General features: G+C 52.4%; 53 protein-coding genes and 1 tRNA gene. 8 read left to right on the top strand and 46 right to left on the bottom strand.

What is annotated here, in order from left to right; all coding sequences use genetic code 11:
• The 14 genes from F457_RS0110340 to F457_RS0110275 all read right to left on the bottom strand — a co-directional run.
• Positions 1–1,173 (bottom strand): hypothetical protein (locus F457_RS0110340; protein WP_026294350.1); only part of this gene is annotated, 1,173 nt, incomplete at its 3' end.
• Complete coding sequence (locus tag F457_RS12910) at positions 1,173–1,796, bottom strand: hypothetical protein (protein WP_018981068.1); 624 nt, start codon at positions 1,794–1,796, stop codon at positions 1,173–1,175. The genes F457_RS0110340 and F457_RS12910, both read right to left, overlap by 1 nt.
• Entirely contained in the window at positions 1,796–3,265 is a 1,470-nt protein-coding gene (locus tag F457_RS13405; protein ID WP_018981067.1) for a baseplate J/gp47 family protein, read from the bottom strand. Before F457_RS13405 ends, F457_RS12910 begins: the two co-directional genes overlap by 1 nt.
• A 66-nt stretch (positions 3,266–3,331) precedes the next feature.
• On the bottom strand, positions 3,332–3,706 hold the full coding sequence (locus F457_RS12900) for a hypothetical protein (protein WP_018981066.1): 375 nt from the start codon (positions 3,704–3,706) through the stop codon (positions 3,332–3,334).
• A 155-nt stretch (positions 3,707–3,861) separates the two neighbouring features.
• Positions 3,862–4,221, bottom strand: a complete 360-nt coding sequence (locus tag F457_RS0110320) for a type II toxin-antitoxin system HicB family antitoxin (protein ID WP_018981065.1) — start codon at positions 4,219–4,221, stop codon at positions 3,862–3,864.
• Complete coding sequence (locus F457_RS0110315) at positions 4,218–4,472, bottom strand: type II toxin-antitoxin system HicA family toxin (protein ID WP_018981064.1); 255 nt, start codon at positions 4,470–4,472, stop codon at positions 4,218–4,220. The genes F457_RS0110320 and F457_RS0110315 overlap by 4 nt, the downstream gene beginning before the upstream one ends.
• A gap of 58 nt (positions 4,473–4,530) precedes the next feature.
• On the bottom strand, positions 4,531–5,232 hold the full coding sequence (locus tag F457_RS0110310) for a hypothetical protein (protein ID WP_018981063.1): 702 nt from the start codon (positions 5,230–5,232) through the stop codon (positions 4,531–4,533).
• Entirely contained in the window at positions 5,229–7,505 is a 2,277-nt protein-coding gene (locus F457_RS13400) for a lytic transglycosylase domain-containing protein (RefSeq protein ID WP_018981062.1), read from the bottom strand. Before F457_RS13400 ends, F457_RS0110310 begins: the two co-directional genes overlap by 4 nt.
• A gap of 105 nt (positions 7,506–7,610) precedes the next feature.
• On the bottom strand, positions 7,611–8,180 hold the full coding sequence (locus F457_RS0110300; protein WP_018981061.1) for a hypothetical protein: 570 nt from the start codon (positions 8,178–8,180) through the stop codon (positions 7,611–7,613).
• The gene (locus F457_RS0110295; protein WP_018981060.1) at positions 8,180–8,626 is read right to left on the bottom strand and encodes a hypothetical protein; all 447 of its coding nucleotides are present in this window, start codon (positions 8,624–8,626) and stop codon (positions 8,180–8,182) included. Before F457_RS0110295 ends, F457_RS0110300 begins: the two co-directional genes overlap by 1 nt.
• A 2-nt stretch (positions 8,627–8,628) precedes the next feature.
• Entirely contained in the window at positions 8,629–9,876 is a 1,248-nt protein-coding gene (locus tag F457_RS0110290; protein WP_018981059.1) for a hypothetical protein, read from the bottom strand.
• A complete protein-coding gene (locus F457_RS0110285) occupies positions 9,877–10,845 on the bottom strand; it encodes a hypothetical protein (RefSeq protein ID WP_018981058.1) in 969 nt (322 codons plus the stop codon). It lies immediately after the preceding gene.
• A 79-nt stretch (positions 10,846–10,924) separates the two neighbouring features.
• Entirely contained in the window at positions 10,925–11,539 is a 615-nt protein-coding gene (locus F457_RS0110280) for a hypothetical protein (protein WP_018981057.1), read from the bottom strand.
• Between the two features lie 12 nt (positions 11,540–11,551).
• Positions 11,552–12,550, bottom strand: coding sequence for a hypothetical protein (locus F457_RS0110275; RefSeq protein ID WP_169584129.1), 999 nt, complete (start codon positions 12,548–12,550; stop codon positions 11,552–11,554).
• 169 nt (positions 12,551–12,719) lie between these two features.
• Here F457_RS0110275 and F457_RS0110270 point away from each other — a divergent pair, with 169 nt between their 5' ends.
• Positions 12,720–13,553 (top strand): hypothetical protein, encoded by an 834-nt coding sequence (locus F457_RS0110270; protein ID WP_018981055.1) that lies wholly within the window; start codon positions 12,720–12,722, stop codon positions 13,551–13,553.
• A 44-nt stretch (positions 13,554–13,597) separates the two neighbouring features.
• On the opposite strand, the gene F457_RS0110265 is transcribed toward F457_RS0110270, so the two are convergent.
• Together F457_RS0110265 and F457_RS0110260 are read right to left on the bottom strand one after the other, a co-directional pair.
• Positions 13,598–14,293 carry a Rha family transcriptional regulator gene (locus F457_RS0110265; RefSeq protein WP_018981054.1) on the bottom strand — a complete coding sequence of 232 codons (696 nt, stop codon included), beginning with the start codon at positions 14,291–14,293 and terminating at the stop codon, positions 13,598–13,600.
• Positions 14,290–14,535, bottom strand: coding sequence for a hypothetical protein (locus tag F457_RS0110260; RefSeq protein WP_018981053.1), 246 nt, complete (start codon positions 14,533–14,535; stop codon positions 14,290–14,292). Before F457_RS0110260 ends, F457_RS0110265 begins: the two co-directional genes overlap by 4 nt.
• A gap of 313 nt (positions 14,536–14,848) precedes the next feature.
• Here F457_RS0110260 and F457_RS0110255 point away from each other — a divergent pair, with 313 nt between their 5' ends.
• A complete protein-coding gene (locus F457_RS0110255; RefSeq protein ID WP_018981052.1) occupies positions 14,849–15,535 on the top strand; it encodes a hypothetical protein in 687 nt (228 codons plus the stop codon).
• 63 nt (positions 15,536–15,598) lie between these two features.
• On the opposite strand, the gene F457_RS0110250 is transcribed toward F457_RS0110255, so the two are convergent.
• Positions 15,599–15,880 (bottom strand): hypothetical protein, encoded by a 282-nt coding sequence (locus tag F457_RS0110250; protein WP_018981051.1) that lies wholly within the window; start codon positions 15,878–15,880, stop codon positions 15,599–15,601.
• 168 nt (positions 15,881–16,048) lie between these two features.
• Between F457_RS0110250 and F457_RS0110245 the strand changes: the two genes are divergently transcribed.
• Positions 16,049–16,507 carry a 5-fold beta-flower protein gene (locus F457_RS0110245; RefSeq protein WP_026294348.1) on the top strand — a complete coding sequence of 153 codons (459 nt, stop codon included), beginning with the start codon at positions 16,049–16,051 and terminating at the stop codon, positions 16,505–16,507.
• Positions 16,508–16,587: 80 nt separating this feature from the next.
• On the opposite strand, the gene F457_RS0110240 is transcribed toward F457_RS0110245, so the two are convergent.
• The 6 genes from F457_RS0110240 to F457_RS0110215 all read right to left on the bottom strand — a co-directional run bounded on the left by F457_RS0110240 (position 16,588) and on the right by F457_RS0110215 (position 22,985).
• Positions 16,588–17,100 carry a hypothetical protein gene (locus tag F457_RS0110240; protein WP_018981049.1) on the bottom strand — a complete coding sequence of 171 codons (513 nt, stop codon included), beginning with the start codon at positions 17,098–17,100 and terminating at the stop codon, positions 16,588–16,590.
• On the bottom strand, positions 17,097–17,552 hold the full coding sequence (locus F457_RS0110235; RefSeq protein WP_018981048.1) for a hypothetical protein: 456 nt from the start codon (positions 17,550–17,552) through the stop codon (positions 17,097–17,099). The genes F457_RS0110240 and F457_RS0110235 overlap by 4 nt, the downstream gene beginning before the upstream one ends.
• Before the next feature lie 2 nt (positions 17,553–17,554).
• Positions 17,555–18,034, bottom strand: a complete 480-nt coding sequence (locus tag F457_RS0110230; protein WP_018981047.1) for a hypothetical protein — start codon at positions 18,032–18,034, stop codon at positions 17,555–17,557.
• A 56-nt stretch (positions 18,035–18,090) separates the two neighbouring features.
• Positions 18,091–19,242: a major capsid family protein gene (locus F457_RS12890; protein WP_018981046.1), complete on the bottom strand. Its 1,152-nt coding sequence runs from the start codon at positions 19,240–19,242 to the stop codon at positions 18,091–18,093.
• Positions 19,243–19,293: 51 nt separating this feature from the next.
• A complete protein-coding gene (locus F457_RS0110220) occupies positions 19,294–19,926 on the bottom strand; it encodes a hypothetical protein (protein WP_018981045.1) in 633 nt (210 codons plus the stop codon).
• An 89-nt stretch (positions 19,927–20,015) separates the two neighbouring features.
• On the bottom strand, positions 20,016–22,985 hold the full coding sequence (locus F457_RS0110215) for an NUDIX domain-containing protein (RefSeq protein ID WP_018981044.1): 2,970 nt from the start codon (positions 22,983–22,985) through the stop codon (positions 20,016–20,018).
• A 283-nt stretch (positions 22,986–23,268) separates the two neighbouring features.
• Here F457_RS0110215 and F457_RS12885 point away from each other — a divergent pair, with 283 nt between their 5' ends.
• Complete coding sequence (locus F457_RS12885) at positions 23,269–23,544, top strand: hypothetical protein (RefSeq protein WP_018981043.1); 276 nt, start codon at positions 23,269–23,271, stop codon at positions 23,542–23,544.
• Here the strand turns inward: F457_RS12885 and F457_RS13835 are convergent.
• The 3 genes from F457_RS13835 to F457_RS0110195 are packed head-to-tail and all read right to left on the bottom strand — an operon-like array spanning position 23,519 to position 25,415.
• On the bottom strand, positions 23,519–23,692 hold the full coding sequence (locus tag F457_RS13835) for a hypothetical protein (protein ID WP_018981042.1): 174 nt from the start codon (positions 23,690–23,692) through the stop codon (positions 23,519–23,521). The two genes, F457_RS12885 and F457_RS13835, sit on opposite strands and share 26 nt — an antisense overlap.
• Before the next feature lie 12 nt (positions 23,693–23,704).
• Complete coding sequence (locus tag F457_RS12880) at positions 23,705–24,511, bottom strand: hypothetical protein (RefSeq protein ID WP_018981041.1); 807 nt, start codon at positions 24,509–24,511, stop codon at positions 23,705–23,707.
• Between the two features lie 49 nt (positions 24,512–24,560).
• Positions 24,561–25,415, bottom strand: coding sequence for a DUF3560 domain-containing protein (locus F457_RS0110195; RefSeq protein ID WP_018981040.1), 855 nt, complete (start codon positions 25,413–25,415; stop codon positions 24,561–24,563).
• 86 nt (positions 25,416–25,501) lie between these two features.
• Here F457_RS0110195 and F457_RS14410 point away from each other — a divergent pair, with 86 nt between their 5' ends.
• Entirely contained in the window at positions 25,502–25,705 is a 204-nt protein-coding gene (locus tag F457_RS14410; protein WP_156809433.1) for a ribbon-helix-helix protein, CopG family, read from the top strand.
• A 21-nt stretch (positions 25,706–25,726) separates the two neighbouring features.
• Here the strand turns inward: F457_RS14410 and F457_RS12875 are convergent, their stop codons facing one another.
• The 8 genes from F457_RS12875 to F457_RS0110150 form a co-directional block, all read right to left on the bottom strand.
• Complete coding sequence (locus F457_RS12875; RefSeq protein ID WP_018981039.1) at positions 25,727–27,166, bottom strand: anti-CBASS protein Acb1 family protein; 1,440 nt, start codon at positions 27,164–27,166, stop codon at positions 25,727–25,729.
• Positions 27,167–27,168: 2 nt separating this feature from the next.
• A complete protein-coding gene (locus tag F457_RS13395; RefSeq protein WP_264873519.1) occupies positions 27,169–28,308 on the bottom strand; it encodes a phage terminase large subunit in 1,140 nt (379 codons plus the stop codon).
• 467 nt (positions 28,309–28,775) lie between these two features.
• Complete coding sequence (locus tag F457_RS14130; RefSeq protein WP_018981037.1) at positions 28,776–28,931, bottom strand: transposase; 156 nt, start codon at positions 28,929–28,931, stop codon at positions 28,776–28,778.
• Positions 28,932–29,173: 242 nt separating this feature from the next.
• The gene (locus F457_RS0110170; RefSeq protein ID WP_018981036.1) at positions 29,174–30,322 is read right to left on the bottom strand and encodes an AGE family epimerase/isomerase; all 1,149 of its coding nucleotides are present in this window, start codon (positions 30,320–30,322) and stop codon (positions 29,174–29,176) included.
• 52 nt (positions 30,323–30,374) lie between these two features.
• Complete coding sequence (rfaE2, locus tag F457_RS0110165; RefSeq protein WP_018981035.1) at positions 30,375–31,802, bottom strand: D-glycero-beta-D-manno-heptose 1-phosphate adenylyltransferase; 1,428 nt, start codon at positions 31,800–31,802, stop codon at positions 30,375–30,377.
• Positions 31,803–31,896: 94 nt separating this feature from the next.
• Positions 31,897–33,192: a bifunctional sulfur transferase/dioxygenase Blh gene (gene blh / locus F457_RS0110160; protein WP_018981034.1), complete on the bottom strand. Its 1,296-nt coding sequence runs from the start codon at positions 33,190–33,192 to the stop codon at positions 31,897–31,899.
• Between the two features lie 141 nt (positions 33,193–33,333).
• Positions 33,334–34,623, bottom strand: coding sequence for an MFS transporter (locus F457_RS0110155; protein WP_018981033.1), 1,290 nt, complete (start codon positions 34,621–34,623; stop codon positions 33,334–33,336).
• Between the two features lie 271 nt (positions 34,624–34,894).
• Positions 34,895–35,986, bottom strand: a complete 1,092-nt coding sequence (locus F457_RS0110150; RefSeq protein WP_018981032.1) for a glycosyltransferase — start codon at positions 35,984–35,986, stop codon at positions 34,895–34,897.
• A 384-nt stretch (positions 35,987–36,370) separates the two neighbouring features.
• On the opposite strand from F457_RS0110150, the gene F457_RS13985 reads away from it, so the two are divergent.
• Positions 36,371–36,523, top strand: coding sequence for a hypothetical protein (locus tag F457_RS13985; RefSeq protein WP_169584127.1), 153 nt, complete (start codon positions 36,371–36,373; stop codon positions 36,521–36,523).
• A 76-nt stretch (positions 36,524–36,599) separates the two neighbouring features.
• On the opposite strand, the gene bfr is transcribed toward F457_RS13985, so the two are convergent.
• From bfr to F457_RS13390, 3 genes are all read right to left on the bottom strand, one after another.
• The gene (gene bfr / locus F457_RS0110140) at positions 36,600–37,088 is read right to left on the bottom strand and encodes a bacterioferritin (protein WP_018981030.1); all 489 of its coding nucleotides are present in this window, start codon (positions 37,086–37,088) and stop codon (positions 36,600–36,602) included.
• Positions 37,089–37,402: 314 nt separating this feature from the next.
• Positions 37,403–37,969: a cysteine hydrolase family protein gene (locus tag F457_RS0110135; RefSeq protein ID WP_018981029.1), complete on the bottom strand. Its 567-nt coding sequence runs from the start codon at positions 37,967–37,969 to the stop codon at positions 37,403–37,405.
• A gap of 124 nt (positions 37,970–38,093) precedes the next feature.
• Positions 38,094–38,486, bottom strand: coding sequence for a helix-turn-helix domain-containing protein (locus F457_RS13390; RefSeq protein ID WP_169584126.1), 393 nt, complete (start codon positions 38,484–38,486; stop codon positions 38,094–38,096).
• Here F457_RS13390 and F457_RS13980 point away from each other — a divergent pair.
• Positions 38,466–38,756 (top strand): hypothetical protein, encoded by a 291-nt coding sequence (locus F457_RS13980; RefSeq protein WP_169584125.1) that lies wholly within the window; start codon positions 38,466–38,468, stop codon positions 38,754–38,756. The genes F457_RS13390 and F457_RS13980 overlap by 21 nt on opposite strands.
• Positions 38,757–39,032: 276 nt before the next feature.
• Here F457_RS13980 and F457_RS0110125 read toward each other — a convergent pair whose 3' ends face one another.
• The 4 genes from F457_RS0110125 to F457_RS12855 form a co-directional block, all read right to left on the bottom strand.
• Positions 39,033–40,379, bottom strand: a complete 1,347-nt coding sequence (locus tag F457_RS0110125) for a purine-cytosine permease family protein (RefSeq protein WP_018981027.1) — start codon at positions 40,377–40,379, stop codon at positions 39,033–39,035.
• Between the two features lie 96 nt (positions 40,380–40,475).
• Complete coding sequence (locus F457_RS0110120) at positions 40,476–42,923, bottom strand: TonB-dependent receptor plug domain-containing protein (protein ID WP_026294344.1); 2,448 nt, start codon at positions 42,921–42,923, stop codon at positions 40,476–40,478.
• A gap of 317 nt (positions 42,924–43,240) precedes the next feature.
• Positions 43,241–44,176, bottom strand: coding sequence for a homocysteine S-methyltransferase family protein (locus F457_RS0110110; RefSeq protein WP_018981024.1), 936 nt, complete (start codon positions 44,174–44,176; stop codon positions 43,241–43,243).
• Between the two features lie 93 nt (positions 44,177–44,269).
• On the bottom strand, positions 44,270–45,199 hold the full coding sequence (locus tag F457_RS12855) for an N-formylglutamate amidohydrolase (RefSeq protein ID WP_018981023.1): 930 nt from the start codon (positions 45,197–45,199) through the stop codon (positions 44,270–44,272).
• Positions 45,200–45,238: 39 nt separating this feature from the next.
• Here F457_RS12855 and F457_RS0110100 point away from each other — a divergent pair.
• Positions 45,239–45,313, top strand: a tRNA-Val gene (locus F457_RS0110100).
• A gap of 232 nt (positions 45,314–45,545) precedes the next feature.
• Here the strand turns inward: F457_RS0110100 and F457_RS0110095 are convergent.
• The 5 genes from F457_RS0110095 to F457_RS13975 form a co-directional block, all read right to left on the bottom strand.
• Positions 45,546–45,746 (bottom strand): hypothetical protein, encoded by a 201-nt coding sequence (locus F457_RS0110095; protein ID WP_018981022.1) that lies wholly within the window; start codon positions 45,744–45,746, stop codon positions 45,546–45,548.
• Between the two features lie 16 nt (positions 45,747–45,762).
• Positions 45,763–45,996 (bottom strand): hypothetical protein, encoded by a 234-nt coding sequence (locus F457_RS0110090; protein WP_018981021.1) that lies wholly within the window; start codon positions 45,994–45,996, stop codon positions 45,763–45,765.
• A gap of 50 nt (positions 45,997–46,046) precedes the next feature.
• Complete coding sequence (locus F457_RS0110085) at positions 46,047–46,358, bottom strand: hypothetical protein (protein WP_018981020.1); 312 nt, start codon at positions 46,356–46,358, stop codon at positions 46,047–46,049.
• 92 nt (positions 46,359–46,450) lie between these two features.
• Positions 46,451–46,690 (bottom strand): hypothetical protein, encoded by a 240-nt coding sequence (locus F457_RS12850; RefSeq protein WP_018981019.1) that lies wholly within the window; start codon positions 46,688–46,690, stop codon positions 46,451–46,453.
• Between the two features lie 41 nt (positions 46,691–46,731).
• Entirely contained in the window at positions 46,732–47,160 is a 429-nt protein-coding gene (locus tag F457_RS13975; RefSeq protein WP_083912764.1) for a structural protein P5, read from the bottom strand.
• Positions 47,161–47,165: the final 5 nt, after the last annotated feature.

Raw genomic sequence — 47,165 nt, 5'->3', positions numbered from 1 at the left:
GACGGCCATGTTCCCATCTGTTCCTTCAATCATGGCCTTGGCTCGGTGCGTTCCCGCAATCAGGCCATAGGTGCCCGACACAGCTTGTGCCTCAGCCGCTTGAGCACGGTTTGTTTCGGCAGAAAGAGCGTCGGTGCTGGCAAGGAACCAGAGCTTGCCAGTGCTGTCTTTGATAACGGGAACCGTGCCGTTTTCTCCAATGCACAGCCCAACAACAGGCACATCGGAAGGCACATTGCCAGAGCCCAGCACATACGCCCCTTTAGGCTGCAACCCTGCTTCGGCGGCTTGCGCTCGTTGGGTTTCGGCATCCACATAGGCCCGCGTTGCGAGCGACCAGATGACCTCATTACTATCTTTAATGACAGGAATAGTGCCCTGAAATCCGATACAGACCCCCAGAGCAGGCACATCTTCAGAGGCATTTTTAGAGCCAACAAGATACGGCCCCTTAGGTTGCAAGCCTGCTTCGGCTGCTTCTGCCCGCTGCGTTTCAGCATTAAGGGAATTTTGGAGCTGGCTCTCAGCCGATTGAGCGCGGCTTATTTCAGCCGAAAGAGCGTCGGTGCTGGCAAGGAACCAGAGCTTGCCAGTGTTGTCTTTGGCAACGGGAACCGTGCCATTGATGCCAATGCAAAGCCCGGTAACACTAACATCGGAAGGCACGTTGCCAGAGCCAGAGACAAAGTTGGCCATATAAAGCGCTTGCCATGTCGGGTTGTCAGAGCCGGGCCGTGTTGTATTGCCGTCTTGGAGATTGACCCAATAGGTTGTTGCGATGCTGTCGTCATTAACGATAGCCCCGCGTTTGTAGCCCCCTTGTGTGGCGGCGACTTCAGGGCTGAACGTGCCGAGATGGCCTGCTTGGGCGAGGCGTCGGTAAGTTGTGGCGGTGGCATTGAGCGAGGCGACATCGCCGCTCATAAAGCTACGCGCCGTTGTGCCTTCTTGCCCGCGCTGGACGGTCAGCACATCGCCATTGCGGGCTATGCAATAGGTAATTTCGTAATTGTCGGGATTGTTAGCAGAGGCCAAGGTGAGCGGGAACAGCTCGTCGCTTCCTGAAGGAGCGGGGAAGAGTGCCCCGCCGCCCGACATGAGGGTGAGGGTGGTATCATTGACCCCCACATTGCGGGCAAGCTGCGTCTTGGCCCTGTTTGTAAAGAGGAACATTAGTCACCTTGCGTGATGGAGTATGTAAAAGCAGCGGGAACAGAAAGCAGCCCGTTACGGATCAAAGCACCAAGAAGCGTGATGAGATGCTCGTTCGCCGCCTTTTTGGCAATCGCGATGATGACGCTATGGTCGCGGAGTGTGATGCTCACGGAGGCTGTGCTGTTAAAGCGCCACGCATGGCCGTTATCCCCTGTCAGGAAGCGCATGATGCGGCGTTTAAGCCACGGGATGGAGAATTGCAGGCCATCTCCTTTATAGAGATGCCACGTCAAAAGTCGCTTGAAGAGGTCGTCGGTCACATCAAAGCGCGAGGATGTGCGGGGAAGTTGGTTCCCGTCCACGGGGAGCGTATTGAGCGGCGTTGTATCAATCGCGCCTACAATATTAACGATCTGCGATGAGCCGACCTGATGACGGGCGATGCCGTACAGGCACAAAGCGGCATAATCAAGCAGGCCACCTGTGAGGGTGGGGCGCATATACAAAGCGAGCGGGTGGGCGATCATCCATGACAAGGTGCTTTGGGCCATCTCGTTATAGGCCGCAAAGAGCGCCATGATGTCAGGGTCATCAGAGAATTGCTGATAGGCATAAGCGGGGGCTGTGAGGGTATTTTGCATTAGCCGTCTCGCTCAAGGGTGATCTGATCGGGGCTGGTGATGAAGTAACTTTGAGGGTCGCCTTCAATGATAACGCTGTTGGGCGGTGGGCTACTGAGCAGCCCATCCAAAAAGACGGTAAAGGAGAGGCTCGCAATCGTGGCACCGGGGAGGAGTTGCAACAAAGCGGCCTCTGTGATGGTGCCCATTTGCAGTGTGCTAAGCGGTGCCCCAACGGTGAGGCTGTTGATATAGTTGGAGAGTTGCGGCGCAATCGCCTGCGTCACGATGCTATCATCGACGACCCCGGCATTGTTGGTCTGCCAGCGGATAGAGAGCTTCACCTTTTGCTGAAGAGGGCGGATGAAGGCGACCTCGTAACGGTCTGGGCCGTCACTGACAAAGGCCGCCAAGTCGCGCGGGTTGGTCTGGAGCACGCCATTGCCGCTATAAAGAGGGGCGTTTGTCGTGTCGACCGGGATCGAGAAATGGGACGCGTCAATAACAGAGGCTGTGAAGCTGCCGTTAATGCTCGTCATGGCGGTTTCGCCCGCGATGGTGACGGTCTGCCCGTCTGTCAGGCCATGGGTGAGTTCGGAGGCAATGACGCAAGGGTTAGCGCGTGTGGCGTTTGCAATAGGGTTGATGCTTGGTTGGAGTGACGGCAGGTCAAAACAGCTTGTGTAAATCGCGCCGGCAATCTGGTTGGGATCACCTCCATCAACCATGATGCTATAGCCGCGATCTTGAAGAACATTAACACGGATGGAGCGGGGGAGCACATTGGGTACATTAAGCAGGCATGAGCGAATAAAGCCCGGTGTGCCTTGAGCGGTACGTTGCCCTGCTTGGAGGATGCGGGCGCGGTAGTCGCTGTCTTTTTCACTCCCGGTTCCAGCCGTGCCTTTAACGGGGTTGGTCACGCTGAGGTTAATGCCGGCGGCAAGGCCGGTCACGATGGTGGTAATGGAATTCTCTGGAATGATGGTCGTGCCTTCTGTCAGGGACAGAACATAGACTTGAGGGAGCACACCATTGGCGGGGATCGTATAGTTTTCCTGCGTTTCGTAAGTGTAAATACCGTCAGAGACTTGGAAGCCGGCGGCTAGATAAAGTCCCGGCGGCCCCGTGAAAGTCACATAGGCTGAGGGGTTCGCCCCAGCTCCTCGCTTAACGCCATAAACCTCCCCAAATTCATCAAGGAAAGCGGGGGTGGCATTAAGTGGGGAAACGGAGTTGATCAGATCGACCTTGGCTTGATCAATTTGAGCAAGAGCGCCAATCGCCGTTGAGGCCATGTCTTCGGTTAACGTGCCGGGAAGGTCGGTCGTCACACCGGGGCTGCGGGTGGTGGCCGTCGCGATGAGCCGGTCTCGCAAGGTTTGCGGGTCAGTTGGCTGCACGCCGCTATTGTTTAGTGTGGTCAAGAGGCCGGGATAGCGCTCTTCCAAAACGGAGAGCTGGGCGTCTGTGAGGTCGATAATGGCCATAAAAGCTCCGGGCAATAAAAAACCCTCCCGGTGAGGGGAGGGTGAAAAGCAGAGAGGGACGTGGGCTTAGGACGACCAAGGCCCCGTCTGGCTGTGCTCTTGGTTGAAGGCATTTTTCGCGTTGGAATAGACCGTGCCGTCATTGAGGAGCGCACGAATAACGTATGACGGATTAGGGTTAGAGTCGTTCTGCTGGCGTGTGATTTGCAGCATGGGGAACGTTTCACGGAAGCGCTCTTGGGTGAGGTTGAGGTAATAATCCGGCCAGATGCGCGTTACCAGCGTTTGAGACACAGGGATTCCCCAATCCGTGGAGAAGGGGGCCTCGCCAAGCTGAAGGAGCAGGGCATTTTGCAGCCATGCAATGTTGGCTTCGTCGCCGTCAACGGCCTGCCAGCGACGCGAGCCGTCGGGTTGTTTGATACGTGTCCAGACGCGCATAAGAGTGTCTCCGAGCACTAAAAAAGCCGCCCCGGTGAGGAGCGGCTTTGGGAGTGGAATGATGTCTTAATAAATCGGTATCGGAATGAGTTTCACCGGTGAAACTTGATGCCCCATTTTCTCGCCCCTAAAGGAACGTTTGATGAGATTGCTCGTTAGGCAGGGTGGGTGCTCGGGGATGATGCGCCTTCATTGGTGCGCAGGGACTCACTAATGAGTTGATTGAGGCTGAGCCCGCGCGAGGCTGCGAGCTCAACAGCGCGTGCATGCTCTTGAGGCGAAAGACGCACCTGAAACTTCCCAGAATAGGGGCGTTTAGGGCTGATCCCTTTCTCTTTGCACATCTCTAAGAAGACCTTTAGGGAGGCCTCGCCTTCCGTTTTTAGCCCTTCAACGCTATCGGCATAGAAGTCAGCACCGCCATTGAGGCCCAGAAACTCCCCACGGAAAAGCCCCGTCTCGGGGTCAAAAGCAACGACGGCTTTATAACCGCCAACGGTCAGAATGTTCTTCATGGCGTTACTCCGTTTTGTTCCAGCCATTTCCGCACAGAAGCAATCGCTCCCTTGTCTGTGTCCGGTTTGGGGTGAGAGCGGTGAAAGACCCTCACTTCCCCAAAGAGAAACACCCCCACGCGCGATCCTTCACGTTCGCTCACCTCACCGCCTAACGCGGTAAAGAGTGCCTCAACTGACGCCCAAGGCACATTGCCCGAGACAGGACGCTTAAAGATGAGTTCGAGCGTTTTGCGGTGCTTGGCTTCCATCCGTAAATAATATCATATTTTAGTATCATGGGAAGGAGAAAGAGGTTCTCCCAGCTCGTTAAATAATGTCTAGAGAAGAGAGCGGGATTTCAAGGAGGTTTCCGCTGCCCATATCGTCCCAGCTACCGAGGCCCTTGAGGCCGCCGGAAAGCTTTTTGAGCAGCCCATTCTTTTTCTTTTGGGCTTCTTTTACCTGCGTGAGAGGGCGCACGAAGTCGAACTGGAACTGGGCGGCAGGGAATTGCTGGGCATCGGGTGAGGTGTCGATAATGCGGGTGAGCAGCATGGAGGTGTAAATCTGCCCCGGTGTGATGACCACAAATGTGCCGCCCATTTGCGTGTGTTTGTTGAGGATGGCGCTCAGGGCTTGGAGTGTGGCCAGCTTTGTGACCATCGCACCGGGGCCATTGGGCGGGCAGCGTAATTGCATTGAGAGCTGAAGGGGCTTGCTGACCACCGCGTTAGCGGCCACGGTTTGGTTGGCGAACGGGTAGGTGCCCACCTCGTTTTCAAGCAAGCTACTGCCACTCTGTGGGTTCCATGTTGCCCACATATTATCGAGATTTGGCAGGTTTAGCTTGCCCGAGAGGCCGCCTGCGAGGAGCCCGTTGGCGGTGGCGACGGCCTGCGTATAAAGCAAGATCGGCACCGTGCCGCCAAGTTTTTCGGCCACGCCACCGGTGAGGATGATGGGCGAGCTCTGATAGGCCATTTGCGCGATTGTGCGTCCTGCCTTGTTGAGAATACCGCCAACGCTCATAAAATGGCTCCCTGTCGTGAGGAAACGGCGATGTTTTGGCCGCTATAATTTTCGATTTTAACAACGGTGCCGCGGGAAAGATTTTGGAGCACACGGGGGATATAGTCCGTCGTTTCTTTGGGCAGCCCTTGCTTCCAGTTTGCGCCGCGTTCGCGAATATCGCGATCTAAATTGCCCGAGCCCATATTGTAAGCGGCAAGGGTTTTTTCTGTGTCGCCATGATATTTTCGCCTTAGACGGGCGAGCATCGCTTCCCCACCTCTCCATGATTGGAGCGGGTCAAACGGATTAGTTACACCATATTCGCGTGCGGTAGCGGGCATGAGTTGGAGCAATCCTTTGGCCCCGACGCGGCTGACGGCGTTTGGGTTCCCGCCACTTTCGGCCATCGCCACGGCACCTGTGAGACGATCCAGATCAGGTGCTTGTCCTCCGGTCTCGGCCAGCGTTGGCGCTGCCGCCCCATTGGAGGAACGGGCAGGCGTGTCTGTCATGGTCGAGGTCGCGAGCATGGGGGGGCCTGCGTTCCCGTCGCGTTTTTGGTCGACTAGTGTGCGTTCACACTCCAAGATGCCTGCCGTTAGGTCAAGCAGCCGTCGCATACCGTCAACGTGCGTCAAAGCAGAAGAAGAGGAGGCGCTTTTGTCAGGTCGGGGGCTGGCTTGTGCGAGCGTGGGCGGCGGGGCCTTGGTGGGGGTTTTAGGGCGTTTGTCATCTCGGCCCATCAGCTGCCGCTCTTTGGCCTCGTTAAAGTCCCATGTGGTCCATGCCCCGGTTCTGTCCTGATAGTGTTTGAAGACTTTTAGATAGTCTGTGCGTTCATCGTCCTGCTTCTTTTCAGCCTCTTTGTCGTGCGGCCCTAATGTGCCCGCATAGGGATCAAACGGGCTATAGCCGTTGTCCTTAACGTCACGACCGACCGCCCAGCCCGTGGCTCCCGCAATCGTGCCGCCCGCGAGCGCGGTAGAGAGCACGCTGACAATACTACTGCCAATCGTTGCGCCTACCTCAGTGGCTGCTGCCGCGCCTTCTGTTGCGCCGGTGGCCGTTCCTGCGGCTCCTTCAGCAGCGGCGCCTTCTTCAGCCGCGGCTTCTCCGGCTGCTGCCGCTCCTTTTCCGCCTTTGCCCAGGAGGGCGCGGATACCTTTCTCTGCTCCTTGGAAGCCCTTTTTAAGGGCCATGCCTCCTAAGGTTGGGGCGATCGCGGCGATCCCGGCCAGAGCCAATAGACCGTTGCCGTTGGTGATTTTATCAAGCTGTATGGCCAACCTGCCAGCAGAGTCCGTGACGGCATCAAGATTTTCTTGCGCTTTCCGGGCTTCTCCCATGGCCTTGTCGATGGTCGGAGCAAAGTTGTTGAGCTTGGTTGCTTCGGCCTCATTTTGGCGGCGTCTATCATTAAGCGCGGCCTTTTGAGCCGCGGTTAGGGCCTCCTTGTTATAATGAGCCTCTTTAGCGTTAGCCTCCACAGTGCCCGGAATAGCGCGCACTTCTTTGTCAGGCGCCTGTTCGAGTGAAATAGCCGCGCCCTGAAGATCGCTGAGATGACGGCCATCCCAAATAGCGTCCTCATTGTCTCCTTTATGCTTGCGTTCAAATTGAGGGAGGGTCTGGACAAGCGACGCAAGGATTTTGTTCATATCCCTACTGGAGGTATCGACCCCAATACCGCGTAACTTAGCGGCATAGCCAGCGTCGCGTGTCGCGCGGTTGGCCGCTTGCATGAGGGAGCCTTCAGGGTCGTAAGGCTCAAGGTTGTTCTGCCATGCTTTAATATGGCTTGCATCCATCCGTGTTCGCAGGCTCTGAGCCCGTAAGGCCGCGCCGGAATGGGCGATGTTTTGGAGTCCTTGAAAGGCCGCAAACCCTAGTTGAACGCCCTTCATCGCGACCGCTGCATAGGCGATCTTGCCTAAGGGTGAGCGAGCGAACGATTGGACGCGTCGGATATTTTCCCTCTCGACCCGTCCTTCCTCTTCTTTGCGCCGCTTGCGGTCGGTAAGCTGACGATTGCCTTCCTTGAGCTGCTTGTTGCGGTCGCTTTCTGTGCCGACAAGACTTTGGTTGATCGTGACAAGCTCTTTGGTTGCGCTGGCTTCCCCTTTTGTGGCTTTTTCGCGCTCATGGCTGGCCCCGTGCGGCATTTTAACCGCACGGCTCAGCTCCTCGCCCGACTCTTTGAGTAAGGTGCGATACCGCTCAACAGCCTCGATATAGTCCAGGAACTCCTGATACTGAACGGAGATGTCAATAACGCTTGTTTGGTTAACCATAGCGGGCCATCAGTCGGGCGCGATATTGCGCACCATTGTCAAAAGGGCTGTTGTCGCCCATGATTTCATGGAAGGCGGGGCCGGTGAGCCAATCAAAAATATCGGCTATGAGGCCTCCGCCGTCGCGCCAGTAGGTGCGTCCTGCGTCGAGTTCTGCTTGGAAGCGGCGTACTCCGTAGCACTCAATGAGGAAGCGCCCACACCACGCAGCTTGGACATCAAGGAAAAGATGAGTTTCTTGCGCCCCTTCGGTAGGAGGCGCGAGCCGAGCGTAAAAAAAACGAGCGCATTGTCGATCTCATCTTGATCGTCATCGTTGATCCAGCCCTTCTTCAGAGCAGTGGCTAGAGGGACGGGTCCAAAGCCATCTTCTTCCATCGGGCCAATATAGGAGGCATTGCGCCGGAGTTCGGCCATGAAGGAGCGGTAGGCGGCGTCGCTTCCCGGGATTTCCGGGTCGTCTTGGCGGGCAATGTCGGCCAAAGCATAGGCCGCAACGGCTGCCCCTGCTGTAATGCCGAGATTATCGCCCTCTAGGCGGCTCCATGTTTTGGCCAACAATGACCAGCAGCTCGCGAAGGCTTCACGCGTCATGGGCGGGCAATGGACAAAGCTGCGCTTATCATTGAGCGGGACGACCAGATTAAGGGCTGGGTTGATGGTGACTGTACTCATTAGGCGGCCTCCCACAAATCACTATTGACGATTTCATAGCCGCCGATCGTGACGTTCCATTTTACTTGTGTGCCGTTCAGCGCTTCTTCTGGACGGCTGATGATATAGGCGTTGCGAATTGTGCGGTCGGGCTGGCTGGAGCTGTCGGAGATAATGCGAAGATCGCCCAGAGCGGTATTCTTCTTGATCTGGTTGTAATAGGCGGTGGCGAGACTTTGGCTGCGCACCAAATTAATCACCACATTGATGTTCTGCTTGGCCGCTTGGGAGCCCACCCGGCCTGTCATCGTATCGAGAAGGTCGGTCACATTGCCTTCCGGCTGGATTTCAATCCCTTCTGGAGTGAGGAAGTCAGAGGTGACATTGAGGGCTGAATTGCTGGGGATGATGACCGAACCACGCAGGCGGTTGAGCATCCCCTGTGGGGTGTTGGGACTAATAGCCATGATTAAGCTCCTGTGCTGGAGGCCGTTGAGGACACAGCCGCCACAACCGATTGACCGCTAAAGTCCACGGCGAGATTAAATGTCAGGGAGAGGAAGCCGCGCGGCGTGGCGATGGTGGCGGCCACACCACTATAATCCCCGCTTTGATAGGCGGAGGGGTTTTGGCTCACATATGCCGCAAAAGAGGTCGCGGTCAGCGAATAGCTGACGATACAACCCGCTGCTTCTCCGCCGCCGAGCGTCTGTTCCGCGCGGGCGGTGAGGCGGTCAATCCCGTTTTGATCGTAGATGAGAGGGCGGATACCGGGCTGGCTGTCTTCAATGATGAGATTGGCAAGCTGAAGCTCAAGGTTAATCGCCGCCCAGTCTGCCCCATACCATTCACTCATAGGGTCGCCATTGAGGAAGTTCCCCCAAAAGAGGATCGTGCCACTCACACCGCCTTCCCGTGCCGTACCGGGGAAGCTGATATTGGCCTCTTTCATCGCGGCAAAGGCGGGGCCATTGCCTGCTTCTGGCCACGGGGTAATGCCGGTGAGAAAGCGGAAATTCATCGGGGCGAGGCGATTAACCGGCCCCGGCCGTGCCGAGAGGAACTGGGCGCATACCGCACTGGCGAGATGCTCTTGTGTGAGGTTCGCCGTGCTATGTTCGGCCCCATAAAACACGGCTTTGGATGAGTTGGCCGTAAGCGTCTTAGCGTCATCTTTTGTCCCGCAGAGGAAGGCATAGAGCCGCGTATTATTGCTGCCTTGATTGGCAAGAAAAGCGGGAAGATTAGGATCAATCGCCAAGACGCCACGAGGCAAGACAACGCCATAGAAGCTCTGCGGGTGTTTCTCTAGGAAGGCTTTCAGATCATCAGCGATGGTCTTCGTTGTGCCCAATTCCAGCACCCAGACACCCGCTGTGCTATTGGCAAACCATGAAGCCGCCATGGCTTGCAGCTCAACGGTTGGGGATGGCGCGCTTGTGGTGGACGGAAGCGGGGAAGAAGCCGTGCTACTTCCCGATGACGTGGAGCTGCTGCTCGACACCGGCGACGTGGACGGTGAGGCGGAAGAGGACGAAGCAGACGATGCCGTCGTTGTGGGCAGCAGAGCGGTGAGGTCAGCGGGTTCAGAGAGGAACGAGAGTGTGCCGGCGGCTGTGTTCGTGCCGCCTAAGGAGACGAGCAGTCCCTTTTGTTGCAGCAAATTAGGGGCCGCGCCCCGAATGATGCTTTCATTAATAGTGACAATCTGGGGCATTTAGGGCGTCCTTGTCAGGGGATGGGAGAGGGTTGGGACAACGCGACGAATAAGTGCCAGCGCGGTGTTGCGCACGGCGGCTTGGGGATACATCACGTCAAACTCAAGGGTCTTGCACATGGCGAGCGCGTTAATTTCAGCCATTGCCTGCTTTTCATCGCGAATATGAGGGCTGTTGGTGATGCCGATGGTCTCAGGGTGCAGAAGCGCCCAGTGCAAGATGTAACTCACGATATTTTCAGCCTGCTGATGGGTCAGACCATAGAGGCGCAGGCGCACCTTCTCGCACACAATCCGGGAGGTGGAGCCTGTGGCCGGGTCAAGTGCGCTCATGGTTTGGGCTTTGCCACCGGCGGGGTCGTGATGGATCGCGATATAGGGCGTGGGCTGATTGTCCGGCACCGCAAAGGACGGAAAGAGCGGCACATCGGGCGGCCACGGGCACCAGTTGAGCGCGATAGAAGGCGTTGCTGGCATGACAAGAAAGAGCGCAAGGGAGCTGCTGGTTACCGGCCCCATCGCGTCAAAAAGGGTGGGGTCGTCGATAAACTGGCTGGCAAAAGCAGGGCGGATCGTGCCGCCTAGATAATGGAACAGCCCCGCTTGATCATAGCGGCTGGCCCGGGAGCTAATAGCAAAGCGCACGCCTTCCACATCCCCCACCCAGACCTCATCAAGAGCGCGATCATGAAAGGCGTGAATTTCTTGGGAGGTGGTGAGAATGACCGTGCTCTGGTCGTAAGACTGGTCTTCGCTCAGCTCGCTCCCGGTCGTGATATGGAGCGACCCCGGCACCTCGCGTGTGTCGTCGGTGATGACCCAAAAGACAAACCCGTCCACCGGCAAGACCGCGCGGCGGTATTTCGTAAAAGACACGGTGCGGTTGTAAGACGTATCGCGCAGTCCCGCCTCAAGCGCATTAGCAATCGGCGTGCCCGCAGACGCGCTCAGTTCATCCAGTGACGGCATAGCAAGGGGCTCCTTAGGAAAAGGACATAAAAAAAGCCGCCCGGTTGGGGCGGCTATTGTTGGCAGGCAGCGCTATATATCATCCCAAAACCCCACCCGTAGGAGCTCCATTATTCCCGTTGGAGTGTGTGTGGGCTTTGTAGGGTGTGCCGTTAATCACGAGGTTGCCGGTGATTGTCACCGTGCCGCCTTCTAGCGTGATGCTTGCGCCGCCGGTGGAGAGCGTGATGGTGTTGTCTGTCAGCGTGACAGAGGCGTTGCCGTTGAGTGTGTTCGTGAGCTGCACACCGCGTACGCCGTAGAGATGGAGCATCTCAGCGTCGAGCTTCTCCCATTGGGCGTTGGTGAGGGGGAGGAAGACCGCATTGCCAATGTTATCGGATGTCTCTGTGAGCGTTGGCCGCCTCGTGCTCAGGCCGCTCATGGCCCCAAGGGAAAGGTCAGCCCCCAAAAGAACGCCCTTGCATCCCGGCTGTAGAGGCGTGCGGACATATTCGCTTTCAGCAATCGGCACGGTCAGCGGCGGAAGCGCGGGGTTACAATCCACCTCAACTTGCACGGTTGCAATACGGCCATTCATCGACAGGATAGAGGCAGGAAGAGCCTTGCGGTTATGGCTAGCGACAGACCCCGCATGTTTGCGCACCATGAGCGGCAAATGGTGAGAGGGCGGGCTTTTACGGAAATGCGGCATGATACGATCCTTTTACGCAGGAACACAGAAGAAGGTAGAGGCCCATTGCTGCCCATCAGGTGAGCGGAATTGGCCGAGATGGGAAATGCCAATAATCAAATAGGTGCCAGAGAAGAGAACGCGGTTGCGTTGCAAGCCGATGGCCTCAGTACCCGTCGCACTAATCACGCCATAGCCTGACGGGGTGGGCGTGTCAGACAAAGGCAGGCGGATGACATCCCCAACCTTGAGGTCGCCGCGCATGGCTGTTGTGAAAGAGATATTCGCCACACCGTCCCAACTGGGCTGGCCGATCAGTTCCTCAAACAGAATATCATGTGTGACCTCAGCACGTCCTTCTTCATAGCAAGAAAAGACCGTGCCATGAGGGTAAATCCTCAGACGTTTCTTCGTCGCTTGGTGCCAGAACTCAGACATAGCCGCGCAAAGCTCGGTAAAGTTGGGGTAGGAGCCATATAAATCTTCAGGAGCCGGGACGGGGTCTTTGACGTTAAACTCTGTGTCGTAGTCGGGGTTAATCCGCTGCAAACTAAGCTTTATGGCTTGGCAGAGGTCTTGCCCACGTAGGCAATGGAACGGGTAATGCGTGTTGCGTGGCTTGCTGCTGTCAATCTGCTTGGCGACCCCTTCAACGGTAGGGAATGTTATATCCTGCGGAGGGATCACATGGTTAGAGAGGTAAAGCGTGAGGTCCATCGCCACCCCAACCCAGTTCCCCACAGCCGTAAGCACCGTACCGTTCAGAATTTCTCCCGTTTGGTTCGGGTTGCTCAGCGGCAGGCCCTTGCCCATACCGGCCTTTAAGACGACCGTTGAGCCCACAAGGCGGGAGGCCGTCTTGATCTGGTGCATATCCACACCGTGAATGGTGATGGAGGCATTTCCGCTGGGACTATCGAAGGAATCAATCGAGGTCTCGTTAATCTGGAACTCAATTTCTAGCGCGTTAGGGTGAAACTCATCATTAGGACCGCCGACCTCCCAGCCGTATCCCCCCGGTTTACGCTTCATGTAGGAGCCTAACATTAGGTATGGGGTCGGATGAGTTTTCACATTATCTTGAGTGCCACGTATAGAATTAGGGTCTTTGCTCTGCGTCATGCTCTCTTTTGGTTTTACAACGCGTAAGTCATAGTAACGCATGAATAAGTCTCCATAGAAGAGTAAGAAGGGGTGCGTTATGAGTTCGGTTGCACTGGTTGTTTTATTGTGGGCTGGCCCACCGCACCCAATGAAACCTGTGGGGTATGATCGGTATGTCTTCCCACAAGGTATTGACGATATTGACGAGAAAACCGAGCTGCGCGACCGCAATCCGATTGCTTGGGCAAGCATGAAAATGGGCGCAGGCCAGAACATTCCCGGCCAGCTAGATCGGCGCTTTGGCTCGTCTGACGGTGCCATTACAGAGGCTTCCGTGCGTGGCCATTCGCCCTCAGCGCTCCCATTTCGGACGCTTCAACAATGCCGCGCAGAGGCCGCACGAGACATTCCGCTTTTTGAGCAAGTGGCAGAGAGTAAATACCAAACCATTGCGTCCTATCGCTGCGTGGTGGTGCCCGATAACGAGCAGCTCACCTTCTACGCAGGGGGACGCGACAAAAACGGACGCTATGGCGTGAACCCTTATGGGCTGGTTAAGTTGACAGTGCCTGATAACCCGCCATGTGCTCAGTTTGACCTTCCTTGGCCTGATGAAGACCAAGAGGCTCAGGACTTAATGGCAGAAGGGGCTAGTACCCACATTGCTGTTAAATGCCACGTGTATCAAGCTACGGATCGGCTATGGCACAATCGAGACTGCGCCATTGATAATGTTGATAGACGTTCATTTACTTCTTCCTCTGCGGATGATCAGAAATATATTCAGAAGATGTCTGCGTTTACTGCAATCGCTTTGAGAGTTGCTGGGGCTCATTGTTTTGTTGAAAAACCAGCCTTAGAGCCCAAGGATGGCACTAGAATAACCAACTTGGATTGGGATACGAGCGGAAACGATTCCGGTAATCAATAAGCTTTTAGATAGGAGCCGCCTTTTTTTGAGGCGGCCCCTGTGTTTTAAGCGACGGCTTGAAGTCGTGGCGGTAAAAGCTTTGCGAGCTTGCTGATCCCTTGCGGGGTGACAAGGACACGCTGACACACTCTTTCTTCGCCATCAGGTTGTAAAATGGTGGTGACTTTATGGGTAAGGTCGCCCGTTTGCGTGCGGGAGGCATAACCAAGCCATTCGCTATCCCCATTACGACGGTAAATCCATTTGTGACGATGGAGATACTCGAACAGGTCTTTCCGCTTAATCTGGAGCGCCTTGGCGGCCTTGGTGATGTTTAAGGCACCCTCTGCTTTAGCGATCCGATCAAAAGCCGACACGTCATCTTGCATAGAGGAGATTTGGGCCTTTTGCTGCTCAATCTCTTCCGCTTGCTCCGCTGCCAATCGCAACGCCTCGGGAAGCGTTTGTGGAACGCGAAGCTGAGGGGATTCCTCTAGTTCCATCCAGCGCTTGATAATGGCGTTGCGAAGCTTGACGTTATAGCCAGCCATCAGGGTGTAGATAAGCTCTTTGTTGAGATTGTAGCATTTCCTCTTCGTATTATCTTCCCCGATATAGCTGTGCTCAAAATTGAGCCGAGCTATTTCTAGCCCCTCCAGCATCTTCTCAATGTCACGAATGACATTCTTGTGCTGCTTCCCTGTCAACTCGGCAATTTCACGGCTGGACATGGTGAGGGGCGTGTTCAGAAGGGCGCTCATGCTGCACCTCCTTGAACGGAGCGCATAGAACGGGGAATACCCATTTCTAAGCCATCATGCACATATTCTAGTCTCTTTGCGAGGTAAGCCACTGCAACGGCTCTTACAGGCTCATCGCCTTGAGAAAGAGAGTCTAGGGTTGCTTGAATATCGTAAAGCTCATTTAAAGCAGCTCCGATGGACGTATCTTGTGCTTCTACAGGAGCCGAGAAACTGCTATGGTTTTCCGCAGCGTTAAGCATGGAAGTACTCTTTCCTTGTTTAGGGTTAGGGGCGGCTCGAGGTGTTCCAGACCTTGCGCCGTCCTGTATTTTTAGATAATCATTAATTATGAGTATGTTAATAAAAGATAATCTAAAAAAGAGAGGCCGCGGAAGACCTTCAACAGGTGGGGCTTATCCTTTAATCGGCTCAAGAATGCCACCTGATCTTGTGAAAGAGATCGATAGCTGGGCATCTGCTAATAAGATGAGTCGCGCCGAAGCAATCAGAGTTTTAGTAAAAATCGGCTTGGGGCGTAATTGAATGTTTCAACGGGTCTAGGAGATGAGTGATATGTCCGATAAAGTTAAAAGGTCTGAAGAAGAGACACGAATTATAGAGTCTATTAGTAAGTATTGTTATAAGGGAAACGGGGAGAAAGAGTTATTTGATGTATACCCCGGATATTTTGAAGTCCCTGAGTGTGAATTCCAACTCGTTAGAAAAGTAGGGGAAAGTAAATTTTCCCAACGACGACAATATATTGATAATGGCGCAGCTATTAACGGCGCAATGAATTATGCTAACGCAAAGAAGAATATGGCCATAGGTGCAGTTATGTATAGTAGGCATGAAGCGGGATATAGTGCCTTAATGAATAGAGATGAACTGGATGAGGATGAAATTCCCTTGTGGATGGGGTCTAATATTTGCAAAAAATTTCATCATCATGGTGAGTTCTTTTTATTAAAAAATACTTGGTTAACTGATAAGTTTATTATTAATAAAAACATTAAATATGTAGAGGACTTATCTCCTGGAATAGGAGGGGTTCCTGATTGCATGTGTAGATTCTTCTATAAATACCATCTCGACCAAATCCCCGATGGGGTGATTATTAAGAAAAAAAACGAGAGTGATATTAATTTTTCCATAGCAATCAAGGCAGATGAGAAAACCCCATCCGAAGAACGCTTTCATCCTGTCACTAAAAAGCAATCCTTCTTACGAAGACTTTTTTCTCTAAAGAAGCAAGGTTAATGCAGCGTTACTCCTGCAAGGAGGAAAACAAGAGCAACAGTTCCAGCGGTCACGGCATCTCTCCTAAACAACGACCTCAAGCGTCTGATTATCCTCACGATATACGAGCGAGGACGTAGAGATTGAACGAATCAAGTTTATATCAAAATTCATAGGGGAACCAATAAGCGGGCGGAAGAGGAGTGTTTCGCCGCCGTCGTTCTTTATCGCGATATACCAGCGTTGACCGGCCATGTTCCAAGCGGCTCTGAGGATGATGAGCCCTTCTGCGACGGTGATTTGTGCGCTGAATGGCGGGGCGCTGTCATTACTTGGCGTGAAGGGAATGAGCGTTGGGTTGGGCATGGAGTGTCCTTTCCGTTTGGGCACAAAAAAGCCGCCCGGTGAGGCGGATATGTGTGCCGTCAAAAGAAGAAACATGGCGATAAGGTTAAAAAACAATAATTCTTCACTCTATTGTTTTTGAATGAGAATTATCAAACAATCATTCTGAACATAAAAGGAGAATTTATTGTGTCTTATTGTCGTTCTATTTTTGCATCATCCCTTCTCTTATTTCCATTGTTGATGTCTCCTTTTCCAGCAATGGCGGATGATAATATTCAAGGCTCATTAAATAGTGGAAATGTGAGTAATCAATATGGAGATGATCGGGGAAAAGTTTTGTCTGATGGCGAGGTTGAGGACCAGTACGGTAACACTAAGGGGAAAATTCTTTCCAACGGGGAGTTCGATAACCAATATGGACAAACTGAAGGGAAAATTCTTTCCGATGGTGAAATTGATGATCCTTACGGTGTCACTATAGGTAAAGTTCTTTCTAATGGTGAAATTGATGATCCTTATGGCGTCACCTTAGGGCACATTGCTTCAGATGGCAGTGTTAGTGATGCATATGGCAGCAGCTTAGGAAGCGTCCCTCCGGGGAATAATCTCGCTGCTTTCGAATTGATCACCCATAAAACTAAGTAAGGCAAAGCGTTATATGCAGATGGAAGAATTTATAAGCTCTCCTCTCATAAGGCACTTTCCCCTTACGAAAACATACGGCCTCACTCCTTCGTCCATCCTTTGATGGAGGAGTGAAGCAAGCTGGTGTCGATGAAGGAGGGGCGGGGGTCTCCTACAGGGCGGGTGCGTTCGTCTTTGGGCAGCTTTCTCTGTGCCTTGCGGAAGGCTTTTAGCTGGGCGGGGCTTATCCCGTTCAGCCCACTTTTAGAGCGGTGATTAACCCCCATCTGAGCGGCGAGTGTGGGGACGTGGCCCGGCCCGTGGGTCATGGTCTCGATCGAGCCGTCGCTGATGGCCGCGAAGAGCTTGTGGGCGAGCTGTTCGGCGACGCGTTCGAGAGGCGGCCCAACGGGCTCTGCATTCACGAGGGCAGAGGCGGCGGCACCGGCGAGGGCGGTAGTGATCTCCTGAGTGAGCCACTCACTGTTGGCCTCTAAAAAGCCCGAGAAGATGCCGTAGCGTTCCTCTAAAATCTGCGCCACTTGGCTTGTGGTGGTGGCTTGGCCGTTCTTGCCACCATAAACAACGTCTTTCACACCAAGACAGAGCTTCATGCCATCCCCCAGACACTGCCTACTTGCTGCATGATGGAGAGGTAGAATTGGCCGTAAGGGTTCTTCATGGCGTCGAGGTCTGCCAAAGAGAGATTTTTGAGGCTATCGGGGATCATCCAGCTTTGAGAGGTGCCATTGTCGGAGCTGGATTGGATCAGGCCCGGTGTGGTGGTGTTCATACCTAGCTTCTTCCGAATATCGGCCCAGTAGGTCGGGTTGGACGCACTGGAAGGGTCTTGTGCGAATTTCAGCAGATATGACGCGGCGAGGTTGTAGACGCAGGCTTCATAGAGCGACGGGTCAATCGCGTTCAGGTCGGTCATAACGAGGTCACGGGCGAGGCGGAACACCATGCCAAGCGATCCTTCGCTGGGGAAGGAAGCGGCCGGCACGCCCATCACGTCTGTGACAAACTCGGTGAAGCCCTCAAGGGTTGGCGTGCCATTGGCCATGCTTAGTCTCCTGCGGCGGCGTATGTTTCTTGAGAGAAGCTGCTGGGGGCGGCGTCGTGATCGCCATCCGCGGAGAGTGAGACTTCTAGGGACTGCGTTTTGTTGCGCTTGCCTTTGGTGGTGGCCATCGTGCGCCCCGCAATGGTTTCAGCGGCTTTTTTGCGCGTTTTGGCCCCTTCTTTTTTCAGCTTTTCATGATTGTCCTGCACGCCATTGGCGAGGTCATGAAACTTCACAGCGCAGTCTTCAGAGTAGATCAGCCCTCGATAGGCCGGGTTATGCTGAGCTTCTTTGAGGGTGCAGAAGCCGAAGGCGCGGTGCTGGTCAATAATGTCGCGTATATCGTCAGCATCAAGATCGGGTATGGAGATTTGCGCCCCGGCCGGGATGGCGACACGGGACGGCTCGCTTACTTTTTGGCCAAAGCGCCGGTAGGTAAAGATATGGGTTTGCTGGGTCGGGTTGCCGATAAATAGTTCCATGGCTGTTCTCCGTCAAAGAAGGCGGGAAGGCGGGTGTGCCCTCCCGTTACGTGGCGTTAAGAGGCTGCTTTGGGCGGTGTCGTGCCCGAGCTGTCGGCCGCTGGTGTGGCGGGGGTTCCACTAGACGATCCAGCTAAAGAGAACTCGTTGCTGTTGGACACGGGGACGGAGAGGATGGCTGTTGCTTCCCCACGCAATGACCAGCCGGCTGTGGAACTCATGAAGCTCACAAGATCGGTGCCTTCAGCGCCAATCGGGCCGGTGATTTCCGCAGGGAGGTCGCGATCCACAAACAGCGCATTACAGCCGCGCTCTTGGGATTCATACTCATCACCAAAGATATTGGTATCAAACGCGCCTTGAGCGCCCATATCCGGCAGCTCTGGGATGGTCAGCACAACGGCATCCGTGTTGTTCGTGCCGCGCTCTTTTAGGCTGTCATCAGGGGCGAAGATGACCTCAACATTAGAGCCCTTCATCACATCAATGATGGATTGTGTGATGGACGCAGAGCCCGCACCGGGGCGTTGGTAGGAGGTCAGCTCAACCACACGGGACGCCATCAGCCCGAGCACGCGTTGTGGGGCGAGGATGACGACACGCACCGGCGGGCCGCCGGCGTTATATTGGGCAGAAACCCCGAGCAGATTACAGGCATTGAGCCGTCCGTTAATGGCACGTAAGAAGGCCTGGAGGGCCTCGCCCGCATCATAGGCATCCAGCGTTGTGTGCCCTTGGCTATCGGCCGGCAGGCTCTCACTAACAGTGCCGCTGGCGCTATTAAGCAGTCCTTCACCGCTTTGGGGGTTAAAGCCAAAGAGGGCGATGTCACGCAGCAATTGGAAATGGCCCTGACGCATCGCCAGTGAGTAAGCATTGGCGAGGGAGAGCTGCCAACTGGCGGCCGCGTTGAGGTCTTCGCGGGAATAGACAACCCGGATTTTCTGCTCATACACGGGGGTGCTGATGAGGGAGGCGTTAATCTGCACGCTCGGTAGTTCATTGCCGCCTGTTTGAGCGCCTTTAGCCAGCGTGCGAATATCATAGATCGGCACATAAACGGCCTTGGCGCCTTCAGTGAGTTTCACATCAGGACGCCCATTGGGGAAGAGGTGCATAAAGCCCGAGCGAACCGACTGGCTGACCAGTGCGCGCGGGGAGGTAAAAGAGGGATTGACCGTAAAACGGGCAGGAGCGAGGAGACCCATAGTGACGTGATCCTATAAGGGAAATGGGGGAGAGAAGCAGGGGCGCGCGCGTTAAAGCTGGATCAGCACGAGGATGGTGTCCTTGGCGTTATCGTCGGCGTACGTCCAATTCAGTGTTTGCTTCGTGGCGTCGTATCTGACGAACTGGCCGCCTGTTTCGTAGATTTCCAGCAGGCGAACGGGGATCGTATTGCCAGACGTTCCCGCGATGAGGCGCTGATTTTGAAAGTCCCAGCCGAGAGGGAGGTTGGTGTTCTGCCCAATTTGCTGGCGCAGTGCGGGGTCAGCGGGCACGGGGACACGCATGTTGGAGCCAAAGCGGGCAAAGCCGATGGAGTTGCCGGGAGCCGCTTGCGCCGCGTTGCTGCCGGGCATGACGATCATATGGTTGCCGTGGTCATACAGCGTAACGCCGATCATGTCGGTAGCGGAGGTCGCGCGTTTGAGCTCGCTGCCCATTCGGCTGCTCATGGATGCCGCGTTTGTAGGGCCGCTGCCTGCGATCCCTGAAATATGCTCAGACACGGCAAGACCGCCCCACATGGGGAGTGTTTCGTTGGGGGAGACATAGCCTTGGGAGAGGCGGTAGCGCGTGGCTGGGTCGGCAAGAGAGAGGCCTTGCATCGCGCCGGTTGTGTCGCTGCTAAACAGGCCTGAGGCTTGGGTGGTGCTGTAAGGGTTCATAAGGGACTGTCCAAAGAAGACGGGGGATATAAAAAAGCCGCCCTAAAGAGAGCGGCCGAAAAGATGGTGGAGTGAGGGAGCGTGCTGACTTACGCCATGAAAGCCCCAAAACCCGCTCTAAAGGAGCCGCGATACTCCGTGCGGCTATGCCCGGTGTCGCTGCGCTGGCGAATGGCCTGAATTGGCGCGTTATCGGCGTAGGTGGTGGGGCGTTTAGCGGCTTCTTGCGCGTCTTTGTGGATTTGGCGAGACGCAATCGCGAACACTTCAGGGGTTAAGCCGGCAAGGTTGGTTGTAGCCCATTCTTTAGAATGCGGCTTAAGCAGCTCGGCACAGCGGCGCCCATAGCCTGCGACCGTCTCACCGGGGACATAGCGCGGGGTTTGCACCCCAAGAGGCTGCGCAACGGCGTCTGTGCGAGATTGAAGCTCGCTGATCTCGTTATGTTCTTCGTCGGAAAGGGGCTTGGTGCGGCTCTTCACCTCTTCCAGCTCATCGCGTCGCTCTTGATCGCGTCGATCCATCTCAGCGAGCTGCTCACGAATGCGGCGGTTTTCTTCATTCTCCGCTGGAAGATAGGCTTGAGGGTCGCCTCCGCAGTCTGTGATGCATTGGGCAATGGCCGCATCATCAACGCCGCCTTTGCGCATGGCGTCCACCATCTTCGCGAGCATGTCATGCGCGTTGCCCTCGTCCTTGCGGTCAGCTTGAGCGGAGGCAGGGTCAATCACCCCATCCTTGCGGTCTTTTTTCTCTTCCGGTGTGTCTGGAGCGTCGGGTTCAGCCCCGTCTTGGCGCTCTTCTGTGCGGCCTTCATCGGGGGCTTCCTTTTCAGCGTCGTGGCGGGTGTCTTTTTCGGCTTTGTCTTTGTCGGGTGTGTCGGTCATGGCGTCCTGCGCAATTTGGGTAAGTTCATCAGCCAACCCTTCGCGGTCTGCGGGGGCGGCGGCGGGTTCTTGGGTAGCGTCGGTTTGTTCGGGCTGTGGATTGCCGGGGATGTGATTGGAGGGCATGGGAGGCGTGCTTCCCGTGTCTTCATCTGCCTTAGCCTCTGACGGGGCGGTAAGGCCCGCTTGCTGGGCGATAGAGCGAAGCTTCTCAGCAAGGGCAGTGTCATCGGGCCGCGCGTCATCGCCTTGAGCGTCATGCTCGGCGGTGGCCGCGCCTTCAATGAGGCCCTTAATCTTGTCCAGCTCTTCCAAGAGCTTAGAGAAAACGGCGCTTTTGTCGGCATCTCCGCTCTCCTGGGCGTCTTTTTGTGCGACGGTGCAATGCGTGGCCAGCGCGTCTCGTGCAGAGGGGAGGGCCTCTTTAAGCTTTGCCATAGGGGGCGTGTCTCCATGTTGTCGGGTAGGGGGTGCGTCAATTCCTGAAGGCGGCCCGTACTTGTCCCACACCCCCGCCGAAACAAGGGCGAGATGGTCGGGATGATAGGGCGTGCCCTCAAGAAGAAGGGTCGTGCCGTCTTCTCCTAATGGGCGGCTGATGCTGTCTTTGCCGCTGATGACACCGGGGGAGGTTGACCACGGCTCGTGAGAGAGCACTGTGGCCAAGCGGCGATCTTGAATGCGGGTAATGGCCCAAAGCTCATCACCTTTGATGAACGGATAGACCACCGATCCCACGGAACGGCCGCGATAGAAATCATCGGTCACGACAGAGGTATCGGGATGGTCCAGCACAACCGGCATCCCTTGGCAGGCTTCCATCACCTCGGGAGTGAGCCAGTCATCGCGGTTGCGATAGGCATATTCGCGCCGTTCACCACCACGATAGGCCCAGCCCGTGCCACTAATCCGCATGGCAAAGAGCGTGACATTCATAAAGCGCTGTGGGGAGGTATATTTCCCCTCGGCCATCTTGCGGCACATCGCGCCCATATCAAGGGTGAAGCGGTCGAGAATATCGGCCGTGCCGGGGAAGAGCGGCGAGGGAAGTTTATCGCCCTCAAACCAGCCCCAGCCTGTGTGTTCGTCATTCAGTCTGGGGGTAAAATCCTGCTCTAGCGCGACAGCATAGGCGCGGAAATCCCCCGGCCCATCAGAGCGCGGCATCTGCACCGACCAGAGCGTCTTGCCCTCAGGCGCACAGCCAATCTCTTCAGCGGATTCACGGATGGCTGTTTGTTGGGCGGTCTCTCCGTCTTCGCACGACCCCGCGACAATCCCCCATGCGCCATCGGGACGCTTGAGCAGGAGCAGACGCCCGTTCGCCGTATAAACACGGCCCGCCGCCTGCACGTTCTCATCCATAGCGGGAACCTCCAATGCGTGAGGAGAGTGAAAATAAGCAGGCGGGTAGAGAGGTTTTGCTTGAAAAGAGGATGAGGCGTCGTGTAAAGTTTCAGGTGCCGAAGATGGTGAATTTTCGCCCGTGCTGCGATGTAACGGCCCATGTAAGTCGTGGTGAATGACCTTGTTGCTCTGGTCGTGTTGAGCACTAAGAGGATCGTGCGAGTCCTCTGCTATCTTCGGCAGCTTTTTTATATCCCGCCATCTTGCACCGTATGCGGTTCCGATTGAATAGTGATCGCCATTATTCAATAGGTGCATCGAGGTCATATGCGTTTTGGCATTTGACCTTTCTTCTTCAGGTTTGATCGCGAGAACGCGCGAGCCATGTACAGGGCTGTGAAGATCAAGAGTATGATTGCTGGCAATGTGGGAGGCGTAGTCAAGGGCATGTTTAAAACCCTTATTGCGGATTTCTTGTCCGTGTCTGAACTCAATATGTCGCCGCCCAAAGCCTGATCCCATCGGCTCGGTTGTAGTTTGTTCTCCTTCCCGCAGCACGACAGGAACGCGGGTGTTTTTATCGTGCGGATGGGGCACTTCTCCCAACACAAGCGGGCGCTTGATCTCGCCTTGTCCGCGCGTATCGTATCCGCCTTTGCCCATCTCCCAGCCATCGGCTCCATAAGCGGGACGGTGAGCGTCTTCCTTTTCTAACCGGTCGAGAAGCTTGGCGTGTTTGTCCTGAAGGGCTTGACGTTTAGGGCCACCTTTAGCGACCCACTGGCCGTTTTCATCGCGCGGCTGGTCGTTGTTAGAAGCAGGCATAAGGGAGGGGCTTTCAGGGGGGCGTTACGAGCGCATAAAAAAACCACCTCGAAAGGTGGCTACGGCGCTTTATCTATATGCAGGGGTTATCTTTGTTATAGGGGACAACATATGCTAACGGAGAGGCGATATAAAAAAAGAGCGGGATTCGGCCCCCGCTCTTTAAAACCACCAAGTGCCAGAACCACCGGTGGGATGCTTCATTACTAGCACGCGCGACATGCGATGTACAATAGCTTTTGTCAAGGTGGTTCTTTTGATGATGAACAAAGGAACAACTTACATGTCTGTTTTGCTGGTGACATACGATTTAAAAGGAAATGACGGAGATTATCCCAACTTAATAGAAGCGATTAAGACATATAAATCTTACTGTCATGCTCAGAAATCGGTATGGTTTTTAGATACGTCACGATCCGTCGGCTCTGTTAAAGATGATTTAAAACAATATATTCACCGAGAAGATGATATATTTGTAGGCAGAATCCAAAAGGAATGGGCTTCTTATCAACCGTCTACTGTCAATACATGGCTCATGGATATTGCGCGTTCTTATTAGACGTGTCTAAAATTTCCCGACGCTTCCCAATAGGATACATACCGATACTGGCGGGGATACGTAGGAGCTTTGCGATGCGATGCAAGAGCTTACCCCGCCATGTCCAGCGGAGGGCATTTTCTCGGTCAAATTCATCCATGTGATCCATGTTGTGATCCTTTCAGGTGTTCTTCAGAGCCGCCCGTGCTTTGTCGGTCAGCATGTCGTCGGGGATTTGGTCGAGATGGTAGAGATAGCGGCCACGACAGGAGCAGAAAGGCAGCACCCCGAAGCCGTCTATATCCTCGTACAGGCCCGCGCCTTTGGTGATGAAGCCTTTCTGATAGGCCCAGCCATCGGTTAGCGCGTAAATCTTGCCGTTGCGCTCTAGGTGCTCTTTGCGGTGGTTGTAATTGAGCCGATCAGGATTGGCATACCATTCTACCGCAATCGCTTTGTTGTTGGTAGCGGTGAGATAATTGAGATTGCTGTTGAGCTTGGCGGTTTGGTCAATAATGACGCGGCGTTTCTCAAACGGAAGCGAGCGGATCGGCTTAGAGAGGCTGGTCTTGAGAGGGCGGAGCTGCTCGTCGGCAGCGCTCCCGGGGTTCTGAGCGGTCGCCCAGCCGGAAAAACGCTGGAGCGTCTCTTCAATGGACTTCGTGCGATTAAGGCGAATGAGATCAACCGAGGCTTGTGTGCGCCGTGAAAGCTCGCGTTGTAGCGTCGGGGAGAGCTTCTTGATCGTATAAGCGGGGATGCCGTGCTTGCGTGCGAGAAGCCCACCCGTGACCTGCTGGCGGTAGGACTGTTGGAGCGCACGTTTAATCTCCGCTTCAAGAGCGGCATCACTGCCCACCATGCCACGGGCTGCGCGGCGCAAGTCTCGCACCCATTTCTGAAGCCGCGCCTTGCTGTCATAGCCATAACGACGCAAGTCCACTACGGCCTCACTTAGCACAGTCTGGAAAGGCTTCGTGCGGGGCATGGGGCGTTCTTTCTAAGAACCGCCCCGTTGTGAGGCGGCTATTATAAGCTCACTGTGCTGTGGTCAGTTGGTCTAGTTCTTTGCGAGCATATTGTGCAGCAAAAGCGCCATTTGCTGTCGCTTGCCTTACCCAAGCCCCACGACGTGGCGACCATTTGAAGGCGTAACGTTTGAGAATGGCCCGAACGTTCTCATCCGGCTTCCCGTTGGAAATGAACATGACGCGGTTTTCTTCTATGTCGTGGCGAAATGTGTAACCCTCTTGGACGGTCTCCATAGTCTCGGCTTGCGCGCCGCGTCTCAGCTCTTTTAAGCGTCCATTGAGACGTTTGATCTTTGCGCGATTATTTGTAAGAGCATAGGCTGGGAAGCCAACAGAGCACATCCAACGCGGCGGATGAATAAGTTCCTCACTTTCCTTCTCAGAAAATCCGAGCGCCATAAGGCCGTCTTTATCCTCTGGATTTTTACGGAGGATTTTGTTGGCCGCCTTCATGCGTTCTTGTCCCGCTTCCGCGGCTTCTAATTCCTTTTTGAGCTTTTCAATCGCTTGTGGATCATCGCTAGAAATCCCACTCTTGCCAACGCTTTTTGCCTTGTCCTCGTAGTAGTCTGCCTTTTCATCATACGCGATAGACTTACGCATCTTAACGCATGAGCGCTTTATAAGGCTGCGATGTCCGCGTTCGGAATGATGACCAACATGAATAGGTTGACAATCTGTGATTACGTTAAGCATTGACGACGCTTCATTGCTTTCCGTAACAGCCTGTTCTCTTGCAGCCTCAGCACGGCGTTCATAGCGTGCTTTCCGCGCATGTTGCCTCGCTTCATAAGCGTTAATGGCAGGGGATGTTCCATGCTGTTTTTTTACATCAAGTGTGTTATCTGCGGTTTCAGCCATGCCGAAAGTTTCCTTTTCGTTCGTGGTTAGGGCCGAGTTGAAAGTTGCCTCTTTCTCTCGGTCTGTTTTTTTGGTAACCAATAATTATGGATAAGTCAATAAATGGTAACCAGAAAAGAAGAGGGAGGCCTCGTAGTGGCGTGCGTAGCCACATAGCGGCACGCGTTACGGACGAGGAAACCCAGCTTATCGACGCATGTGCAAAACGGAACGGGATTACCCGCGCCGAAGCCATACGGCGCCTTCTTCAGAAAGCACTGAAGGCCGAGGAGGAACCGCATAGTCCTTGAAGAAAAAAGGCCAGATTTCTCTCAAATACCAGCGGGCCTATCGGGCTCCTTCGGCTCTCCGCTTTCAACATTGAACGAGCCGGGGGGCATGGCGCGGATGGCATCGGTGTCGATATTGAGCTCACCTGCAAAGAGCTGATTGTCGGTGTTGTTGATGTTGGTTTGCAGGAATTCCAGCAGCTCGGCCATGCCGCTAGGATCGTTCTGAACCATTGGCATGAGTATCCGTGCGGTGTCTAAGAGAATGCGGTAGCGCTTCTCTGTAACCTCAAACTCTTCCGCATCGTTGTTCTCAGATGGCCATTGCGCCACGAAGGAGGCCTGCCATTCGCGGAAGATCGTTTCCTCGGACTTGTTGCCGTATCCCTTGGGGTCTTTCTCCTTCATCGTGCGAATAAAGGCGGGGTTCCACGCGCGGCGCATCGTGACAGCATCGCAAAAGTCATAGACTGGCTTGAGCCAACGCCGCATCCGCGCGACATATTGAGCGATCTGCTTAGCGTCTTCCGTGCCTTCACCAAAGCCTTGCGCCAAGGTCTCGGCTTTGAGGATCTGTGCGGGCATGGTGGCCGCAGCGGCGATGTCTTCCAAGATGGACTGCCGCACACCGTGAAGCGACCCATCGACGTTCTGAAGATTAAGCGACGTGATCTCTTCGTCTTTGTCGATGGTGATGACGTTCTCATTGCTGCTGAATTTGAGGGTTTCAGCTTTACGCGATGAGAAGACTTTCATCATCTGATTGGCCGTAGAAGAGGCCTGCTTAATCTTGGCGATAATCACGCCCGCCTTATGCGCTACCTGATTGTTAGCCACCTGTGTCTCGAGATAAGACCGAAGCGGGTAAACGCAGCGGCGGAAGCTCGACCGGCCTGAATAGCCATAGGCAGAGCCTTCATAGTCCAAATATTCCGGTCCCTCATTCATGAGCGCGACAAAGCGGCCCTTGCAATAAGGTCGTCCGTTCACAGCAAGCGACGCGGCGGCCTTGAGAAAGTCAGGATCGTTCGGGTCTTGGTTCAGTGTGACCGACCCCGCTGTGTTCAGCGGATCAACAACATTGAAGTAAATATCCAGCTCGTGCAGCCGGTTAAACGGAACGGGCTCATCTGTTGGGATGGGCTTGCCCGTAGCCGGATCAACCGCGCCAAACACCATCGCGGCGAGGCCGTAAATCCGTGCTTTTGTGCCGATTTTGGCGATCACATCATCACAGCCATTATAGGCCCAATGATGCAGGAACTCCTTAGCGGCTTCATCATCGGGGGCAGAGTCCACGCGGATCGTGCGTGCTTCTCCAAGCGCCATCTCAACGGGCATATGAGCGATCTTGCCGCCCAACGGGTGTGACGTATAGAGCAGCTTGCACAGCTCATAGGAGGGGGCATGGCCGGGAAGAATGTTCTCGTCCATGATAGTGCGCCAGAGGCTATTCGTCCCGTATGTGCTTTCAGCGGCCATGATTAGCCTCCCATCGTGTCGCCAAGCCCAACGGCAATGCCGTAACAAAAGCAGTCCAGCAGGTCGTCTGCCCGACGTGCGGCGTCTTTGTCGTTGAGGCGGAACCCGAAGACTTGCGACAGAAAGTGGTTCTTGCTTTGCCCGCGAAAGATCGTTGTCTTCTCAAAAGCGGGCTCTGTGATTTTAATGCGCCCTTGCTGCACGGGACTGGACACGTCTAAGGCGCGTTGGTCTTTGCCCATGCTGGTCAGGCGGCTCTCGATGGCGTGGACGTTCAGCCCGCGTCGTTGGAGCTGTGGGATAATCACCGAACCCGCCGCCTTGTCCTCAATATGCAAACCGATAGAGCCATGACGAGCATGGGTGTCACGAGCGAGGGTTTCGAGACGCTCCATAACAACCGGCACCCAGTCTTCCAGCATAGAGCCTTCGACCTCAACGATGTCCCAATCAAGAACGAAGAGGGGCGTCTCATGGTTGAAGCGGTCAAATGCGATATACACGACGCCGGTGCCGTCATTGCCCATGCCGCCTTTCAGCGTCGTATCCATGACGGCATAAACGCAGTCACAGAAGGACGGGAGAGGGACAGGGGCCTTATCGGTGAGCGTAGCGTCGATGCTAAAGAAGGCTTGGCCGTAACGGCGGAAACCGCCTTCCCAAATATGGTCATAGCTCTCAGGATCGGTCTCATAACAGCGCAAACGCTCTTTATTAAGCGCCTCAGGGAGCCACGGATTATCCGACCAGTTAATCTGTCCAATAAAAGCCTCAGGGTTCTGAGCGAGGCTTTCACGCAGCTTTTCAATGGGGGAGCCCTCTTCAAGGGGGTTCCACGTAAACCACACTTCAGAGCCTTCTTTGCGGATCGTTGGCAATAAAAGCTCAATGGATTCTTGGCTCAGCGTCTGCGCTTCCTCAACCCACGCAATATCAACGCCTTCAGTGGATTTGATGCTCTGGATATTACGGGCCAGTCCCTTGAAGAGGAACTCAGAGCCGTTATGGGCCCGGATGGCATTCTCCAGCACGGTAAACCACGGAGCAAGACCGAGACTGTCGATCTGGTCGGACAGGAGTTTATGCATAGAATCCGCCATAGAGTTCTGATACTCACGGCAGCGGGACAAAATTTTCTGCACTTTGAGACAAAATAGGGAGCACTGAAACGAGTCTGATTTAAACCCGTTTCAGCCCTCTTTCAGACACCTATAAAACGCTCCTTACAGTCGCATTTTCTTCGGCGGCGACCCAATGGCTATTGTGGCTTCCCCACCGCGAGAATGACTAGGTTTTGTTGACAAATAATGGTATCCAGATTTTTATGGCAGCGATGTTGAGAAAGGCGAGGAAGGATTTTCGTGTTTTGTCATACCATGTGGCGATACGATGAAATTGCTTCAGTTTGTTGAACATACGCTCACTATGATTGCGATCCCTATAATCATGGATGTCGTAGGGAATGCTCTTTCTACGGTTTGATCGTGGTGGGATAACGGGCAGAACCGCATGGAAAAGCAAGGTGTCTCGTATGTTATCACGATCATACCCCTTGTTCGGCCCATCGGCGAAACCGAACGTAGACGGAATTCCATTTCCCGTAACGTTCCTACATGTCTCGCCAAGGACAACCGACACGTAGGACATACAGCATTCCGTTAAGAAAAAGCCGATTATCGTGTGCTGGACGTGACCAGCGACCGTGCTCAGGCGGCAAAAGCTCACCAATAATCGCCCATTCTGCGTCTGTTAAAACACCGCGCATACACTCTCTCCTTTCCAACGAGAAGGAGTGCATCATATACAAAAATATTTTTTGTCAACACTTCCTAACAGTAATTATATGAGAGTAGTTGGCCATGTTCCACCTGGCAATAAAGTAGCTAGTTCTATACTTCTTTCTGGTCATCAGTTTTAATAAAAAACTTTCGTCAGAATGACTTATTCCTTTTATCCCTTAATCAAGATATGAACAATAGGAGAAAGACTGTATAATATTTGAATTACTTATCCTTCTAAGGGGTGAAAGAGTATTTCGCGGGCAGCGCTGTAAATATGGTAGAGTGAACTTGCTGGCATAAAATCGGTCGCAGAACGTCCGTTCTCATGAAAACGGTCGATCCATCCACCGGCTAATGTTGTTGGCACGAATTGTCGGAAGAAACGTTCCGATAGGCTGTTCAGTAGGGTAAGACGTTCTGTTTCTGGGGCGTCTGCGTGGCGGACGAGAAGGCGCATCAGTTCTGTTTGAGGCCAGATGCGATAGGATAGTTCTGTGAGCGTTCCCGTTTCTGTCATGGCGTCAAGGACAAGTCCCTCTTTCAGGCCGTATTGGCGCCCATTTTTGAAAAGAGATGATGCCACGTGATGTGCTGTCTCGTTAAGATGTATGTGTTGCGGAGAGAGGCGATTAAATTCACTCAGAAGCCATGCCCACTCGAACTGATGACCTGCTTCAACGCGATTTTCCCCTCGTTTCTGGGAAGGATGCCATCCTTCTGTGAAAAACTCGAGAAGCATGGTGGGATCTTTTGAGAGGAAACTTCTGAGACTAAAGGCAGTGAGACTCTGGGCTTTATCATAATAAAATGCGTCATTCGACACCTCAAAGAGGGTGAGAAGCGCTTCTAAAAGGTGCATATGTGGGTTTTGGCGCCTTATCGCATCGACAGCAGGAAAACTATCTAGGAAGCCGCCATTTCCGGTACGGAAGATCTGCTCAATCTCATGGATCGTATGTCGAGCCATCTGAAGATAATGGGGGGTTGGTGTGTGCTTATAAGCCCATGCATAGGCAAAGAGAATAAAGGCATGGCCGTATAAATCACGCGTTGTATTGACAGGTTTGTGGTCAGGGCCGATAGAGAAAACCCAACCAGCTTGACCGTCAGGCTGATAATACAGCTTTTCTACACGCTCTAAGCAATGATGCGCTTGTTCGGCTTGTTGATACAGCCCATCGCAGGAAGCTTGGCAGAATGTCGCTATTTGGCGTGCTTGCACCATAAGGCGGAGTGCAGGAAGGGCAATCGGTGCATGATTGAAGGCGAGGCGCTCCTGGTATAACTGCCGGGAGGTGTCAAAGCCTGCGCCACTCCAAAGAGGGAATGCTTGAGTAGTTAGCCAGTTCTTCCAAAGAGAATGTACAGTCATCATTATCTTTCCTCTACTGGGAGAACAGGCTAGGCTTTTTGTAAGCGGCTGGCAACTAGGTCATTTTATGGACGATATTCGTCGTTGATTGTCCTTCAACGATATCCATTAAGACAACGCGCCCCCCTTGTTCTTTGACGATATCGCCGCCGATAACCTCTTCTTCACGATAATCCGCCCCTTTTACGAGGATATGGGGTTTGAGAGCTTTAATCAGCTCAAGAGGTGTGTCTTCATCAAACAGCAGAACGAGATCAACATGGCGAAGTGCGCTAACGACCTTAGCACGTGATACTTGGTCTTGTAGAGGACGTTGAGGGCCCTTGAGACGCCGTACTGAAGCATCGGTATTAAGGGCAACAATGAGTTTATCTCCTTGGCGAGCTGCACCTTCAATGAGTGAGATATGGCCAGGATGGATGAGGTCAAAACAACCATTGGTGAAGACGATACGGGCTCCGTGCCGTTTCCAGTCGTCCACTGTTTGAAGGGCGGCTTCCAGAGGAACTATAACGTTGGAATCTTCCATCTCTCCTTGTAAAGCACGGCTGAGTTCATCGCGTGAGACCGCCGAGGTGCCTAGTTTGTTCACGGCAAGAGAAGCGGCCGTTGTCGCAATTGTTGTGGCAATATCTAAGCCTTTCCCGGCGGAGAGAACAGCCGCAACAGTTGCAATAACCGTATCCCCAGCGCCTGAGACATCAAAAACCTCTGACTTTCGAGCGGCGGTATGGATGATGCGGCCATCACGACACCAGAGGGACATGCCTTCTTCCGACCGTGTGAGGAGGACATCACCGCCAAATTGTAGGCTGGCGATACGGGAAGCTTCTTCAACGTCCTGATCGGTTTTTAGAGGCAAATTATGTGTTGCGCGGGCCATTTCGGTGCGGTTGGGGGTGAGAAGTGTTGCACCGCGATAGACGGTAAAGTCAGGGCGCTTAGGGTCTACAATAACAGGAATATTGTGAGCGCGAGCGGTATCAATCACGAAGCGTAGCACATCGTCCGACAACGCCCCTTTAGCATAGTCGGAGCAGATAATAACATCAGATGACGTTATGACCTGCTGGGCGGCCATAATAAGCTTTTGGGAAATATCAGAAGGGATCGCTGTATTCTCATTGTCAATGCGGACAATTTGTTGACGACCGCTGAGAACGCGTGTCTTTGTAATGGTGGGCCAGCCAGGAAAGCTTACCAAAGAATGTGCATCAATGGAGGGCCAAGCTGCTAAAGCCCGACGGAGAGCTTGTGCAGAAGAATCATCGCCAACGATCCCTAGAAGCTGCACGCTACAGCCTAGAGAAGCCGCATTGACCGCAACATTAGCAGCACCCCCTGGAACAAATGTTTGATGAGAGCGTAACAATACAGGAACGGGAGCTTCTGGAGAGACCCTGCTAACCGATCCCATGATATATTGGTCTAGAATGATATCACCAATGACTGTGACACGGCCAAACTTAAAATTTTCAATCACAGTGCAGGGTCTCCAGCTCAAGCAATAGTCGTTAGAGAGTATGATGATGGCCAGCTCAAAGAGCCGGCATCATCATACAATGTCTAGTGGTAGGTTACCACGCGGCATCATCAATCGCGTTGAGGGGGATCTTCAGATAACGTCGTCCGTTATCTTCAGGCTCTGGAAGTTGTCCGCCACGGATATTAACCTGCAAGGCGGGTAAAAGAAGTTTGGGCATCGGAAGTGTGTGGTCACGCGTTTCACGCAGTGTAATGAAACCCTCTTCCGTCATGTTTTTTAGGTGAGGATTTTCTTCTTTTTGCTCTCTAATGGTGCTCTCCCATTGTGGGTGGCGACCATCAGGCTGATAATCATGCCCTGTGAAAACGCGCGTTTCATCTGGCAGGGAAAGGATACGTTCAAGAGATTGCCACAGCGTATGAGCACTACCACCAGGGAAATCGGTACGAGCTGTTCCTGAATCTGGCATAAACATCGTGTCATGCACGAAGATTGCATCGTCAATCAGAAAACTGACCGAAGCGAGAGTATGGCCGGGTGAAGCCCATACGTGGCCCGTGCGAGACCCGATAGTGAATGTATCACCATCATTGAAGAGACGATCCCATTGAGAGCCATCTGTGGGTAGAGAAGGGAGGTTATAAAGGTCTTTCCAGAGTTTTTGCACCGCGGTGACTTGGGCACCGATCCCCATTGGGGCACCTGTTTTACTTCTTAGATAATGAGCCGCTGAAAAGTGATCTGCATGAGGGTGGGTATCAAGGATCCAGTCTATAGTTAGGTCATGCTGTTTAACGTAGCTGAGAAGATGATCTGCGTTGCGTGTGCTGGTCGTGCCAGATTTTTCATCAAAGTCCAAAACAGGGTCAATGATAGCGCAATGTTTGGTCGCTGGGTCTGTTACAATATATTGAGCTGTCCAGGTGCGTGGGTCAAAAAAACCTTCCACGAGAAGAGGGCGCTGCTGCTCGTGTTTAAACCAGGCTTGGGCTTCTTGAAGGTCAAATCCCTGACTACGGCCGAAGGAAATGATGTCATCAGCGCGGAGATGCCCATCAAGCGCTAGGCCAAGGGCGTAAAGGCTCATGACACGCTTTCCAGAGGCACAATGTGCGAAAATTGGCCCTCTATGGTGAGTTAGAACATCCTGAAATGCCCGGATATCTGCACGCTTTATATTCTTTAGCGTAACGGGAATATAATGATAGTTAAGCCCCGCTTCACGGGCGGTATGAGCAGCCGTTTTATGGAGGGGGTACGCGGGCGCCTCATCGTCGGGGCGTAGATTAACTACATCTGTGAAGCCCTCTTTTTTCAGCGACGCTAATGTGTCTAGGTTCGGTTGTTCTGAAATTGTGAGTTGGTCATTAATACGGATACATTTCATAGGGAGCCTCTTATTATGAAAAGATGAATGTTATTTCTCCATAAAATGAGTGATCTAAGCGCTGGAATCAAGAACACCCCCGCAAAAGCAGGGGTGTTTGATGGAGAAACTCGTCTGAAAAGCGGTAGAAGAGGTTCGTTTTTAAGACTTTTTCGCGTCCATCTCTTCTGTGTAGCGACGAGCTTCCGGCGAAATGGTGAGGGACATCGTTAGGAGAGAAGTGAGCAGATAGATCACTGCGAATGTCCAAATGATATAAGCCATACCGGGGCCAAAAAAGGCACTACAAGCAGCGACTACAGCGGGGCCAACCCATGTTGATGCGCCGGCGCCTAAACCAAGAATGGAAAGGGCTGCCGCTTTTTCACGTGGGCAAATCTGAGGCATCAAGCCGGAAAGGGGCACAAAAGCAGCAACAGAAGCACCGTAAAGGACGCCTGCAGCCGCTGCCGCCCAGAAATTTCCAGGGAACCAAAGAGGGATGTAATAGAAAAGAGGAATGGTGATAAAGCCGCCAATCCCGCCGAAAACAGCAACTACAAAGCGATAGCCGAGCTTATGGGCTACCATGCCAGAGACTAAGTTTACCAAAATATTGCTCAAAAAAATGAGGGAGAGCAAATTGAGCCACTGGCCTTGGGAGAAGTGCAGTGTATTGACAAAAAATCCCGGCATAATGGCTAAGAAGGCGTATTCTGATGATGTATCAACGGTTCGGACGATCCCTGCAATAAGGGTCTTAGGTTCACGCCATGTAATGCTCAGTGAGTCTGAGAATGCTTGAGCTGCCGATACATTTTCGGGAAGAAGGCGTTTTTTCCCGGTAGGCTCATGGGTAAAGAGTAGCGCAATAAGGCCACCAATAATCACGAGAACAAGGGAGCACCAGAACGTATTGATCTCACCAATCTGGGGGATTGCATAGCGCGCAAATTGAGATCCTAATGTTGGAAGTCCAGCGGAGAACGAAAACCAGAACCATCCCGCTGCGGAACCAAGCATCTTTGTTGGGGCTGCTGCTGAAATCCATACGAGGAAGCCATAGGCAAACAAAGGATAAGCAAAGCCGCGCAGGGTATAGAAGAGAGTCGTCATGAACCCATTATTGGGAGTGAGGCCCAATACGAGGAAACCAACTTCTAAAACAGCCCATAAAATGAGCCCCCACCACATGACCCGTTTAGGGCCGAACAGGTCAGAAAGTGGGCCAGCAAGCCATGCGGAGATCATGACGGTGATCCCGTAATACATGAAAAGCTGATTAACGAAGTCTTGCGTATGTCCGTTATGTAGTTCAAACGTGTCGAGATATCCAGCTTCGACACCATCTCCGACCATGAAGAGAAGTTGTCCGACAAAGGCCCAGAATAAGGGCTTAGGGATACCTATTTTCTCAACAAAACTACGCTTTTCGGTTGTCGCTTCAGACATGAATAAGCCTCTCCACCAAATTGGGGCACGCCACGAACCTAATTCCAACCTCATTGCTGAAGTTAGGTGTGGGGCGCGTCGTTATGAAAGGCCCTACGAGAGTGCTCGGGCCAGTGTTTACGTTTCGTTACCAAACCTACGTTGAGAGGAAAACACAGTCTCCGTGAAGGTAGGTAGATGAAAGACGAAATTGTGCTGTGCTTATATGCTAATATACAATGGCATAGAGAAGCAAGGAAATATGTAAGCAAGGAAATAACGCCTTAAAAACTTATATTTTATGTGTCAGCTGAAGAATTTCCTGTAATATTTTATGGCATCTTTTGTTATATTGATCTTGACCGTAATGAGAATAGACATAGGATTGAGCGTTATTACCTAGTTTTTTTAAGCAATTAGGATTTTTGAATATTTCTTCTAGTTTAGTAGAAAATGTCTCTATGATTTTTTCGTCACGGCCGAGGAGAAAACCTGTTTCTCCTTCTTGAACACTGCGAACCATTTCGCCGACAGGCGTTGCGATAATTGGAAGCCCCATTGCCATAGCTTCATGGACAGCCAGACACATCCCTTCATAATGGGAGGGTTGCGTATAGACGTGGAGGTTACGTAAAAACCCCTCCACGTCGTTGGTAAAACCAAGAAGGGACACGTGGTCTTGTAAGCTGTGTTCTTGAATAACGTGCTCAAGTTCAGATCGTTGCGGACCATCTCCCGCAATAGAGAGATGGACATGTTGTGCCCATTGTGGGTTTCGGGAGCAAAAAAGAGCGAGCCCTTTTAAAAGATAAGGGTAGTTTTTAACGGCATGCAAGCGGCCTGTACTGCCTATTTGTAGGGTTGTTTTGCCATCCCACGCTGTGATGTTCTCCTGATGGGGGGAACACACATAAAGAGGCCATGTCGCGATTCTATTGTCAGGAATTTTCATCTTGTCAGATAAAAATTGAGCAACGAATGAGGAATCTGCGATCCAAAAAGAGGTAAGTTTTTTCCCCAATCTCATGGAGAGCCGTGCACTTGCGCTGTGTTTCCAGCTGACGACGGGGATACCCATAAGAGCACCAGCTATTTGTCCGACTGTCGTGCCTCTTCCTAAAGAAGTCCAAATAACATCAGGCTTATGTGCTTTTAAAATTTGTATGAAATTAAATATCGTTTTGAAAATACTTGGCCTTTTTTGAAACAAAACACGATACGGTAGGCCTGCTTTGTCTAGAAGTGGCGCAGCCCCCATATCTCGAGGCTCGCAGGCTGTAATGTCAACGCTATGGCCTTCTTTCTTTATGGCATTAATAATTGTTGGAATCGCGAATTCGGCTCCGCCTGTTTCTAAGCTTGTAACAATATAGTGAATTTTCATTGGAAGCCCTGCGATTATTTTTGAATAAATACCTGCATAGCGGATAATGGAAATTGGGCGCAACGCTGAATGCGAAACGGGTACGTTGTGTGAAGATAGAGCAAAGCCAAGAAGATAACTGTTATACAATCTATTGATAATAAATGATTTTTAATAAATTCGACGTGAAAGATAAAAATTTGTTTGCGAACGACTATCACTTTCACTATCGTCGAGAGAGCAGATCGCCTTAGAGGAGCCGGGGGCCTCACTATGATCATTTGTTCGTGTAATTCGTTGTCTGATAAAGATGTCGTGAGCGCAGTCCAAGGTGGAGTGTGCCGGGTCTCTCAAGTGTACACATCAAGGCGATGCCGGGTTCAATGTGGGCAATGTGTACGCAACATGGCGTGTTGCCTGAAAGAGGCATTGGAGGCGCGTGGGGAGACATGTGCGGAGGATATCGCGGCCGTTACAAAGCTACCCTGTGGGGCCAACGCGAAGCCTATGCTTATTGATATGGAACAAGATGGGGCAGGCGCTACTGTCGGGGCATAGAAACGACAACACCCGGCGTAGGAGCCGGGTGTTACGAAGAGCGCTTACATTGTATGTAAGAAGCGTCTAGACGCTATTACTCTTTGACGTCAGCTGACGTTGAGTTCAGCTGGATGTAGCGTTCAATGCCCATCTGCTTGATCAGATCAAGCTGGCGGTCAATGAAGTCTTCATGCTCTTCTTCGTCTGCCAGAATGCGGAAAAGAAGGTCGCGGGTTACGAAGTCGTGAACGCTTTCGCTATAGGCGATGCCTTCACGCAGGTGAGTCAGCGCAAGCTCTTCAGCTTTAAGGTCGCACTCAAGAATCTCTTTAACGTCTTGACCGATCTGAAGCGGATTGAGCTTCTGCAGGTTAGGAAGACCGCCTAGGAAGAGAATACGCTCAATGAGCCAGTCGGCATGGCGCATTTCTTCAATAGATTCATCATATTCTTTTTTTGCCAGCTTCGTGACACCCCAGTGATTAAGAGTACGGGAGTGCAGAAAATACTGGTTAATGGCGGTCAGCTCATTCGCAAGCTGAATGTTGAGAATCTCGACGACCTTAGGATCTTTGGCTGCCATAGTAAGTTCTTTCGACATGGTTCATGTTCTGTAAGGCAAAGCAATATCGCCTTCTTGGGCTCTTATAAGCCTATAAGGAGGAAGGATCAAATTCTTTTTTAAGTAAAGAAGTTTTTCAACTTTAATTGCGACTGATTATCATAAGTATTGTCATGACCTTTATAGAGTTAAAAGGTTTTTATGAGGTATTATAGAGTTTTCTTTTTTAAGTTATTGGTTTCTTTGAGGGACGCCTGATAATCACAAACAATAGGGTTGTGGTTTTTATTAGAGGCATTTGGCATGTCTTGCGGAAGGCATAGGAGAGTAAAGCCCTACGAAGGGGCGTTTGACGTGCTTTCTGTATGCAAGAGCTGAGTAGAAGGAACAACGCGAGCTTGGGCCATAGAAAGCGCAGAAAGAAAGGCAGCGTTAACTTGGGCCGTGTCCAGATTAATACCTTGCAGGGTGACACGTTGAGCAGCGATCGCATCGTCACAAATCGTGACCTGATAGCCGAGATCCAAGGCAGCACGGGCTGTAGCGTCGATACACATTTGTGTCATTGCGCCAACAAGGATGACATGTTTGCAGCCTAGCTTGAGGAGGTGTTTGTTAAGGGTGGTTTTATGGAAAGAATTAGGAAATTCTTTGGTAATAATTATTTCATTGGATAGAGGGGCGACACATTCATGAATATGAGAGCCTTGAGTGCCAGCGCATAAAAAGTCCCCCATTCCTTTGGGGAAAATATGCTGAATATGAACAACAGAAAGATCATTTTTACGTGCAGCGTTGAGGATGTTTTGACAACGCAATCCAATCTCTATCATCTCAGGAAGTGGGAACTTGCCGTTTGGGAAGTAATCATTCTGGATATCGATAAGAAGAAGAGCAGTCATTAAGAGCATCCTTTCAAAGATATATAGCTTATTTAAGCATCTGTTGATGACTGTAGAGTAAAGATAATTATGAGAGGGTTAAATGATCGAAAGAGACAAAAATGAGTCCAAAAATGACATTGAATTAGGAAAGTTGTGAGCGACGTCGATAGTCGGTAGGGGAGAGGCCAGTTACACGTTTAAAGGCACGTCTAAAAGCGCCCAGCTCGCTATAGCCAGCTTCCCATGCGAGTTGAGTAATGGGCTTGCGGGTGGTGGCCATATCATGTTTCGATTCATTCATAATATAATGAAGGAGATAATCTTTTGGGGTCATCCCTGTTGCTGCTTTAAAGCGACGTAGAAATGTTCGTTGTGTGAGCCCGCTGGCATCAGCAAAGTTGGAGACTGTCACAGCGGCCCTATGTGCTTTTCCCAGCCATTCTTGTACTTTAAGAATGGCTTTATCTGGATGATTGAGAGAAGGGTATTCGGCGATAGAAGGGCGATACTGTTCATGCGTTGGCGTAACGAACATGAAATGAGCCGTTCTTTCTCTCACATCCTCTCCGAAGATACGACCAATAAGATGCAGCCCCAGTTCAATCCATGCCATGAGTCCACTGGCAGTTATGATATGACCATTATCAATGAGAACCTGCTGAACATCAGTGGTAACGGCTGGAAATTGTTGTGTAAGGCTCTCTTTATACGACCAATGCGTGGTGGCTTTTTTCCATCAAGAAGCTTAGTCGCAGCAACTAAAAACGTGCCTGCGCAAGCGGCTGTTATGAAGGCTCCTTGTTGATACCAAAAGGTCAGTTTTTGGAGAAGAGCGCTATGGCACTTAGGGTCGGGAATGCCTTCAAGACTTGGAGGGATAATGACGATATGACGTAGGTGAGGCTCAAGAGGTTAGGCCGTCTGGAGCTATGTTTGTGTGTTATTAACGCGACGGAAAAGAGATCTTGCAAGCCATATATGGCGGCGGGTTGTGCTGTTTTATAATGAATGATGGTAATTTTTGTCGCGGTGGGTGCTGCTTTAAAATGTGAGGTCATAGAATGGGCTCATCATAGTGAGGCTAAGGTTCTGTTTTCCGATGCAGGGATAGATAAGCACTGGTTGCACTGCCGAGAGAGATAAGCCAGGAGATGTCAATCCCATGGAGGGAGGCGAGCAGGGGGCCGTGATAAAATTTTAGGTTGAGAAAGGGGATGCCTGCGACAATTCCAATGAGATAGCTGAGGATCGCAGGTTTATTAACACGGCCATATCGACCGCCGTTTTCTTGGAAAAAAGAAGGTACGTCATAGTGACCTTTTTGGATGATATAAAAATCAACAAGATTGATGGCTGTCCAAGGAATCATAACGATCATGAGAATATCCAAGATAGCCGTATAAATTGTATTAAAAGAGCCCGACATAAAAAGTGCAATGCAGATTGCAAGGATAACGGTGAGCATACTGATGGTGAGGCGCGTTAGCCCGCGCGGGTGCCAGCGTGGTTTGAATGTGTGCCAAAATGTAATGGTGGCTAACGTGCTGCAATAGAGATCCATTGCATTAGCAAAGGCGATGGAAAGACCGAGAATAAGGACAATGAGAGCCCCCCATTCTCCAGTGATATGACCAATAGCAGCAATTGTCGAAAGAGGGGATTGCGCGGCCAAAAAAGCCCCTGTGGCCATTGCTAGAAATGAACCGCCGACAGTTCCACTATAGCAGGCGAAGAAGACGCGTGGATAGGTTTTAGGGTTGGCAGGGAGGTAGCGTGAGGAGTCAGAGACGTAAGGGGCAGTCGCAATTTGCCATAAAACAGCGATAGAAAAGCTTTGTAAAAATCCGGGAACAGAACCATGCCAGTCGGTTAAAATCTGTTGCGTATGCCCTGAAAGCCCAAGGACAAAGCATAAAATAACGACAATCGTCGTGAGAATAGAGAGCGGTGATGCACAGGCTTGGATTGTGCGATAGCCGATAATACAGGGAATAAAGCTAAGAAACGCCATGATGAGAATAGCTGTATGGCGGTGAAGGGCGGGCTGAACAAATTGCAGCGTTTCTCCCCCGACAACGCAATTTGACGCAACAAAACTGATATACATAACGATGACCATCATAATGATAGGCACCGCGCCCCAGCTGCCGAATTGTCCACGACTTTGGATCATTTGAGGCACACCCAAGATGGGGCCTTGCACGGCATGAAGGGCCATAAAAAACCCACCGATGAGGTTGCCCAACAGAAGGGCTATGGCCGACCAGAGGAAGGAAAGGTGGTATTCCGCAGGCCCCATTGCTCCTGTGACAACAGTGAGGAGGGTCATGTTGCTACTGAACCAGATCGTAAATTGGCTGTAAGGGCGGCCATACCGTCCTTGTTCAGGAATGGGGTAGATTGTGTGTTGTTCAATAGGCGACGTCATAAAGGGGGCTTTCTCCTCGGGGGCGCATCATGCCGCGTTCTTTAAGAAGACAATAGCCCCTTTACGAATAGGGATACTCACAAGAGAATTCTGCCCTTAAAGGCTGACATTGATGCGGCCATAATAATACCCTCCCGTCATGGGGATTCCAGCCGAGTTGTTGTCATAAAAAAGTGTGCCTAAATAAGAGTTTTCTAAGGGCATCCGGCGTGGGCGTACGTTGAAGAGGTTATTTCCGCCAACAGCGAGGTGAATCCGTTTAGTGGCTTGGAAGCCGACTTCAAGGTCTGTCAGCCACGCAGGAGTATTCACAAAACGATGAAATTGGCTTTGTGAATATTGGAGTGCTGCAGGCGCTTGGTCTTGATACGTAACATTATTAACGGTTTCACCATAGCGCGTCTGACGCACGTTGACGCTCCATTTTCCAATCGTCCAATAGGCGTTCAAGATGATTTTGCTGCGTGGTGATGCCGTTGTGAGATACCCAATCTGCTGTGCGTTCAGGAAAGGTGACCCAGTACCATCCGTTGCAAGATGACTGATACGGGTGCGGTTCAGATTAAGGGCCATACTAAGGTTAAGATGCCCGTAACGGCGTAGGCTGAGGGCGTAATCAGCCATGATATCGAGCCCCTGCGTGCGGGTGCTTGCTCCATTAGCAAAGTAGGTCGCTGTGACATTATCAGATGCGAGGCCTCCAGGAAGCGTAGCGCCTGTTAGACCGATAGCATTTTCAGCAGCTCCGCCTTGGAAGCTGCCACCAGGGGCGATGCGATTGCGAATATTGATCTGATAAGCATCAACGGACACGTGGAAATTATCAACGGGCTCCATCACAAAGCCGCCACTCAGGGATGTTGACCGCTCGGCTTTAAGACGTTGGGCTCCCAATGAGCTTGCTGCGGGAGAGTTCACAGGGAGGCTGGCAGAAGCGCCAAAAGGTGTGACGTTGAGGGCGCTATAATGTTCTTCCAGCAGCGTTGGGGCACGGTACCCGTTGCTAATGGTTGCACGTACAGCAAAACGCTTAGTGAAGTCATACCGAGCCGCTATTTTCCCTGTCTCTGCGTTACCCGTATCGGTGTAATGCTCAAAACGACCGCCAACATCAATGTCCAGCTTACGTGTTGGATGGAAATCAGTGTCGATATATCCCGCCCAGACATCGCGGTTCCATCGTCCTGCATTTTCAGGCATGAGGCCTGCAAAGCCTTGTGTTCCGCCTTTATAGTAGGAAACAGGATCGCCCGCACCGATATGGTAAATCTCCAGCCGATGCTGCCCACCAAAGGAGAGGTTAATAAAACGACCGGAACCCAAAGAGAATTTACGGCTAATATTGAGGTCATTCGTCCATTGCATATGGTTGAATGTTTCTGTGCGGGCTTTTGTTGGGCTAGACCCATAGTCAGCATAATAGGCGGGGTTAGCTGTGTTCTTGAGGGACATATGGTCGTCGTCAAAACCATAAGTTGAGTTTAAATCCCACTTGAACCCAGCAGGGAGGCGGCCTTTAAGCCCAAGCGTAATGGCAAAGTCCTGCTCTTCAAGCGCTTCGATGGGCACAAAACCTTGCGGGTACATCTGCGGTAAAATATCAGGCGTTCGGTAATCTTGGTATGATTCTCCATGCCGGTGGGCATAGGTCGCAAAACCGTAGAGCTCCAGAGAGCGTGTCAGATGTTTTCCGGCATTCAGGCTGAGGGTTTGGCGTGTTTCTTCTGAGAGGCTAAGAGCAGGGTCATCCGAAACGCCAGTGCGGGAATCAATCCCTTTCTGCACGAAGTGATCCGTATGGTACATTTGCCCGCTGAGATTGGCATAGCCGTCATCGCCAAGCGGGAGACCGCCATCAAATCCAAACTGATACTGCCATCCATCGCCATTATAAGCGTTGGCGCCGGTTTGGGCATCCATATCAAGGTGAGAGACAGTTTTTTTGAGGATGATGTTAACGACGCCAGCGATCCCATCAGCACCATATTGAGAGGCAGCTCCGTCTCTTAATACTTCAATATGGTCAATTGCCTCTGCTGGGATCATGTTAAGATCCACAGGGCTAGAGCCTTCCTGGGGCCCAGAATCTGCGTAAATATTAGCCGTTGTATGCCGGCGCTTTCCGTTAATCAGGACAAGCGTATGGTTAGGGTTCAACCCTCTGAGACGGATTGATGAGGTAAAAGCGCCAGCATCATAACCTGCCGTCCCAATCGTGACAGACGGATTAACGCGCGCTAGGGCATCCGCCAGATTGATAGCGCCGGTGCGATGAAGCTGTTGCGCCGAGATAACATCGACAGGCGTTGTGCTCGCCCGTGCGCGGCGCAGGGGGGTGTTATGTGCCGTGACGCTAAGAGTCTCAGGTGAATGCGCTGTGAGAGAGGTTCTCTTTTTATGGTGGTGCGTTGCGGATGAACGCTTATGAGGTGTCGTAATGGGGTGATAGGAAGAGCGCTTCGCGTCAGAAAGTTGGTCTGCGTAAGCGGAAGAAGCGAACAGAAGGGTAACGGGGAGAACCAAAATTCTGTTCTGACAACGCATGAGAAAGGGCTCCGGCTGAAGAGAGATGAGTGGGGAGCCACACGCTTAGTGAAAGAGGATCAAAGATCAACGATTTTATCGCGTGTTTAAGTGTATAATAGAAAGATCAATGTGAATTGTGTCGTTAATGACACAGAATAACCACAATGAGTGAGAAGATATTCGGTTATCGTTATGTCTTTTGCTGGCTGTACAGGGGGAGAGCTATATTCTCTTATGTCATCTTTCTTAAACAGACTGTAATGATTTTTCCCGATCTTTTAGACAGGCACCATCTCAAACTGTCTATAGAGCTTGGCCCTATATAAAAATTACGCTCACCTCTCGTTGGAAAGAGCGGCGATATGTTCTGGCCCAATTCCACAGCATCCACCGACAATGCTTGCTCCTGCGTGCACCCATTCTGCTGCAAAAGAAGCGTAGCGCTGGGGGGTCAGCTCTTCATCAAGAGTACTGATGGCTTCGTTTGCTTCCTCACCTTGTCCGTGGTCATGGCTGACGAAAGCGTTCGCATAGACGCCAAGGCGAGGGCGTTTTGCTTCGGGTTCTGAACGTATCAATTCGGAGGCTGTTGTGAGGGCCGGTTCCATAATGCGTGGGTCGCTACAATTAAAAAGAACCCCATCAATACCTAAAGGAAGCATAGTGTTCAGAGCATCTACTAATTGTTCACCCGATCGTAACGTGACGGGCATGTGGGTATAGGGGCTTTGTGAATGAATTTGGCTGTCATCCAGCGTGAAAGAGACCCAAAACGGACGTGTGTCGTTACGGTCTATTATTTGTCGTGCTGTTTGAGCTTCGGCAATAGAACTTTGTGTTTCAGCAAGCCATAGATCAACAGAGGGCGATAAGCCCTTTATGAGGGTTGAAAGAATATAGTGTGCTCGCGCTTGATCAAAAAGGTCTGGACGGTAAGAGCCTCCCGTTGGAGGGAGGGAGCCCGCTAAGGACACAGAAGAGGGGCGTGTATTCTGTATGGCGTCTCGGCCAAGTTTTCCTGCGAGATGAGCCAGCTCTTCCCCATGTCGTTGGAAACGCTCTTCCCCAATATGGTAGGGCACCACAGCATAACTATTAGCGGTGATAACATTTGCGCCGGCATGGATATAAGCTTCATGAGCTTTGCGAACAAAGTCAGGCCCTTCAAACAACGCGAGTGCAGACCATTCAGGCTGTTTAAACGGAGCACCCATGCGATGGAGTTCGCGGCCCATACCGCCATCTAAAATAAGAGTGTTTTGTGCCGACATAAATGAACTTTGCTCAATAAAATGGATGCAACCGGCCGCCTCTATACTGTTTACTGCAAAGAATGTCACGGGGAGGCATTATGTTGATGCGCTTTAGATAGAACCGAGAAGATGACGACCATCATGGGAAAGCCAAGAGGCAGTCTGTGACAAAATCTCGTTTATATCACGATGAACATGCTTAAATTTTTTATGGGGCTTTAAGGTGTTGAGGTTGAGATAGCAGGCACGATTAATCTCAATTTGGAGGGCATGTTGGTTCTGTTCGGGCTGTCCGTAACGGTCGGTAATATAGCCTCCAGCGTAAGGCGTGTTGCGTTGGACATGATATCCACGTTGCGTGAAGCTTTCTTCTAAGAAGTCCGTCAAAATAGGCGAGCATGCCCGACCATGGAGGTCGCCAAGAACAATATCGCAGCGTCTTTTTTGAGGAAGCGGGGGCATAGAGTGCACATCTAAGAGAACACAAAAACCGAAGCGACTTGTTAGAGCTTGTTGGCTTTTTTGTAATGCCTGCTGGTAAGGCTCCCAGCATGTGGATAAGCGTCGCTCAGCCTCTGTATGTGGGAGGCATGAACGATAGATTGTTTTCCCTGGAGCTGAACAGCGTGGAATAACGCCATATCCTGCGTCAACTTTGCTGCTTCGAATGAGGGGGTATGAAGGTAAAGGGGGTATGAACATAGCCCCGTCAAGTTCTCTCCAGTCTCTATTAACGTCACAGAAACTACGCGGGAAATAGGCTTGAACGAGGCTAACGCCGTAAGACGGGGCATCTTGAAGGAGAAGATCGGTAAAGCGATCTTCCATTCTTTCCAACTCATGCTTCGGTAGAGAGGCCATGGCCAGAAAGTCATCACTATAATGACGCCCTGAATGTGGAGAGGATAATAAAAGAGGAGAGGCACTCTCTAAAGAGGCTAGATGGCAGCCTACCGGCCCATCAGAAACGGGGGAGGCATCACGAGAAAAAACAGCAGAGAAGATTTTTTGAATTTTTTTCACGGTAATGGCTTGCCACATTTATCTACCTCAGGTAAATACCCACTCACCGGATGGCGAGGGCGCATAGCTCAGCGGTAGAGCACTACCTTGACATGGTAGGGGTCACAGGTTCAATCCCTGTTGCGCCCACCATCCGGAAGAATAAAATCCCCCAGAAAATAGCTAGTTTTTGAAGGTATGAAGGCAGAAGCCTCCTTTCTGTATCTTTCTATATTATGCTGTGTTTTTCTACGATTCGTTGTATCTTTTTGCCCAAATCTTGCCCACCCAATTTTGTCGTTTCCGTAGGTGCTGGGCGGCTTGTAGTAAGAGGGCGTGAAGATAGTTCTGTGTGTACTAACCACAGTATTCTGAGGCAGAGGTTCTATCGCGCCCTACTCCGCATCTCCTTCCGCTCATTCCCATAATCACGCAACATAGCGGGAAGCTCGTGCAGGTCGGGGTGAGCACGTAGCTCATCGGCGGCTTGCTTCTCCTCCTGCGCCGTGTAATGCACGAGCGGCGGGCAGAGCGGCTTGTATCGGGTGGGGGGGGGCAGCCTACGAGCGACAACAAGGCGACACATAAAGCAACGTGCTTCATCAAAACGTCCCCTTATCCAGTGTATCTATGAGCGCGTTATCGGAGCGTATGCCGTTCGTGCGGGCTTCGAGCATCCGTTGAGCGGCTTCTGCTGATTGTGTGGCGTCGCTTGCGTCTTGGCGTTCGGAGCTGACGCGGGCACTGTTGCGGCCTGCTCGGTTGCTATAGACGATCAGGGCCGTCAGGAAACCGAGCACTGTGAGGATGAATCCTCCTGCGAAATAGGGGTTCATGGGATGATTCCCTCTAGGTGTCAGGGAGAGCCGCAGCCCTCCCATGTGGGTTAGCCCATGCCGTTAACGGCAGGAGCTGCTTCGCTTGCGTCAGAGGCTGCGGCTTTCTTCTTTTTTAAGCCCGTCAGCACCAGGGCAATACCGGACAGGATGCCCGTAGCGCCCGCTAATACGGAAGCCAGATCAAAGGAGACCTTGCTTTCAACGGTAGGCAGAACGCCATCGAGCAAGCGGGCAGCCCCGTCAGCGATCTTCTCTTGTGTCTCGCCTTTCTTGCCTGTGACGGCGGCAAAGATGTTTTCGCCTGCGTTCACAAGAGCGGTGATGGGGGTGGCTGTTGGTGTGGTTGTTTCGTCAGTCATGGTGATTCTCAGTTCTTTTTTTTGAGGGGGTAGTAGGTGTGTTGATTGCGTCCGGCAGGCTGGCCCATCGCGGCAATGAAGCTCTGGCGTGGTCATGGCCGGGGGCGTGTGTCGGTGGGGCGTCCGGCTTGGAAGCGATTGGTGGCCCATCCGATATTGAGCGCTACCGTGCTGATGGCCCGATAGAGCAGCCCCCAGCGTGAACCGTTGGAAGGTGGCCGCACCGTAACGGTGACGAGCTTGCAGACGATGATCACACACGCGACGATCAGGCCGATATTGCTCGGCAAAAGGTCAAGGAAAGCGGTAATATCCATAAAGTCTCCAGGCATAAAAAAAACCGCCTCAGAGGGCGGCGTATTGGGGGATGAGGTTAGGTCATCGTGGGGGACGGTCGCACGGCTTCATGAGCCACACGATCCACGAGCGTTCCATAAGGGTCTTGGCCGTTTTCGACACGGATAATGGCGTGCATAAGGGCGGTGAGCTGGTCGGGTGTGAGGGCGTTAAAGCGCTGCTGTACGCCGATACCAACGCGGGCGGCAACCGTGGCGGCGTAAGCGCTGGTATCATTGCCGTCCGTAGGCGGCGCCCATTTGGCGATGATACCAGCAATCGTGTTGACCCGATCCCGCTCAACATAGCGTAAAAGCTGGTCGCGCAAAGCCCGCAAACCGTCTTGAGCGGTTGGGAATACAGCAAAGCGCCCGTGAGGCTCCGGCTCTTTATGAGCGCCGGCTTGCCCGGCATAATTAAGATTGCCGGGGTTATTGTTGCGGATACCGCGTGGAAGAGGGCGCATGGTTA

Source organism: Saccharibacter floricola DSM 15669 (assembly GCF_000378165.1).
Taxonomy (GTDB): Bacteria; Pseudomonadota; Alphaproteobacteria; order Acetobacterales; family Acetobacteraceae; genus Saccharibacter; species Saccharibacter floricola.
This window is presented reverse-complemented; position numbering and strand designations above follow the sequence as displayed.

What these genes read in the sequence shown, in the direction of transcription:
- F457_RS12855 (WP_018981023.1), bottom strand. Translation starts at nt 45,199, where the DNA reads ATGTGGCAAGCCATTACCGTGAAAAAAATTCAAAAAATCTTCTCTGCT.
- F457_RS0110280 (WP_018981057.1), bottom strand. Translation starts at nt 11,539, where the DNA reads ATGCCGCATTTCCGTAAAAGCCCGCCCTCTCACCATTTGCCGCTCATG.
- F457_RS13835 (WP_018981042.1), bottom strand. Translation starts at nt 23,692, where the DNA reads ATGGATCACATGGATGAATTTGACCGAGAAAATGCCCTCCGCTGGACA.
- bfr (WP_018981030.1), bottom strand. Translation starts at nt 37,088, where the DNA reads ATGGCAGCCAAAGATCCTAAGGTCGTCGAGATTCTCAACATTCAGCTT.
- F457_RS0110235 (WP_018981048.1), bottom strand. Translation starts at nt 17,552, where the DNA reads ATGGCCAATGGCACGCCAACCCTTGAGGGCTTCACCGAGTTTGTCACA.
- F457_RS0110240 (WP_018981049.1), bottom strand. Translation starts at nt 17,100, where the DNA reads ATGAAGCTCTGTCTTGGTGTGAAAGACGTTGTTTATGGTGGCAAGAAC.
- F457_RS13985 (WP_169584127.1), top strand. Translation starts at nt 36,371, where the DNA reads ATGGCGTGTTGCCTGAAAGAGGCATTGGAGGCGCGTGGGGAGACATGT.
- F457_RS12890 (WP_018981046.1), bottom strand. Translation starts at nt 19,242, where the DNA reads ATGGGTCTCCTCGCTCCTGCCCGTTTTACGGTCAATCCCTCTTTTACC.
- F457_RS0110285 (WP_018981058.1), bottom strand. Translation starts at nt 10,845, where the DNA reads ATGCCGTCACTGGATGAACTGAGCGCGTCTGCGGGCACGCCGATTGCT.
- F457_RS0110095 (WP_018981022.1), bottom strand. Translation starts at nt 45,746, where the DNA reads ATGTGTCGCCTTGTTGTCGCTCGTAGGCTGCCCCCCCCCACCCGATAC.
- F457_RS0110085 (WP_018981020.1), bottom strand. Translation starts at nt 46,358, where the DNA reads ATGACTGACGAAACAACCACACCAACAGCCACCCCCATCACCGCTCTT.
- F457_RS13400 (WP_018981062.1), bottom strand. Translation starts at nt 7,505, where the DNA reads ATGGTTAACCAAACAAGCGTTATTGACATCTCCGTTCAGTATCAGGAG.
- F457_RS13390 (WP_169584126.1), bottom strand. Translation starts at nt 38,486, where the DNA reads ATGTTCGTTACGCCAACGCATGAACAGTATCGCCCTTCTATCGCCGAA.
- F457_RS13405 (WP_018981067.1), bottom strand. Translation starts at nt 3,265, where the DNA reads ATGGCCATTATCGACCTCACAGACGCCCAGCTCTCCGTTTTGGAAGAG.
- F457_RS12910 (WP_018981068.1), bottom strand. Translation starts at nt 1,796, where the DNA reads ATGCAAAATACCCTCACAGCCCCCGCTTATGCCTATCAGCAATTCTCT.
- F457_RS0110300 (WP_018981061.1), bottom strand. Translation starts at nt 8,180, where the DNA reads ATGAGTACAGTCACCATCAACCCAGCCCTTAATCTGGTCGTCCCGCTC.
- F457_RS0110135 (WP_018981029.1), bottom strand. Translation starts at nt 37,969, where the DNA reads ATGACTGCTCTTCTTCTTATCGATATCCAGAATGATTACTTCCCAAAC.
- F457_RS14130 (WP_018981037.1), bottom strand. Translation starts at nt 28,931, where the DNA reads ATGCGCGGTGTTTTAACAGACGCAGAATGGGCGATTATTGGTGAGCTT.
- F457_RS12900 (WP_018981066.1), bottom strand. Translation starts at nt 3,706, where the DNA reads ATGCGCGTCTGGACACGTATCAAACAACCCGACGGCTCGCGTCGCTGG.
- F457_RS0110310 (WP_018981063.1), bottom strand. Translation starts at nt 5,232, where the DNA reads ATGAGCGTTGGCGGTATTCTCAACAAGGCAGGACGCACAATCGCGCAA.
- F457_RS0110120 (WP_026294344.1), bottom strand. Translation starts at nt 42,923, where the DNA reads ATGCGTTGTCAGAACAGAATTTTGGTTCTCCCCGTTACCCTTCTGTTC.
- F457_RS0110290 (WP_018981059.1), bottom strand. Translation starts at nt 9,876, where the DNA reads ATGCCCCAGATTGTCACTATTAATGAAAGCATCATTCGGGGCGCGGCC.
- F457_RS0110170 (WP_018981036.1), bottom strand. Translation starts at nt 30,322, where the DNA reads ATGATGACTGTACATTCTCTTTGGAAGAACTGGCTAACTACTCAAGCA.
- F457_RS0110195 (WP_018981040.1), bottom strand. Translation starts at nt 25,415, where the DNA reads ATGGCTGAAACCGCAGATAACACACTTGATGTAAAAAAACAGCATGGA.
- F457_RS0110220 (WP_018981045.1), bottom strand. Translation starts at nt 19,926, where the DNA reads ATGAACCCTTACAGCACCACCCAAGCCTCAGGCCTGTTTAGCAGCGAC.
- F457_RS0110270 (WP_018981055.1), top strand. Translation starts at nt 12,720, where the DNA reads ATGAGTTCGGTTGCACTGGTTGTTTTATTGTGGGCTGGCCCACCGCAC.
- F457_RS0110230 (WP_018981047.1), bottom strand. Translation starts at nt 18,034, where the DNA reads ATGGAACTATTTATCGGCAACCCGACCCAGCAAACCCATATCTTTACC.
- F457_RS0110255 (WP_018981052.1), top strand. Translation starts at nt 14,849, where the DNA reads ATGTCCGATAAAGTTAAAAGGTCTGAAGAAGAGACACGAATTATAGAG.
- F457_RS0110110 (WP_018981024.1), bottom strand. Translation starts at nt 44,176, where the DNA reads ATGTCGGCACAAAACACTCTTATTTTAGATGGCGGTATGGGCCGCGAA.
- F457_RS0110320 (WP_018981065.1), bottom strand. Translation starts at nt 4,221, where the DNA reads ATGAAGAACATTCTGACCGTTGGCGGTTATAAAGCCGTCGTTGCTTTT.
- F457_RS0110125 (WP_018981027.1), bottom strand. Translation starts at nt 40,379, where the DNA reads ATGACGTCGCCTATTGAACAACACACAATCTACCCCATTCCTGAACAA.
- F457_RS13980 (WP_169584125.1), top strand. Translation starts at nt 38,466, where the DNA reads ATGCGTTGGCGTAACGAACATGAAATGAGCCGTTCTTTCTCTCACATC.
- F457_RS0110155 (WP_018981033.1), bottom strand. Translation starts at nt 34,623, where the DNA reads ATGTCTGAAGCGACAACCGAAAAGCGTAGTTTTGTTGAGAAAATAGGT.
- F457_RS0110315 (WP_018981064.1), bottom strand. Translation starts at nt 4,472, where the DNA reads ATGGAAGCCAAGCACCGCAAAACGCTCGAACTCATCTTTAAGCGTCCT.
- F457_RS13975 (WP_083912764.1), bottom strand. Translation starts at nt 47,160, where the DNA reads ATGCGCCCTCTTCCACGCGGTATCCGCAACAATAACCCCGGCAATCTT.
- F457_RS0110090 (WP_018981021.1), bottom strand. Translation starts at nt 45,996, where the DNA reads ATGAACCCCTATTTCGCAGGAGGATTCATCCTCACAGTGCTCGGTTTC.
- F457_RS0110215 (WP_018981044.1), bottom strand. Translation starts at nt 22,985, where the DNA reads ATGCCTGCTTCTAACAACGACCAGCCGCGCGATGAAAACGGCCAGTGG.
- F457_RS12875 (WP_018981039.1), bottom strand. Translation starts at nt 27,166, where the DNA reads ATGGCCGCTGAAAGCACATACGGGACGAATAGCCTCTGGCGCACTATC.
- F457_RS14410 (WP_156809433.1), top strand. Translation starts at nt 25,502, where the DNA reads ATGGATAAGTCAATAAATGGTAACCAGAAAAGAAGAGGGAGGCCTCGT.
- F457_RS12880 (WP_018981041.1), bottom strand. Translation starts at nt 24,511, where the DNA reads ATGCCCCGCACGAAGCCTTTCCAGACTGTGCTAAGTGAGGCCGTAGTG.
- F457_RS0110150 (WP_018981032.1), bottom strand. Translation starts at nt 35,986, where the DNA reads ATGAAAATTCACTATATTGTTACAAGCTTAGAAACAGGCGGAGCCGAA.
- F457_RS0110295 (WP_018981060.1), bottom strand. Translation starts at nt 8,626, where the DNA reads ATGGCTATTAGTCCCAACACCCCACAGGGGATGCTCAACCGCCTGCGT.
- F457_RS12850 (WP_018981019.1), bottom strand. Translation starts at nt 46,690, where the DNA reads ATGCCTGGAGACTTTATGGATATTACCGCTTTCCTTGACCTTTTGCCG.
- F457_RS0110265 (WP_018981054.1), bottom strand. Translation starts at nt 14,293, where the DNA reads ATGAGCGCCCTTCTGAACACGCCCCTCACCATGTCCAGCCGTGAAATT.
- blh (WP_018981034.1), bottom strand. Translation starts at nt 33,192, where the DNA reads ATGAAATGTATCCGTATTAATGACCAACTCACAATTTCAGAACAACCG.
- F457_RS0110250 (WP_018981051.1), bottom strand. Translation starts at nt 15,880, where the DNA reads ATGCCCAACCCAACGCTCATTCCCTTCACGCCAAGTAATGACAGCGCC.
- F457_RS0110275 (WP_169584129.1), bottom strand. Translation starts at nt 12,550, where the DNA reads ATGAAGCGTAAACCGGGGGGATACGGCTGGGAGGTCGGCGGTCCTAAT.
- F457_RS12885 (WP_018981043.1), top strand. Translation starts at nt 23,269, where the DNA reads ATGTCTGTTTTGCTGGTGACATACGATTTAAAAGGAAATGACGGAGAT.
- F457_RS0110260 (WP_018981053.1), bottom strand. Translation starts at nt 14,535, where the DNA reads ATGCTTAACGCTGCGGAAAACCATAGCAGTTTCTCGGCTCCTGTAGAA.